54 protein-coding genes (1 of these 54 running past the window's edge) are annotated in these 57,671 nt (G+C 42.3%); 23 read left to right on the top strand and 31 right to left on the bottom strand.

Annotation, left to right across the window (positions count from 1 at the left end; genetic code table 11):
• The 4 genes in view from FTU01_RS08665 to FTU01_RS08650 are tightly spaced (at most 24 nt apart) and all read left to right on the top strand, a layout consistent with a single transcriptional unit that may run on beyond the window.
• A protein-coding gene (locus tag FTU01_RS08665) for a cytochrome ubiquinol oxidase subunit I (protein WP_125279135.1) crosses the window boundary here: on the top strand, window positions 1–312 show its 3' portion. It extends 1,275 nt beyond the left edge of the window; only the last 312 of its 1,587 coding nucleotides appear in the window; its start codon lies beyond the left edge, outside the window; it ends in the stop codon at window positions 310–312.
• Window positions 309–1,454 (top strand): cytochrome d ubiquinol oxidase subunit II, encoded by a 1,146-nt coding sequence (gene cydB / locus FTU01_RS08660; protein ID WP_159123152.1) that lies wholly within the window; start codon window positions 309–311, stop codon window positions 1,452–1,454. Before FTU01_RS08665 ends, cydB begins: the two co-directional genes overlap by 4 nt.
• Before the next feature lie 24 nt (window positions 1,455–1,478).
• Window positions 1,479–1,580 (top strand): cytochrome bd-I oxidase subunit CydX, encoded by a 102-nt coding sequence (cydX, locus tag FTU01_RS08655; RefSeq protein WP_004783742.1) that lies wholly within the window; start codon window positions 1,479–1,481, stop codon window positions 1,578–1,580.
• Window positions 1,581–1,583: 3 nt separating this feature from the next.
• Window positions 1,584–1,886 carry a cyd operon YbgE family protein gene (locus tag FTU01_RS08650; protein WP_159123153.1) on the top strand — a complete coding sequence of 101 codons (303 nt, stop codon included), beginning with the start codon at window positions 1,584–1,586 and terminating at the stop codon, window positions 1,884–1,886.
• A 48-nt stretch (window positions 1,887–1,934) separates the two neighbouring features.
• On the opposite strand, the gene FTU01_RS15550 is transcribed toward FTU01_RS08650, so the two are convergent.
• From FTU01_RS15550 to FTU01_RS08615, 7 genes are all read right to left on the bottom strand, one after another.
• Entirely contained in the window at window positions 1,935–2,294 is a 360-nt protein-coding gene (locus FTU01_RS15550; RefSeq protein ID WP_227607366.1) for a hypothetical protein, read from the bottom strand.
• A 137-nt stretch (window positions 2,295–2,431) separates the two neighbouring features.
• A complete protein-coding gene (gene rodA, locus FTU01_RS08640; protein WP_034171070.1) occupies window positions 2,432–3,571 on the bottom strand; it encodes a rod shape-determining protein RodA in 1,140 nt (379 codons plus the stop codon).
• Between the two features lie 100 nt (window positions 3,572–3,671).
• Complete coding sequence (gene ispD / locus FTU01_RS08635; RefSeq protein ID WP_180138781.1) at window positions 3,672–4,385, bottom strand: 2-C-methyl-D-erythritol 4-phosphate cytidylyltransferase; 714 nt, start codon at window positions 4,383–4,385, stop codon at window positions 3,672–3,674.
• On the bottom strand, window positions 4,354–4,743 hold the full coding sequence (locus tag FTU01_RS08630; protein WP_004783752.1) for a septum formation initiator family protein: 390 nt from the start codon (window positions 4,741–4,743) through the stop codon (window positions 4,354–4,356). Before FTU01_RS08630 ends, ispD begins: the two co-directional genes overlap by 32 nt.
• 7 nt (window positions 4,744–4,750) lie before the next feature.
• A complete protein-coding gene (gene eno, locus FTU01_RS08625; protein ID WP_034171067.1) occupies window positions 4,751–6,040 on the bottom strand; it encodes a phosphopyruvate hydratase in 1,290 nt (429 codons plus the stop codon).
• 44 nt (window positions 6,041–6,084) lie between these two features.
• Window positions 6,085–6,942: a 3-deoxy-8-phosphooctulonate synthase gene (gene kdsA, locus FTU01_RS08620; protein WP_004783756.1), complete on the bottom strand. Its 858-nt coding sequence runs from the start codon at window positions 6,940–6,942 to the stop codon at window positions 6,085–6,087.
• Window positions 6,943–6,973: 31 nt separating this feature from the next.
• Window positions 6,974–8,614 (bottom strand): CTP synthase, encoded by a 1,641-nt coding sequence (locus FTU01_RS08615; RefSeq protein ID WP_104426986.1) that lies wholly within the window; start codon window positions 8,612–8,614, stop codon window positions 6,974–6,976.
• A 228-nt stretch (window positions 8,615–8,842) separates the two neighbouring features.
• On the opposite strand from FTU01_RS08615, the gene FTU01_RS08610 reads away from it, so the two are divergent.
• The gene (locus FTU01_RS08610) at window positions 8,843–9,298 is read left to right on the top strand and encodes a hypothetical protein (RefSeq protein WP_373684945.1); all 456 of its coding nucleotides are present in this window, start codon (window positions 8,843–8,845) and stop codon (window positions 9,296–9,298) included.
• Between the two features lie 61 nt (window positions 9,299–9,359).
• Here the strand turns inward: FTU01_RS08610 and FTU01_RS08605 are convergent, their stop codons facing one another.
• The 3 genes from FTU01_RS08605 to FTU01_RS08595 all read right to left on the bottom strand — a co-directional run bounded on the left by FTU01_RS08605 (window position 9,360) and on the right by FTU01_RS08595 (window position 13,153).
• On the bottom strand, window positions 9,360–10,466 hold the full coding sequence (locus tag FTU01_RS08605) for a YheT family hydrolase (RefSeq protein WP_166134882.1): 1,107 nt from the start codon (window positions 10,464–10,466) through the stop codon (window positions 9,360–9,362).
• Window positions 10,467–10,535: 69 nt separating this feature from the next.
• On the bottom strand, window positions 10,536–10,946 hold the full coding sequence (locus FTU01_RS08600) for a nuclear transport factor 2 family protein (protein ID WP_180104209.1): 411 nt from the start codon (window positions 10,944–10,946) through the stop codon (window positions 10,536–10,538).
• A 182-nt stretch (window positions 10,947–11,128) separates the two neighbouring features.
• Window positions 11,129–13,153 carry an NADPH-dependent 2,4-dienoyl-CoA reductase gene (locus FTU01_RS08595; protein ID WP_179993003.1) on the bottom strand — a complete coding sequence of 675 codons (2,025 nt, stop codon included), beginning with the start codon at window positions 13,151–13,153 and terminating at the stop codon, window positions 11,129–11,131.
• A gap of 166 nt (window positions 13,154–13,319) precedes the next feature.
• On the opposite strand from FTU01_RS08595, the gene FTU01_RS08590 reads away from it, so the two are divergent.
• The 4 genes from FTU01_RS08590 to FTU01_RS08575 all read left to right on the top strand — a co-directional run bounded on the left by FTU01_RS08590 (window position 13,320) and on the right by FTU01_RS08575 (window position 16,526).
• The gene (locus FTU01_RS08590; RefSeq protein ID WP_166134890.1) at window positions 13,320–13,868 is read left to right on the top strand and encodes a PadR family transcriptional regulator; all 549 of its coding nucleotides are present in this window, start codon (window positions 13,320–13,322) and stop codon (window positions 13,866–13,868) included.
• 14 nt (window positions 13,869–13,882) lie between these two features.
• Window positions 13,883–14,815 carry an alpha/beta fold hydrolase gene (locus FTU01_RS08585; RefSeq protein ID WP_179993004.1) on the top strand — a complete coding sequence of 311 codons (933 nt, stop codon included), beginning with the start codon at window positions 13,883–13,885 and terminating at the stop codon, window positions 14,813–14,815.
• 19 nt (window positions 14,816–14,834) lie between these two features.
• The gene (locus FTU01_RS08580; RefSeq protein ID WP_179993005.1) at window positions 14,835–15,539 is read left to right on the top strand and encodes an NAD-dependent deacylase; all 705 of its coding nucleotides are present in this window, start codon (window positions 14,835–14,837) and stop codon (window positions 15,537–15,539) included.
• A gap of 87 nt (window positions 15,540–15,626) precedes the next feature.
• Entirely contained in the window at window positions 15,627–16,526 is a 900-nt protein-coding gene (locus FTU01_RS08575) for a LysR substrate-binding domain-containing protein (RefSeq protein ID WP_166134896.1), read from the top strand.
• Window positions 16,527–16,820: 294 nt separating this feature from the next.
• Here FTU01_RS08575 and map read toward each other — a convergent pair whose 3' ends face one another.
• The gene (gene map / locus FTU01_RS08570; protein WP_179993006.1) at window positions 16,821–17,615 is read right to left on the bottom strand and encodes a type I methionyl aminopeptidase; all 795 of its coding nucleotides are present in this window, start codon (window positions 17,613–17,615) and stop codon (window positions 16,821–16,823) included.
• 352 nt (window positions 17,616–17,967) lie between these two features.
• Between map and brnQ the strand changes: the two genes are divergently transcribed.
• Together brnQ and FTU01_RS08560 are read left to right on the top strand one after the other, a co-directional pair.
• Window positions 17,968–19,254, top strand: coding sequence for a branched-chain amino acid transport system II carrier protein (gene brnQ / locus FTU01_RS08565; RefSeq protein ID WP_159123164.1), 1,287 nt, complete (start codon window positions 17,968–17,970; stop codon window positions 19,252–19,254).
• A gap of 593 nt (window positions 19,255–19,847) precedes the next feature.
• Entirely contained in the window at window positions 19,848–20,063 is a 216-nt protein-coding gene (locus FTU01_RS08560; RefSeq protein ID WP_004783783.1) for a hypothetical protein, read from the top strand.
• Window positions 20,064–20,171: 108 nt separating this feature from the next.
• Here the strand turns inward: FTU01_RS08560 and FTU01_RS08555 are convergent, their stop codons facing one another.
• Window positions 20,172–20,630 carry a hypothetical protein gene (locus FTU01_RS08555; RefSeq protein ID WP_166134903.1) on the bottom strand — a complete coding sequence of 153 codons (459 nt, stop codon included), beginning with the start codon at window positions 20,628–20,630 and terminating at the stop codon, window positions 20,172–20,174.
• Between the two features lie 117 nt (window positions 20,631–20,747).
• Here FTU01_RS08555 and FTU01_RS08550 point away from each other — a divergent pair, with 117 nt between their 5' ends.
• Complete coding sequence (locus tag FTU01_RS08550) at window positions 20,748–21,614, top strand: alpha/beta fold hydrolase (protein WP_166134905.1); 867 nt, start codon at window positions 20,748–20,750, stop codon at window positions 21,612–21,614.
• 152 nt (window positions 21,615–21,766) lie between these two features.
• On the opposite strand, the gene gltS is transcribed toward FTU01_RS08550, so the two are convergent.
• A complete protein-coding gene (gene gltS / locus FTU01_RS08545; RefSeq protein ID WP_166134908.1) occupies window positions 21,767–22,990 on the bottom strand; it encodes a sodium/glutamate symporter in 1,224 nt (407 codons plus the stop codon).
• 307 nt (window positions 22,991–23,297) lie between these two features.
• Window positions 23,298–23,786 carry a hypothetical protein gene (locus tag FTU01_RS08540; protein ID WP_180138779.1) on the bottom strand — a complete coding sequence of 163 codons (489 nt, stop codon included), beginning with the start codon at window positions 23,784–23,786 and terminating at the stop codon, window positions 23,298–23,300.
• Window positions 23,787–24,057: 271 nt separating this feature from the next.
• Between FTU01_RS08540 and FTU01_RS08535 the strand changes: the two genes are divergently transcribed.
• A protein-coding gene (locus tag FTU01_RS08535; protein ID WP_180138777.1) for an IS3-like element ISAcsp5 family transposase occupies window positions 24,058–25,187 on the top strand; the annotation gives its coding sequence in 2 pieces (ribosomal slippage) (window positions 24,058–24,310 and window positions 24,310–25,187; 1,131 coding nt in all).
• Between the two features lie 53 nt (window positions 25,188–25,240).
• On the opposite strand, the gene FTU01_RS08530 is transcribed toward FTU01_RS08535, so the two are convergent.
• The 5 genes from FTU01_RS08530 to FTU01_RS08510 form a co-directional block, all read right to left on the bottom strand.
• Window positions 25,241–26,326 carry a hypothetical protein gene (locus FTU01_RS08530; protein ID WP_180138775.1) on the bottom strand — a complete coding sequence of 362 codons (1,086 nt, stop codon included), beginning with the start codon at window positions 26,324–26,326 and terminating at the stop codon, window positions 25,241–25,243.
• Window positions 26,327–26,494: 168 nt separating this feature from the next.
• Window positions 26,495–29,134 carry a bifunctional aconitate hydratase 2/2-methylisocitrate dehydratase gene (locus FTU01_RS08525; protein ID WP_004783803.1) on the bottom strand — a complete coding sequence of 880 codons (2,640 nt, stop codon included), beginning with the start codon at window positions 29,132–29,134 and terminating at the stop codon, window positions 26,495–26,497.
• A gap of 297 nt (window positions 29,135–29,431) precedes the next feature.
• The gene (locus FTU01_RS08520; protein WP_180104218.1) at window positions 29,432–29,701 is read right to left on the bottom strand and encodes a hypothetical protein; all 270 of its coding nucleotides are present in this window, start codon (window positions 29,699–29,701) and stop codon (window positions 29,432–29,434) included.
• A gap of 213 nt (window positions 29,702–29,914) precedes the next feature.
• The gene (locus FTU01_RS08515; RefSeq protein ID WP_180138773.1) at window positions 29,915–30,274 is read right to left on the bottom strand and encodes a hypothetical protein; all 360 of its coding nucleotides are present in this window, start codon (window positions 30,272–30,274) and stop codon (window positions 29,915–29,917) included.
• Window positions 30,275–30,386: 112 nt separating this feature from the next.
• A complete protein-coding gene (locus tag FTU01_RS08510) occupies window positions 30,387–30,833 on the bottom strand; it encodes an I78 family peptidase inhibitor (protein ID WP_180130915.1) in 447 nt (148 codons plus the stop codon).
• Between the two features lie 453 nt (window positions 30,834–31,286).
• Here FTU01_RS08510 and xseA point away from each other — a divergent pair, with 453 nt between their 5' ends.
• Both xseA and xseB read left to right on the top strand, forming a co-directional pair.
• Complete coding sequence (gene xseA / locus FTU01_RS08505) at window positions 31,287–32,558, top strand: exodeoxyribonuclease VII large subunit (protein ID WP_180138771.1); 1,272 nt, start codon at window positions 31,287–31,289, stop codon at window positions 32,556–32,558.
• Window positions 32,548–32,742 carry an exodeoxyribonuclease VII small subunit gene (gene xseB, locus FTU01_RS08500; RefSeq protein WP_005235956.1) on the top strand — a complete coding sequence of 65 codons (195 nt, stop codon included), beginning with the start codon at window positions 32,548–32,550 and terminating at the stop codon, window positions 32,740–32,742. The genes xseA and xseB overlap by 11 nt, the downstream gene beginning before the upstream one ends.
• A gap of 106 nt (window positions 32,743–32,848) precedes the next feature.
• Here the strand turns inward: xseB and FTU01_RS08495 are convergent, their stop codons facing one another.
• Window positions 32,849–37,372 carry a translocation/assembly module TamB domain-containing protein gene (locus FTU01_RS08495; protein ID WP_180138769.1) on the bottom strand — a complete coding sequence of 1,508 codons (4,524 nt, stop codon included), beginning with the start codon at window positions 37,370–37,372 and terminating at the stop codon, window positions 32,849–32,851.
• Between the two features lie 38 nt (window positions 37,373–37,410).
• Window positions 37,411–40,167, bottom strand: a complete 2,757-nt coding sequence (locus tag FTU01_RS08490) for an autotransporter assembly complex family protein (RefSeq protein ID WP_180138767.1) — start codon at window positions 40,165–40,167, stop codon at window positions 37,411–37,413.
• Between the two features lie 174 nt (window positions 40,168–40,341).
• Here FTU01_RS08490 and FTU01_RS08485 point away from each other — a divergent pair, with 174 nt between their 5' ends.
• Both FTU01_RS08485 and coq7 read left to right on the top strand, forming a co-directional pair.
• Entirely contained in the window at window positions 40,342–41,661 is a 1,320-nt protein-coding gene (locus FTU01_RS08485) for an MFS transporter (RefSeq protein WP_180138765.1), read from the top strand.
• A 3-nt stretch (window positions 41,662–41,664) separates the two neighbouring features.
• Window positions 41,665–42,300 carry a 2-polyprenyl-3-methyl-6-methoxy-1,4-benzoquinone monooxygenase gene (gene coq7, locus FTU01_RS08480; protein WP_004783823.1) on the top strand — a complete coding sequence of 212 codons (636 nt, stop codon included), beginning with the start codon at window positions 41,665–41,667 and terminating at the stop codon, window positions 42,298–42,300.
• A 436-nt stretch (window positions 42,301–42,736) separates the two neighbouring features.
• Here coq7 and FTU01_RS08475 read toward each other — a convergent pair whose 3' ends face one another.
• From FTU01_RS08475 to FTU01_RS08455, 5 genes are all read right to left on the bottom strand, one after another.
• Entirely contained in the window at window positions 42,737–43,171 is a 435-nt protein-coding gene (locus FTU01_RS08475) for a 2-amino-4-hydroxy-6-hydroxymethyldihydropteridine diphosphokinase (protein WP_180138763.1), read from the bottom strand.
• Window positions 43,128–43,508: a dihydroneopterin aldolase gene (gene folB, locus FTU01_RS08470; RefSeq protein WP_004783828.1), complete on the bottom strand. Its 381-nt coding sequence runs from the start codon at window positions 43,506–43,508 to the stop codon at window positions 43,128–43,130. Before folB ends, FTU01_RS08475 begins: the two co-directional genes overlap by 44 nt.
• 132 nt (window positions 43,509–43,640) lie before the next feature.
• On the bottom strand, window positions 43,641–44,939 hold the full coding sequence (locus FTU01_RS08465) for an AarF/ABC1/UbiB kinase family protein (RefSeq protein ID WP_159123174.1): 1,299 nt from the start codon (window positions 44,937–44,939) through the stop codon (window positions 43,641–43,643).
• Between the two features lie 58 nt (window positions 44,940–44,997).
• Window positions 44,998–45,768, bottom strand: a complete 771-nt coding sequence (locus tag FTU01_RS08460; protein WP_180138799.1) for a HesA/MoeB/ThiF family protein — start codon at window positions 45,766–45,768, stop codon at window positions 44,998–45,000.
• 39 nt (window positions 45,769–45,807) lie between these two features.
• On the bottom strand, window positions 45,808–45,996 hold the full coding sequence (locus FTU01_RS08455; protein WP_180070715.1) for a hypothetical protein: 189 nt from the start codon (window positions 45,994–45,996) through the stop codon (window positions 45,808–45,810).
• Between the two features lie 257 nt (window positions 45,997–46,253).
• On the opposite strand from FTU01_RS08455, the gene FTU01_RS08450 reads away from it, so the two are divergent.
• Window positions 46,254–46,763, top strand: coding sequence for a pyridoxamine 5'-phosphate oxidase family protein (locus tag FTU01_RS08450; RefSeq protein WP_004783835.1), 510 nt, complete (start codon window positions 46,254–46,256; stop codon window positions 46,761–46,763).
• A 189-nt stretch (window positions 46,764–46,952) separates the two neighbouring features.
• On the opposite strand, the gene FTU01_RS08445 is transcribed toward FTU01_RS08450, so the two are convergent.
• The 3 genes from FTU01_RS08445 to FTU01_RS08435 form a co-directional block, all read right to left on the bottom strand.
• Entirely contained in the window at window positions 46,953–48,599 is a 1,647-nt protein-coding gene (locus tag FTU01_RS08445) for an AMP-binding protein (RefSeq protein WP_180053422.1), read from the bottom strand.
• A 254-nt stretch (window positions 48,600–48,853) separates the two neighbouring features.
• Entirely contained in the window at window positions 48,854–49,990 is a 1,137-nt protein-coding gene (locus tag FTU01_RS08440; RefSeq protein ID WP_166134941.1) for an acyl-CoA dehydrogenase family protein, read from the bottom strand.
• 92 nt (window positions 49,991–50,082) lie between these two features.
• Window positions 50,083–50,853 carry a 3-hydroxyacyl-CoA dehydrogenase gene (locus FTU01_RS08435; RefSeq protein WP_166134944.1) on the bottom strand — a complete coding sequence of 257 codons (771 nt, stop codon included), beginning with the start codon at window positions 50,851–50,853 and terminating at the stop codon, window positions 50,083–50,085.
• Between the two features lie 138 nt (window positions 50,854–50,991).
• Here FTU01_RS08435 and FTU01_RS08430 point away from each other — a divergent pair, with 138 nt between their 5' ends.
• The 4 genes from FTU01_RS08430 (at window position 50,992) to FTU01_RS08415 (ending at window position 54,718) form a co-directional block, all read left to right on the top strand.
• On the top strand, window positions 50,992–52,014 hold the full coding sequence (locus tag FTU01_RS08430) for an AraC family transcriptional regulator (protein ID WP_166134947.1): 1,023 nt from the start codon (window positions 50,992–50,994) through the stop codon (window positions 52,012–52,014).
• Window positions 52,015–52,242: 228 nt separating this feature from the next.
• On the top strand, window positions 52,243–52,596 hold the full coding sequence (locus FTU01_RS08425) for a hypothetical protein (RefSeq protein ID WP_004783846.1): 354 nt from the start codon (window positions 52,243–52,245) through the stop codon (window positions 52,594–52,596).
• 323 nt (window positions 52,597–52,919) lie between these two features.
• Window positions 52,920–53,891: an aliphatic sulfonate ABC transporter substrate-binding protein gene (locus tag FTU01_RS08420; RefSeq protein WP_180018571.1), complete on the top strand. Its 972-nt coding sequence runs from the start codon at window positions 52,920–52,922 to the stop codon at window positions 53,889–53,891.
• Complete coding sequence (locus tag FTU01_RS08415; protein WP_159123179.1) at window positions 53,891–54,718, top strand: ABC transporter permease; 828 nt, start codon at window positions 53,891–53,893, stop codon at window positions 54,716–54,718. The genes FTU01_RS08420 and FTU01_RS08415 overlap by 1 nt, the downstream gene beginning before the upstream one ends.
• Window positions 54,719–54,788: 70 nt before the next feature.
• Here the strand turns inward: FTU01_RS08415 and prmC are convergent, their stop codons facing one another.
• The gene (gene prmC, locus FTU01_RS08410; protein WP_159123180.1) at window positions 54,789–55,607 is read right to left on the bottom strand and encodes a peptide chain release factor N(5)-glutamine methyltransferase; all 819 of its coding nucleotides are present in this window, start codon (window positions 55,605–55,607) and stop codon (window positions 54,789–54,791) included.
• The gene (gene prfA / locus FTU01_RS08405; protein WP_004783856.1) at window positions 55,607–56,695 is read right to left on the bottom strand and encodes a peptide chain release factor 1; all 1,089 of its coding nucleotides are present in this window, start codon (window positions 56,693–56,695) and stop codon (window positions 55,607–55,609) included. The genes prmC and prfA overlap by 1 nt, the downstream gene beginning before the upstream one ends.
• A gap of 359 nt (window positions 56,696–57,054) precedes the next feature.
• On the opposite strand from prfA, the gene FTU01_RS08400 reads away from it, so the two are divergent.
• Window positions 57,055–57,483 carry a glycine zipper domain-containing protein gene (locus FTU01_RS08400; protein WP_034171622.1) on the top strand — a complete coding sequence of 143 codons (429 nt, stop codon included), beginning with the start codon at window positions 57,055–57,057 and terminating at the stop codon, window positions 57,481–57,483.
• The last annotated feature ends 188 nt before the right edge of the window (window positions 57,484–57,671 follow it).

Here is a 57,671-nt window from a genome sequence, read left to right as displayed (position 1 = left end):
AAATTTGCATTATTTGCACTACCACTTCCATGGATTGCGGCACAAACTGGTTGGTTTGTTGCTGAAGTAGGTCGTCAACCTTGGACTATTGGTGAGGTTCTGCCTACACATTTATCGACTTCAAGCTTAAGCACAGGCGATGTATGGGGTTCAATCATTGCATTAGCAGCGTTCTACACTGTACTGCTGATCATTGAAATGTACTTAATGATTAAATTCTCACGCCTTGGCCCAAGTTCTCTACATACTGGTAAATACCACTTCGAGAAACTTGAAGCTGCAAAAAAGGCAAATGAGGAGGCTCAAGCATGATCGAATATGAATTACTCAAAATAATCTGGTGGGTACTGGTTGGCGTCTTGCTGATTGGTTTCGCCCTGACTGATGGCTTTGATATGGGCTCCATGGCGATCATGCCATTCGTGGGTCAGAATGATGAAGAACGTCGTGCGGCAATCAATACGATTGCCCCGCATTGGGATGGTAACCAGGTCTGGTTTATTACTGCGGGTGGTGCCCTGTTTGCTGCCTGGCCAATGGTTTATGCAACTGCCTTTTCTGGTATGTACTGGGCACTTCTGCTTGTTCTGTTTGCCTTATTCCTGCGTCCAGTAGGATTCGACTATCGCTCCAAACTGGAAAATACCAAATGGCGTAATGCTTGGGATTGGGGCCTAGCAGTTGGTGGTGCTGTGCCTGCACTGGTTTTCGGTGTCGCATTCGGCAATATGTTCCTGGGTGTTCCATTTACATTAGACGAAACAGTTCGTTCGACTTATTCTGGCAGCTTCTTTGCCCTGCTCAATCCATTTGCACTGGTATGTGGTGTTGTCAGCTTATCTATGCTGTGTGCACACGGTGGTGCATGGTTGATGCTACGTACAGATGGCGATTTACGTGAACGTTCTGCCAAAGCAACCAAAATCATGGGGATTGTTTATCTGGTAGCTTTCCTGGCTGCAGGCGCTTGGCTGTACTTTGGTGGTATTCAAGGCTACACCCTAGTTACACCTTTTGATACCAATGGTGTTGCCAACCCGCTTGCCAAAGAAGTGATGACCAATGCCAATCCAGGCTGGATGAACAACTATTCGACTTATCCAATCACAATGGCTGCTCCAATTGCCGGCATTTTGGGTGGCTTGATCATTGTACTGGCAGCAGGTAAAAATAAAGCAGGCCTGAGCTTCCTGGGTTCATCCCTGGCAGTGATCGGTGCAATTTTGACTGCCGGTTTTGCCCTGTTCCCATTCCTGATGCCTTCAAGCATTAATCCGGTTGCAAGCTTAACCATGTGGGATGCGGTCTCCAGCCAAAATACCTTAACTGTGATGACTGTGGCTGCATGCATCTTCGTTCCACTGATTCTGTGCTACACCACTTGGTGTTACTACAAGATGTGGGGCGTGATTACCAAAAAACATATTCAAGAGAATTCACACAGCCTGTACTAAGGCTGTGTCTTAGGAGATAAAATTATGTGGTATTTCGCATGGATTCTCGGCATTTTGATGGCCTGTTTCGCTGGTGTACTCAGTGCACTGTATATTGAAAATCATCAAGACCTGGATGAGAAATAAGAGATGACAGACGCTGCAGTTGAACAAGTAAAGATAGAAAAAAAATCTAACCCTTTTGCAATGGTGATTTCTTGCCTATTGGCTTTTCCACTCGCAGCGGTGTTGCTGGTTCATCCTGCTGCAATGCTGGATGCCAACGGGGAATATAGCCACCGCGCCATGATGTTTATCATGATCGGCATTTCAGGCGGTTTTATTCACGGGGTTGGCTTTATCCCTCAGCACTGGTTCTGGAAATGGCTATTTAGTCCGTTTCTGGCTTGGCCGTTAATGCTATGGGGTTATTACACCTGGTTTCTTAATTAGGTATTAAACAGCCAAAAACAAAGCCCTCATTTGAGGGCTTTTTGTTCTTTATTTCTTTTGTGAAACACAGCCTGTTTCATAGGTAGTTCCCAAATCCTGAAGGGATTGAGTAAACTGATTATCCAGTGTACTCACAAACCGGAATTCATCCTGCGCTGTCGCAAGATGCAGATTCTGTTCTGATAGATACTTTAACTGCTTTAAACCGGTTGCATATTCACAGGCTTTAGCAATCATAAGTGCAGGATGCTCACGTCGGTCTACCGATGAGTTCAACACGGCAAGTTTTAGCTCTAACTCATCATATTTTTGTTTGGTTTGCGCCTTAAATTCAGCCTGACTCAGTGGTTTGGCCCAAGCTGAAACAGATAAGCCCAAAATTCCAATGGCTATAATTAATTTATGCATTTTCCCCTCAACAATAAAAATTACATACGATTTATCTAAGTTATTGAATATTTATAGCATAAAGCTACTTTTAATAAATACGAGCAATAAAAAAGCCAGAACTGGTCCGGCTTTGAAAACTTACTTCATTGAATTTTCTACCGATGAGTATGAATTGACATCACAATACCCATCCCTGCCAACATGGAAATTACGGCTGTACCACCATAACTCATCAATGGCAAAGGGTCACCCGTTACAGGTAAAATCCCACTGACCATGCCTGAGTTTAAAAACACGAAGAAAAAGAAAGTCAGTCCGATCGCACCGGCATACAAACGGCCAAAGTTATGAAAGCTATTCATGCCAATAATCAGACAGCGAATAATAATGGCCGTAAACAGGCTGAATAGCAGAAACACCCCGATAAAGCCAAATTCTTCTGCATAAGTCGACATAATAAAGTCGGTATGATGTTCAGGCAGATAACCTAGATGAGACTGCGTACCTTGTGAGTAACCTTTTCCCATAATTCCGCCTGAACCGATGGCAATTTTGGACTGGATAATATTCCAGCCTGCACCCAAAGCATCTGATTCTGGATCGAATAAAGTCAAAATCCGTTTCTTTTGATATTCCTGCAACAAGAACATCCACAGCAGCGGTACTGCAATAGCTAAAGCAGCAAAGGCTCCAGCAATTAAACGCCATGACATGCCACTTAAGAACAGTACAAAGATTCCGGGAATCACCAGACCAATATTTAAATCAGGTTGTAATGCCACCAGTACGAAAGGCACGCCTAAAATCACCAAGGCACCGACAATATCCAGAAACTTTGGAGGGAAAGGTTTACGGGCAAAGTACCAGGCCATCATCAGTGGCATGGCAAACTTCATTACCTCACTCGGCTGCATGCTCCCCACACCCGGCAATGTAATCCAGCGTGTTGCCCCCAGACGCTTTTCACCAATCACAAAGACCAGCAGTAGCATAAAGATACCGAACATATAAAAATATGGACTAGCAGCCTGATAGACCTTGGGTGGTACTTGGGCACAGATAAACATTACCACAAAACCCACACCAAAACTGATCGCCTGGCGAATCACCATCCCCGAATCTTCAGAGGTGGCACTGTAAACCACCATCAGACCCAAGATCGCATTTAAAATCAGGAAACAAAGCAGCCATGGATCAAGGTGCAACTTGGTCCATCGGGAGGCATTCTGGGGATTAATACTACGTCCATCGCGTGCGGACTGCCGCAAAAAACGATACTGCTGTGAAGGGATCATTGGCCCACGGGTAGAAAATTCATGATGGCAAAATTATAAGTTAAAGTGCTCCGGAATAAATCGCCATTGACCGATTTATTCCATTTTTATTGCAATATATTTAGCGCTGGACAGCCAGAATCAACTTCGCCAGTTCCAGATCATCTGGATAGGTAATTTTAATATTATCGGAACGCCCCTGTACTACTTGGACGGGTTCATCTATATGTTCCAGTGCACTGGCTTCATCGGTAATGGTAGCACCATCTGCGAGTGCCTGCTGAATCGCACGCTTCAAAGTTCCAAGTTTCGCCATTTGTGGTGTTTGCGCCTGCCATAATGTCGAACGATCTACTGTCATTTCAATACCATAATCCTTTACGACACGTTTTAAGGTATCCCGTACCGGAATGGCCAGAATCGCAGCCTGATCAGTTTGAATTGCTGTATTGACCAGATCAATCAGGGAGCTTTGACTCACACAAGGACGGGCTGCATCATGCACCAAAACCCAATCCTCTTCTGAAGCAATCTCAGATAAATATTCCAAGGCATTTAGTACAGAGTTGACGCGCTCTGCACCGCCCAAGCAAAAATGTGCTTTATCCAGATGAGAAAGTGGCAGAGTCTTGGCAACATCATCCTGTGCACCAATCGCAAGGACATAACCTGCTAATGGCAATTGATTCAGACGGGAAACCGTGTGTTCAAGAACGGTCCGTTCCTGAATCATCTGGTATTGTTTAAGTTCGGTTTTGGAAAATCGGCTACCGGAACCTGCAGCTGGTAAAATGACCCACAATTTATGGTGTTGTTGGAACATCAGCTGATTCATTGGTTCTCAGGTCTACTTTATTCGGATTAAGATAAATCGGTTTATATTGAGTACTAATAGTGCTCATTTGCACAAAGGTTTCATGCGGCTTGATCAAACCTAGATCGAGACGGGCATGCTCTTCGATGGCTTCAATACCATTCTTCAAATCATAAACTTCTGCGGCCAGAACGCGATTACGTTCTTTCAGTTCTTCATTCAATTCTACTTGTTGCTGAATTTTCTGGGTCAATGCCTGATGGTCATTATAACCACCCTCACCGAACCAGTATAAATATTGAAACCCTGCGATCAAAACGATCGCAAGGCCCAACAGTACTTTACTCATCAAGGAGTCGAATACATTTAACATTGACATAAGTCGCTTAGTTCAAACCTTTGAACTCAGCTTTACCGCGATATGCAGCTTGAGTCAATTCTTCGATACGAAGTAATTGGTTATATTTCGCTACACGGTCAGAACGGCAAAGTGAACCAGTCTTGATTTGACCTGCTGCTGTACCTACTGCAAGATCTGCAATAGTAGAATCTTCAGTTTCGCCTGAACGGTGAGAGATTACAGTAGAGTAACCATTTGCTTTCGCAAGGTAGATTGCATCTAAAGTTTCAGTCAATGTACCGATCTGGTTGTACTTGATCAGGATTGAGTTACCTACTTTCTCGTTGATACCGCGTTGAAGAATCTTAGGATTCGTAACGAACAGGTCATCACCCACCAACTGGATTTTATCGCCAAGGATAGAAGTCAGGTAAGACCAGCCTTCCCAGTCAGATTCGTCCAGACCATCTTCAATCGAGATGATAGGGTATTGATTTACCAGACCTGCAAGGTAGTCAGCAAACTGGTTGCTTGTGAACGATTTGTTGCCTTCACCAGCCAGGATATATTGACCATCTTTGTAGAATTCTGAAGATGCACAGTCAAGCGCAAGCATAATATCAGAACCAGCCTTGTAACCAGTTTGCTCGATTGCAGACAGGATCACAGTAATAGCTTCTTCGTTAGAACGAAGGTTTGGCGCAAAACCACCTTCATCACCAACTGCAGTGTTCAAACCTTGTTTCTTCAAAACTGATTTTAAAGAATGGAAGATTTCAGCACCCGCACGTAACGCTTCAGAGAATGAAGTGAAACCTACAGGCTCAATCATGAATTCCTGAATATCAACAGTGTTGTCTGCGTGAGCACCACCGTTCAGGATGTTCATCATTGGAACAGGCATAGTCAAAATCTTTTGACCACGAAGATCTGCGATATATTGGTAAAGCGGAGTTTTCTTTTCTTCAGCAGCAGCACGCGCAGCAGCAAGAGATACCGCCAAAGTTGCGTTTGCACCTAATTTTTCTTTGTTTTCAGTACCGTCTAAAGCGATCATCGTATTGTCGATGTCTTTTTGTTCGAATACTGATTTACCCACTAACGCATCACGAATCAGAGTGTTTACGTTGTTAACCGCAGTTTTAACACCTTTACCTAGGTAACGTGCTTTATCGCCATCACGAAGTTCTAAAGCTTCACGAGAACCAGTTGAAGCACCAGATGGTGCACATGCACGGCCAACTACGCCAGATGCCAGGATAACGTCTGCTTCGATGGTTGGGTTACCACGAGAGTCCAAAATTTCACGTGCACGAATGTCAACGATTTGGCTCATGAACAATTCCTCAGTTGATTAATAACAGGATGCTTAAAACTGCATCAATGGGTATCTAATTTTTCAAATCCTTTCACTAGAGTATCCAGCTCTTTTAATTGAGCCAGGAATGGTTCTAGTTGAGATAAACGCAAGGCACAAGGACCATCACATTTTGCCACATCCGGATTTGGATGAGCTTCCAGGAACAAACCTGCAAGACCTGTTGCCATACCGGCACGCGCCAGTGTAGTAATCTGCGCACGACGACCACCGGCAGAGTCAGCACGACCGCCTGGAGTTTGTAATGCATGTGTTACATCAAAGAATACTGGCACGTTCATTTCTTTCATGATGTCGAAGCCCAGCATGTCTACAACCAGATTGTTGTAACCAAAAGCAGAACCACGCTCACAAAGAATCAGCTTGTCATTCCCTGCTTCCAGACACTTATGCAAAATGTGGCGCATTTCGTGCGGAGCAAGGAACTGGGCTTTCTTGATGTTGATAATGGCATCAGTTTTTGCCATCGCTTCAACCAGGTCAGTCTGACGACTTAAGAATGCAGGTAGCTGGATAATGTCAGCAACTTCTGCCACAGGAGCAGCCTGATACGGCTCATGTACATCAGTGATAATTGGCACATTAAAATGTTTTTTAATGTCGGCTAACCACTCGATTCCTTTTTCCAGGCCAGGCCCACGGAATGAGTTCAGGCTTGAACGGTTGGCTTTGTCAAAACTTGCTTTAAAGACATATGGAATATCTAAACGTTTGCAGATATCAACATAAGTCTCTGCAATTTCAAAAGCTAAGTCTTTCGACTCAAGTACGTTCATGCCGCCGAATAGTACAAATGGCAAGTGGTTTGCCATTTGTATATCGCCTAAACGTACAATTTCTTGTGGTTTTAATTGTGACATTTAAACTTCCTAGTTGTGTCTTAAACTCGCATTATTTAGTTTTTTGGTACTGTTTTTTCGCAGCATCAATGAAACCGGCAAATAATGGATGTCCATCACGTGGCGAGCTGGTAAATTCCGGGTGGAATTGTACTGCAATAAACCAAGGATGTGCAGGAATTTCAACAGTTTCTACCAGGTGTTGCACTGGAGAATAACCAGAAATCTTCATGCCTTTTTCTTCCAGCACTGGGATATAACGGTTGTTCATCTCGTAACGGTGACGGTGACGTTCGATAATTTCATCCGAACCATACACTTCAGCAGTCTTGGTACCCGGTACCAGTTCAGACTTCTGTGCACCTAGACGCATGGTACCGCCAAGATCAGAATCTACTGAACGCTGTTGAACTTCACCGCGCTCATCTAACCATTCAGTGATCAGACCAATCAATGGAGATTTGGTTGAACGGTTGAATTCTGTTGAAGTCGCATCAGTGATACCCGCCACATTACGTGCATATTCGATCACTGCAAGCTGCATACCTAAACAGATGCCTAAGAATGGCACACCGTTTTCACGTGCAAAACGAATCGCTTTCATTTTGCCTTCAGTACCACGTTCACCAAAACCGCCTGGTACCAGAATCGCATCCGCATCTTTCAATACTTCATTGACATCTTGGCTTTCAAGCTCTTCAGCATTGACATAGTCGATCTGAACTTTCACGCGGTTTTGAATACCGGCATGTAAAAGTGCTTCGTTCACAGACTTATAGGCATCTGGAAGTTCAACATATTTACCAACCATTGCCACACGAACGGTGTATTCAGGGTTCAGTAAAGCTTCTACCACATTATCCCAGTCAGACAGGTCTGCTTCTGGAAGATTGTCATAGCCGAAACGTTCACAGATGAGATCATCAACGTTCTGTTCATAGAAAGTACGTGGAATCTGGTAGATCGTACGTGCATCTTTACACACGACTACTGCACGCGCTTCTACGTTAGTGAACAAGGCAATTTTACGCGTCGTATCTGCATCAACATCATGTTCAGTACGGCAGATCAAAATGTCTGGTTGAATACCAATAGACAGAAGTTCTTTTACTGAGTGTTGAGTTGGTTTAGTTTTTAATTCTGCTGCAGACTTAATGTATGGGAGTAACGTTAAGTGCATCAGCATCGTACGTTTATGACCAAGTTCAACCATTAACTGACGTACAGATTCCATGAATGGGAGAGATTCAATGTCACCTACAGTACCGCCGATCTCAACGATCGCAACGTCATAACCTTCGCCAGCGCGAAGTACACGTTCTTTGATGTTGTCAGTAATGTGTGGAATAACTTGTACAGTACCACCCAGGTAGTCACCACGGCGTTCTTTATTCAGAACATCCTGGTAAACACGGCCTGATGTAAAGTTATTCAGTTTGGTCATTTTCGCACGACGCAAGAAACGTTCGTAGTAACCCAAGTCTAAGTCTGTTTCAGCACCGTCTTCTGTAACAAAAACTTCACCGTGCTGGAATGGGCTCATAGTCCCTGGATCGACATTAATGTATGGATCCATTTTTACCATGGTCACTTTTAAACCACGGGCTTCTAAAAGTGCAGCAACAGAAGCAGCTGAAATACCTTTACCTAGTGATGAAACAACACCACCAGTCACGAAAATAAAATGGGTCATTGGGTTTCTCGTACAATCGAGCCTAAATCGGCCTGCAATGTTGCGCAATTTTACTTTACCTTGTACCAATAAAGCAAAGTCAATCCGCATCAAATCAAAGAACAATAAACAATTGACTATTCTAACAGCAATTCCTGAAAAAAATTACAGTAAGTTCATATGATTTATATATTGCATTTTGCTGCTATAATAGGAACATTCACACCCTACACTATTCTGTTTGATGCAATGATGATGAAGAAACTTTTAATCTGTACCCTGATCCTGACTGGCCTTACACTGACTGGTTGTGTAAAAAAAGAAGCTCCAAAAGAAGAAGAACAAACCGAAGTTACTCCAGCATCTGAAGTGGTTGCTCCGGAACCTGTACAACTTGAGCCTGTTGAACCATTAGAATCAACACCAGTTGAACCGGTTGAAGAAGCACCAGCAGCACCGACTGTTGAAATCCAGCGCGAACAAACTGCGAATACTACGACTGAAATTCGCCGTGAAGTTAAAAAACCGGAACCTGCTCAATCAGAGCCTGCGCCTGCAGCTGAAACAAATTCAAGCACTGAGCAGCCTGCAAAACCTGCAGCAACACCAGCCGCTCCTAAAAACAACTCATCTTCTGCAAATAAGTCTGAAGATGATGCAGTTGCAGATGCAATTGCTGCTGCTATGCCAGCACTTGAAAACTAATATAATCCTTCATCAAAAAAACCCAGCTTATGCTGGGTTTTTTATGGTTTAAAAATCTCTTTCAAGCTGCCGTTGGAGTATCGGAAAGTTGCAGTAAATAATCTGCCATCAGACGAGTGGCCCATGATTCTGTCTGCATTAAGCCCTGATAAAAGCCACAATGGCTACCTTTTTTAGTGGTGACGACCACAATATTTGGCATGGCTCGAATGACATCCTTATACGGTTCCAGATTCTGGATATGACAGACCGGGTCATCTTCCGAATTCAAAATCATCAATGGAATTTTGACATTTTCAAAGACATAAATTGGATTGGTGGCCTTGGTATAACTTTCATAATCTGAAAAGCCTGCCAGCTCATAGTAGCGCTGTTCAAATTCAGACAAGTCTTTCACCTCAAGCAATTGCTTCCATGAAGGATAAATCTGCCAGGTTTCCTGATAAGGATGGATAAAACGTTTGATCAGTTTTTTAGCCATGACTTTGCTATAAAACGGATGTACATAGGCAAAACCGGTTTCAGTGTTATAGCCTGGGCATAAAGCAAAGGCTGCTTTGAGTGGGGTTTGCTCGCCCTCTTCACCCAAGTAGCGAACCAGCAATCCTGTCCCCGCAGAGGAACCCACACCATAGAGATCGGATTGAGGAAACTTGTCCTGAATATAGAGCAACTGTTCACGCAGATCTTGGGTTGAACCAAACAAGTTCATTTTTGGCACAGGCATTGGCAGGTCAGCATGACCACGGCGCAAACACAGAGCAACACGCCAGCCTGTATATTTATGTAGGTCACGCACCAGCTCCCGCATGGATTCCGGAGAGCCGGTAATGGTATGCAATAGCACAATGGTAGGTGTACTTGGCGGTAAATCTAAACCATACCAGGCAATGCCAGTAATGCCGCCATCGGACATATTCAGCTGCTCAAGCACATCATATTGCAGCTTAATCGTGCGTTTTTTTATCAAGTCCAGATATAGAATGTGCGCATGCGCATTCGATAACCACGGTGTTGGACGATATTTCTGTTTTAAAAGTGGTAAACGTTCAATCACACCAGAAAATAAACCATTCGGATTATAATAAAGTGTTGGAAGATCTGCTCCGCTAAAGCGGTCCAGATATTCACTTGAAAGTTGACTCATTTTTTTAAGCCACATTTTCATCTGTATTCCCCTCTAGTTTTCTATCAGTGATGTACAAACTTCATGCCGACTTGAATCAATTTTAGGAAATTAAGTATTAGCCTGATAAGCCTGAATCCGCTGGCCCATTTCTATAGCTAAGGCTTCAAGTCCAGATTTTGGTCGTATCATTACTTCAAAATCAATGATCTGACCTTCATCATTGAACTGAATCATGTCGATTCCCTTAAGTTTCTTATCGCCGACATTGGCGGAGAACTCAAGTACAACATTGTTACCATCTTCACTAAGAAATTCGCGGTGATAACTGAAGTTTTCAAAGACCTGAATCACATTACTCAAGATAAAAAATACAACCTGTTTCCCGGGATAAGGATGAAAAGCCACGGGTGAGCGGAATACGACATCGTCCGCGAGGAGTTCATTCAATATGGACATGTCACGTGTTTCCAACATTTCATGCCAACGCATAATTGCAGTTTGGGTTGTTTGTAGTGTCATTATTATTTCCTTTTTGTTGTAAAGTCCCTCTTTGCAAATAGGGGGATTTAGGGGGATTCTGGTGTTTCAGAATAGAATCCTCTCCCTAACCCTCTCCTTTAACAAAGGAGAGGGAACAATCAACTTTCTTTCATGACAATTTCGCATGAAAGCAAAAACTGTCATCTTTTAAGTTTTATCAATCAAATCACCGCAGCCAATTCAGCACCCTGACGGATTGCACGTTTAGCATCCAGCTCACCTGCTTCTTTCGCACCACCAATGAGATGCACGTTTTTACCGGCAGCTTTCAGTTCATCAAACATGGCAGTATAAGATTCCTGACCAGCACAGATAATGACATTATCTACGTCTAACACTGCAGGTTGATCATTTACCATCACATGCAGACCTTGATCATCAATTTTTTCATAGCTTGCACCAGCAATCATTTTGACATTACGATGCTTTAAGCCAGCACGGTGAATCCAGCCTGTGGTTTTACCCAGACTTGAACCGACAGAAGCTGCTTTACGCTGCAATAAATAAATTTCACGTTCAGGCTGTTCTACATTGGCGGTCTTGAGTCCACCGACATTTTCATAGTTAGTATCGATTCCCCATTCATCATAGAATTTTTCCGGATTGACGCTACCACTTTCGGTCCCATGACTGAGCATCTCAGCCGTATCAAAGCCAATACCCCCTGCACCAATAATCGCTACACGCTGGCCGACTGGTTTACGCTCTCTTAGTACCTCCAGATAAGACAACACTTTAGGATGATCAATTCCAGGAATATCGAGCTGACGCGGTGTCACCCCAGTGGCAACCACAATGTCATCAAATTCGGCTGAAATCAGCTGATCAAAGGTCGCGGTGCAATTTAATTTCAATTGAATACGTGGTTGCAACTCAATCTGACGTTTGAAATAACGTAAGGTTTCATAAAACTCTTCCTTACCTGGAATGGTCTTCGCAATATTAAATTGCCCACCAATCTGCGCTGAAGCTTCGAATACAGTGACATGATGACCACGACCTGCTGCATAGATGGCAAAGCTTAAACCCGCTGGTCCTGCACCAATCACTGCAATATTTTTCGCTACATTGGTTTCTTTAAAGATCAGTTCAGTTTCATAACACGCGCGTGGATTCACCAGACAGGTAGCAATTTTCATCGAGAAAATATGATCCAGACAGGCCTGATTACAACCGATACAGGTATTAATTTCATCACTACGGCCCTGTTCTGCTTTTAAGACAAACTCAGAGTCTGCCAGCATTGGACGTGCCATTGACACCATATCGGCATCGCCTGTAGCCAGGACATATTCTGCCATTTCCGGCGTATTAATACGGTTAGAGGTAATAAGAGGAATACTCACCTGACCTTTTAGCTTGCGCGTAACCCAAGTAAAGGCCGCACGTGGCACTTTGGTAGCAATGGTCGGAATACGCGCTTCATGCCAGCCAATACCGGTATTAATAATCGTCGCGCCCGCTTTCTCAATGGCTTTGGCCAGTTGGATTACTTCTTCTAGAGTTGAACCGCCTTCAACCAGATCCAGCATGGAAAGACGATAGATAATAATAAAATTCTCACCGACCATTTCACGGGTACGGCGTACAATTTCAATCGGGAAACGGATACGGTTTTCATAACTACCACCCCATTCATCATCACGATGATTGGTACGCGCTGCGATGAACTCATTGATCAGGTAACCTTCTGAACCCATGATTTCGACACCGTCATAACCGGCGTATTGAGCCAGTCTGGCACAGTTGGCAAAGTCATCAATGGTTTGCTGCACTTCAGCAGAGCTTAAAGCATGCGGTTTGACTGGATTAATCGGTGCCTGAATTGGAGACGGCGCGACATTTTCCGCCTGATAAGAGTAACGGCCGGTATGCAGGATCTGCATGGCAATTTTCCCGCCAGCCTCATGCACGGCTTGAGTAATGATTTTATGCTTTTCAGCTTCTTCAATCGTGTCGAGCTTGGAACCGCCCTGAAAAGTGACGCCATGATCATTCGGTGAGATACCACCTGTCACAATTAATGCTACGCCACCCTTGGCGCGTTCTGCATAAAAGGCAGCCATCCGATTATAACCACCTGGTGCTTCTTCTAAGCCCACATGCATAGAGCCCATCAAGACACGGTTTTTAAGCGTGGTAAAACCTAGGTCCAGTGGGGCAAGTAAATTCGGATATTTAGACATTTCAACTCCCTAGCGTGCAGATGTGCTGGCTATTTTTATTCAGGCTGACTGATTTATTTCCATCAAGCATCAGCCTTATGCAACTTGTTGCACTAATTTATAGTGCAGAATTGATTTTTATGCAACATGTTGCATAATAATCCCGAGTCACTTTTTTGAGACGTTTATGTCTTTATCACATGTTTTACTCACCAGCCTGATTGAGAAACCGAGCACCGGCATTGAACTGGCACGCCGTTTTGACCGCTCCATGGGCTTCTTCTGGAATGCCACCCATCAGCAGATCTATCGTGAACTAAATGCCATGCTGCAAAAAGGCTGGATTTCGACCATAGAAGAGGAAGATTCTCATAGCCGTAAAAAAACCTATCAGGTAGAACGACTCGGCCGGGAAGAACTGGCTAACTGGATGCTGGAGCATAGCTCTCCTGCACAGCTTCGTGAAGAATTGATGGTTCGTCTGCGTGCAGAAGCCCAACTTGGCGGCAACAGCACCTTACCTGAACTGGAACGACATCTAGAAATACATAAAGAAAAGCTTAAAACCTATCAGCATATTTTCGCCAAAGACTTTGCTCAAGCTGACGAAAATGACCGAACCCTGTATATTCATAAAATGATTCTGCAACTGGGTATTGATCAGGAACTGGGCTGGATTGCCTGGCTGGAACAGGTCATTCCCAGACTTAAACAATTCGATGTAGAAAAATTATAAATACGGAGATATGCATGCCCTTCTATACCATGCCAGATGGCGAACAGTTATTTGTACGTGAATACGGTCAGGGTCAACCGGTACTGGTCCTATCCGGTCTGGGCATGTTGAGCTGGCAATGGGCAGCTTTTCTCTATCCACATCAGAAAAACTTCCGCTTTATTATTCCTGAATGGCGCGGTTTTGGGGCGTCTAGTCACTGCAAAATCCCGCAAGACCTGGATGCGATTTCCAGTCACTGGCTTGATGTTCAGTCGGTGATCCAGCAGCTCAATTTAGATCAATTCATTGTAATTGCTTACTCTATGGGCGCGACAACCACCATGCATGGCCTGTGCTATGGGAACTTTGCCAAACACATAGCAGCTTATTTGCATATTGACCAAACACCGAAGATTCCGGTCGATAATGCCTGGGCATTTGGACTTTTTGGTCCACGCCATCAGGAATTTATTGAAATTTTGCAGCAGCTTTCAACATTACTTGCAGAACATCAGCATATTGAACTCATTCGGGATCTGGATAATTCAGTACGACAGCAAATTGCAGCATTATGGCTGCGCTTTATCCAGCTACAAAATGATCGTCCAGCCAGTTTGAAAGTATTTAAGTTCATCCTGAACCAACCTCGTCTGCAAAGCCTGCTCCTTCCTTCTAGCCGGGTGGATTATATGGCGTGGTACATCAATAATTATTTATATCATCAGGAAGATTATCGTGAAGCTCTGACGAAGCTTACTTGTCCAGTAACTTTCTTTAGCGGTGTGCAGTCAAAACTTTATCCTGTGGAAGGTCAGCGCCTAATTGCCCAAAGCCTGCCTCAGGCTAAACAGGTACTTTTTACAAAATCTGGCCATACCCCCTTACTGACCGAACCACTCAAATTTGCCAAGGAGCTCGGTATCTTTCTGAAAGACAATTTACAGTCGAGTTCATCAGCGGCCTAAAGATTCAGGAGAAGAAATCATGAAAAAACTGGTGGTGTTTTCAGGTGCTGGCATGAGTGCGGAAAGTGGGATTAACACCTTTCGTGACAGTGATGGGCTTTGGGAACAGTATCGTATAGAAGAAGTGGCCACACCGGAAGCTTGGGCTAAAAATCCGGAACTGGTGCAACGCTTTTATAATGCCCGACGTAAAAATATTCTGGAAGCACAGCCAAATGCAGCTCATCAACTCATTGCCGAACTTGAAGATGATTTTGATGTACATGTGATTACCCAGAATATTGATGATCTGCATGAACGTGCGGGAAGCTCCAAGGTCATTCACCTGCATGGTAATATCCGCCTAGCCAAAACCTCAGGCCCGAATTGTCAGTACACCACCGAGTTTTATCCGATTGAAGGGACTGAATTAGATTTAACTAAACACTTCTGTAAGGATGGCTATCCACTACGTCCACATGTAGTCTGGTTTGGCGAAGCAGTTCCTGCTTATGAAGAAGCACAAGATTGTGTACAGAATGCTGATATTTTTGTGGTCATTGGAACCAGTTTGCAAGTATATCCTGTTGCTGGTTTAATCCATGAGATTCCAGCTCACTCCACAGCTTACTATATTGATCCCAAAGCAGATCAACAGCATTTACCAGTTCAGTTTCACAAGATTTCCCAAACGGCCACAGAAGGCATGAAGACCTTACTTAAATTACTTGAGTCCGAGATCTAGTCATCATTCAAAATTCGTATTCTATAGTTGACAGTATGCAACAATCATTTTTTAATCAGCCTATTGTTGCAGGAATGGAATTAAACGATGCTGACTGATCTGGATGATTTTTACTGTTTTGCGCAGGTCGTTGAACATGGCGGCTTTAGTGCAGCCGAACGTGCCACCGATATTCCCAAATCCAAGCTCAGCCGCCGTGTTTATAATCTGGAAGAACGCCTTGGTGTCCGCCTGATTCAGCGTAGTTCTCGCCATTTTGCAGTCACTGATATTGGCATGAATATCTATCGACATGCACAAGTGATGCTCAGTGCAGCACAGGCCGCCCATGATCTGGTGGATCATCTCAGTACTGAACCGCGTGGTACCATTAAAATCAGCCTGCCCGTCTCCATTGCCCAGAATGAAATGGCAAAAATCCTGCCGGATTTCCTGAAAAAATATCCTGAAATTAAAGTCCAGATGATGATCACCAATCGACGTGTGGACATTATTAATGAAGGTTTTGATCTGGCCTTACGGGTACGGACCAGCCTGGATGATGATCCGAATCTGGTAATTCGTCAGTTTGAAAAAATTGAACAGCATCTGTTTGCCAGTCAGGGCTATTTAAATGAATTTGGCGATCTTAAAACACCTGAACAGCTCTCTGAACATAAAATTTTAAGCATGGCTGAGGAACATACTGAACAGTTCCTGATATTGCAGAATGAGCAGCAGCAACAGAAGAAAATCCGGATCAACCCGACCGTAATGGGATCAGACCTGAATATGCTGGCACAACTGGCAGCTTCAGGCTGTGGTATTACCTTATTGCCCGATAATGTCGTGCAGCAATATATAGAACGGGGCGAACTGGTTCGGGTACTTTCAGACTGGAAAACGGCACATGGAATTTTCCATCTGGTTTATCCTTCCCGTCGTGGTCTGTTACCAGCTGTAAGAGTATTTATTGATTATCTGGTTGAGCATCTGCATCTTGTATAAATAGACATATTTCCGGCAAAAAAAATAGCTCATTCTTGGGGAAAAATGAGCTAATAAAAACGATTCACTACAGCATGAAGTGAACGAAAGGAAACTACTACCGCCAAGCCAAATCTAATACACAGCAATCAGACATCTAACAAAGCAAATATCAACTAACTATAAATAGATTAAGAGAATTTGGCTGGTTAAACCACTTCTTCATGTAGTATTTTGTAGGCTTTTGTCATTAATAACACGTATGCTGTAATTTATGTAAGCTACTGTATTTCAATGCATAACATGAAAAATAATTTAAATTTCCGGATACTCGCCAGTGCCTTCTGGCCATGGTGATAACAGCTCAAAACCTGTGTCGGTTACAACTACCATGTGTTCCCATTGAGCTGACCAGGATTTATCTGCAGTCACGACTGTCCAGCCGTCCTTCAGCTCTTTAACACGTGCTTTACCCATGTTGACCATAGGTTCAATGGTAAAGACCATACCGGGTACCAGTTTGATGCCCTGACCTGGTTGTCCGTAATGCAGAATGTTTGGCTGTTCGTGATAAATTTTACCAATCCCATGACCACAATATTCACGCACAATGGTGTAGCCTTCACGCTGTGCAACAGACTGGATTGCATAACCAATATCGCCTAGGGTTGCGCCCGGTTTAACGGCATGAATCCCGGCAACCATAGCTTCATAAGTGGTTTCGACCAGACGTTTGGCTTCAGGAGTTGGTGTACCGACATAATACATTCGACTGGTATCGCCAAAATAACCGTCTTTAATGATCGCAACGTCAATATTAATAATATCGCCATCTTGCAAGACCGTATTCGGAGATGGAATACCATGACAAACCACTTCATTCGGTGAAATACAGGTGGTTTTGGTATAACCATAATAGCCAATATTAGCTGGCGTCACTTTTAGTGTATTGACGATAAAATCATGACAGATGTCATCCAGATATTCAGTTGTGACACCCGGCTTGACATGCTCCCCGATCATTTCCAAAACCTGTGCAGCCAAACGCCCAGATATACGTAATTTTTCGATATCTTGTTCGGTTTTCAGAGTAATCGCTGGAGCTCGCATGGATCTATCCTCAAGGTGAATCGGGAAATTATAGTCCTTTTTCAGCCAAGATGCGCATTTGTTCGCTCTGCATGACAATTCTTAAAACTTGCTCTAGAGAATCTCAATGCTGCTTATTTATACAAACAATAAGCTTAAAATGATGAAATGGAGCCTAAATGATTTATTTATTTAAAAATAAATTATAATTTTTTTAACTGAATATCAAAGATATATTTCTACCAAGCTTTTAAAGTTCATATTATCCGATCATCAAGATCAGTAAAATCAAGGCTTTCGGCATTAAATTAAACTCCAAAAATCATCATATATACACTAAAATCGCTTTCTTTTATTTATTTGTTCTCCCTCTATGACAAGTCTCCGTACAAGAGATATTGTGGCCTTAGGTTTTATGACCTTTGCACTGTTTATTGGTGCAGGCAACATTATCTTTCCACCGATTGTGGCTCAACAAGCCGGTGAGCATGTATGGTTAGCTGCCCTAGGTTTCTTGATTACGGCAGTTGGCCTACCTGTCATCACCATCGTGGCATTGTCACGTGTTGAAGGTTCAATTCAGATCTTAAGTTCTCCTTTAGGTAAAGCTGCCAGTCTTTTACTGACTGTCGTGTGTTATCTGACGGTTGGGCCTTTATTCGCGACACCACGTACCGCAACCGTTTCTTATGAAATCGGCTTCTCTTCATACTTTGGCAATGCACCTAGCAACCTGCTGATCTATAGTGTGATCTATTTTGCTGTAGTGACTCTGGTCTCACTCTATCCAAATAAGATTCTGGATACCGTTGGATACTTCCTGTCCCCAGTAAAAATTATCGCGTTGATCATTTTAGGCGGTGCTGCAGTATTGATTCCTGCCGGCAAACCACCTGCTGCAGTGGGTAACTATGTTACAAGTCCGGTCACTGAAGGCATCGTTAATGGTTATCTGACCATGGATACCTTAGGCGCATTGGTCTTTGGTATTGTGATCGTGCGTGCGATTACTTCTCGTGGCGTAACGGATCGCAAGCTGATTACCAAATATGCAGTCAATGCAGCGATTATTTCAGGTATCGGTCTGACACTGGTTTATCTCAGCCTGTTTAAACTAGGCTTAGGTAGTCACGATGTTGCCCCTAATGCTGCCAATGGTGCGATTATTCTGCATGCCTATGTACAACATGCTTTTGGTGATATGGGGGCTTATTTCCTTGCTACCATGATCTTTGTTGCCTGCATGGTGACTGCGATTGGCTTAACCTGTGCATGTGCTGAATATTTCTCGTCTATTACCAAACTGCCCTATAAAGCCTTTGTCTTTGTACTGGTCGGCTTCTCGCTGGTGATTTCAAATCTTGGTTTAACCAAACTGATTGCCGTGTCTGTGCCTGTATTGAGCGCGATTTATCCGCCTGCGATTGCAGTGATCCTGCTAAGCTTCTGCGGTCATTTCTTTAAGAAGCCTGCTCAAGTTGTTGCACCGACCACACTGGTTGCATTTATTTTCGGTGTTTTTGATGGCCTGAAAGTTGCTGGCCTTGAATTACCTGAATTGCTACAGAACTTACCGCTTTCTGAACAAAATATGGCATGGCTGATTCCATCTCTTATTGTTCTTGTCATTGCCGCTGTGATTGACCGCATCAGAAATTAATCTTTCTAAGAGGTCATAAAAATCGTATTTTTACCCAAAATCCGGTTTTAGCGTGATCAATAACTGTCAGGTTTTACCCAAACCGGCATTTATTGTTTACATCCTCTAATCATGATCACAGCTAAATTGTATTTTAGAAAGCTTTATAGACTTTTAATCAATTATTTTAATTATCTTCTTTCTTACTTTCATTTTCATTCTTTAGCAGAAGATCAACACAACTCTGTATTTTACTGTTTTTAAAACATATTGTTTCCTGATTAAACCAACTCACCCTCATCATTCTACATAGACTTACATTCTCTGGATTATCTCTACAAATCTTTGGCGTAGAATTTGCTTTTCCCTATGGTAGCAATGAATGGTCACTTATACACTTCAGTCGGACTGCCCTCGCTGAAATGTTAACGGTGATGATTCAGATGCAATCATTGATTAGTGCAGTAATACGACTAAAGGAGGCCTTTTTTAACTGTTAAAATTCACTTAAATAGTTGCAAAGGTTGAAATTAAGAAGTACAACTGTATATTCAATTCAGACTAAATCAATAAGATTTACTCTTCAATAATACAAATAAACGGGAGGGATGGAGATGTTATCAGTACATTTCAAAAAGCAAGTCTTCATTGACGCTCTTAAGGCAAATACCAATCTGGTGACTTTCTTGAGCACCACGGTTGCGCTTATGCTGACCTTGATTGTGCATTGTTTAATTCAAGGCAATTTAAAATTTGAGTACGTCGGTTATGCCTTGATTGTCTCGGCAGCCTTTTTCTTATGGGCTGTGATCGACCAGAAATACCGATAATTTATTAATAAATTTATACCCCAGTGGATGATCTGGCCAGTCATCCATCTGGCAGAAAAGAAATAAATTGAGCTTAAAGCTCAAAAAATAAAATCAACTATTAAAAAATTAGAATAATCCGACCGCCGCCCCATAAAGAAGCACACTTGTTCCTCCTAATTCTGCAATAATTAAACCTAACATTGCCAAAGTCATAAGCACGCCCGGCAACTGAAATTTACCTAGTTGATGCGGTCGCTTAAACTGATTAGTGGTGTCTTTCAAAAACCCATGCAAGATATAAGCGCCAATCGAGAAACTGAAAAAGAGAACATTGATCAATACACAGATCAAATTAATCTGCGAAGATAGTGCTGAATAGTAAGCCAATACTGCCAGAATCAATGTCGCAGGGGCATAAAGCAGACTGCTGCGATGCGCAATATCCACATAATAATGCGCCCGTGAATTGACAGACTGGCGGATTTGCCAATACTTCCATACTCCGGTTAACATCCCCACCCATAAGAATATTCCACTAAAAATAATCGCGATCTTTACTGCCAGATCAAGTTCTATTCCCTGCATATTTTCTTTCCGTTTTTTATCATCGTACTGACTTTTTAGTCATTGTTTTAACAAGTTTCTTTGAAGAAGTCAGGTAAATTTAAGCATTCATTCTGATTCAAAAATATAGTGTAGCCCATGTCTGAATTCGAAACATTGACTCTAAAGTGCCAGGATGGCTATCAATTAAGTGCACGTTTTTATCCAGTCACTGAGACTGAAAGTAAGAAATCTCCCATATTAATCTGTCCTGCGACTGGCATTACCAAACAGTTTTATCATATTTTTAGCTGCTGGTTGCAAACTCAGGGTTATGCCGTAATGGTATTTGATTTTCGAGGTATTGGGGAATCTTTAAAAGGTTCGGTTAAACAGTCTAAAGCCAGTATTGTGCAATGGGGACAACTGGACATTCCGGCTGCGATAGATGCGCTATTAGCTAAAACTCAGGCAGCAAAGGTCATCTTACTTGGTCATAGTGCTGGTGGACAGCTGCTGGGTATTGTCCCAAACTATGTCAAAGTGGAAAAAGTCGTGGCAATTGCCGGATCGACGGGTCATATTAAAGGTTTAAGGGGCCGCACCAAATTACTAGCGCCAGTGATGTTCAATATCATTTTCCCATTGGCACGTATCACCAAAGGCTATGGCCCAACCCAAGCGATTGGTATGGGTGAAAACCTGCCAAAAGATGTGGCACGTGAATGGGCAGAATTTTGTAGTAAACCGGGTTATGTCATCAATGCGATTGGTAAAAAGATCTCACCGGCACATGACTATCATGCCCAGATCACCTGCTCGATCACATCAATCTGGGCTTCGGATGATGAAATCGCCACTCAAGCGAATGTCAAAGACTTGCTGCGCTTATATCCAAAAGCAGCAACAGAAATGATTGAACTAAAACCCCAAGAATATGGTCATAAAGGGATTGGCCATATGCTGATGTTCAAGAAGTCACATCAAAACTTATGGCCAGTCATTGAGCAACAGTTATCTGCCTAAAGATGATTTAAATGGCTATTAATAGGTTAATGTGCTTTAATACGCTCAGTATGAGATGAGCCTCTTACAGTATGTGCCTCAGATGTGCATACGACTAGCCCCTAACCATGGGGCTTTTTTATGTCTGTATGATTTTGAAGTCGTATTAAAATTTAACCGAAAAATGCAATGATGCTCTGAATCACCACAGCATTCACAATATCAATAAAAAATGCACCACACAGCGGTACGATCAAAAATGCTTTATGTGATGGACCATAACTATTGGTGACCGCCTGAATATTGGCAATCGCAGTTGGAGTTGCTCCCATACCAAAACCACAATGCCCCGCCACCAATACAGCTGCATCGTAATTTTTTCCCATGATTCTAAAGGTCACAATTGCGGTAAATAAAATTAGTACCGCTGTCTGCGCAAACAAAATGGTAATGAGCGGGCCTGCCAAATCGGCCAGCAGCCAGAGTTGCAGTGAAAGTAAGGCCATAGATAAATACAGGGATAATGACGCATTACCAAATACATCAATGGCACGGTCGAAAATATCGACTTTCAGTACATGCTCCAGAAAGTTACGTACAATCACCCCTGTCCCTAAGGCCCAGACAAAGGTTGGCAGTTCAAACCATCTTCCCTGACTGATTTCTGTCATCTGATTGGCGACAAAAATACATAAGGCAAACATCCCCAAAGTTGATACCGCATTACTGGCTGTGATCAGTCGGGTTTTCTTTGGATATTCGAAGGGTGCGGTGTTGATGCTAGTATCGAGTTGTTGCTCATTGGTCTCTTGCGCTACTGTCTCTGCCAATTGATTGCGTTTAATCAAGAATTTGGCAACCGGACCGCCCACAAGTCCACCAATAATCAAACCAAAAGTAGCGCTTGCCATTCCGAGGACAATTGCCCCCTGTATTCCATATTGAGTTTCAAGCACTTCACCCCAAGCACCGGCAGTACCATGTCCACCCGTTAAGGTAACAGAACCGACAATCAGACCAATCAATGGATCAAGCCCAAGTGCTGTGGCTAAACTCATGCCAACCGCATTTTGTACAACTACAAATAGAATGACACAGACCAGAAAGATCAGCAGTGATTTCCCACCTTCTTTGAGCTTGGTAAAGTCTGCACTTAAACCCACAGAGGTAAAGAACATCAGCATCAGAATGGTTTGGATTTCTGAGTCAAATGTGGCACTGATATTAAAAAATTTATAGAGAATAAAAGCTGTAATCGCTGCGATTAGACCGCCGATTACAGGCTCAGGTAAGTTATAGTTTCTAAAGAAGCCAATTTTACTAACAAGATACCGCCCAATAAAAAGAAAAAATACTGCAATCACCAAGGTGCCAAAGGCATCGATCTCATAATTCATAACATTCCCTATTGGCTTTATTTTCATACAGTTTTAGGAAAACAGTATGAAAAATCAATTTTAGAAATGTTATGCAAGTTATTGTTTCTAGTAATTGTTTAATTTGTAGCCTGAACAGAGGAAATTAATGTAGTGAAATATCATAAACCCAATTTTTGGCTTGTTGGTCTGTGGTGGTTTCGCAGACATAGTAGTCATGATCCCAAGTGTCTTGGTCAAAAATAATATTTGAGCCAAAAATATTTAGTCCAAAACAATCACCTCAGGTTTAAGCTAGTACAATTCATCTCTTTTTATAAGTTTTGAATTACCTTTTTCCTAAAAAATCGTACCAATCAATAAATTCGGAGTACCCACCAGATGTTCTATTCCCAGGATTACGCCGTATATATTTCATTTCTGTGTCTGTTTCGGTAGTGACAGCTTGAGTAAACTCCGCTTTACTTTTAAAACCTCTACTTCGAACATATTCTCTAGCCTTTTCCCAAGGCCATAAATCAAACCGAAATCTTCTACCAAAAAATTCTGCCCATGAAGTACCATAGGATTGTCTAATATCTGCAGGTGCCCCCATTGGTAGATCAGATTCTTTGTACGCCTTCTCATACTCTTTTTTCATAGTAATATTATTATTTAGACAATAATCCTTTAAGATCTCAAGTGGGATTAGATTTGCACCTATTGCGCGTTTTTTTCGACCATATTTATCATTTAATAAATTCTCTACATCCAAGCGCATTTTTCTTAATATCAGAACGTTATAGAGAGAAATTTCGTTTTTTTGAAAATCTGACAACTTATCCCATCCCATTTCATCAGCATAATTAACAAAATCGTCAAGAGTCCAATCTAGACCTTTTCTACCTGTACCAAATAACAGTCTTTCATTTGAAATTAAGGGTAATTTAATTCCATAATTATTAAATACATTGAAAATATGTTCCTTATATTTTTCTATACCATCTAACCGATATATTTCTGATGTGGTTCTAGGATTTTAGACCACGCCTATAAGTGATAATCTACTCCCCAATAAGCATGGGAAATGCTTGTTTTTGGAGTCAACCATGACACGAAGAAAACGTCGTAATCATTCAGCAGAGTTTAAAGTTAAAGTTGCTCTCGCAGCAATTAAAGGCGACCACACACTCGCTGAACTTTCTACTCAATTCGATTTACATCAAAACCAAATCATCGATTGGAAAAATCAACTGCTTGAGCAATCAGTCAATATTTTTTCACGACCAACAGCACAACAAGAACCAGAGATTGACCTCAAAGCTCTACATGCCAAGATAGGACATCAGGCATTGCAAATTGATTTTTTAGAAGGTGCGCTCAGAAAAATAGGGCAGCTGAGCGGCAAAAAATGATCGATAAGACCCATCAACTTTCGGTACGACAACAATCGCAATTGATTCAAATCAATCGCAGTACGTTGTATTACAAGGCCAAAGAGATTTCATCAACTGATTTGAGTTTGATGCGCCTGATCGATGAAATTCATCTCGACTACCCCTTTATGGGCAGTCGAATGATACGAGATATGCTACAGCGTCAAGGGCATCAAATAGGTCGGCGTAAAGTCCGACGTTTAATGCGCTTGATGGGAATACATGCCTTGTATCCAAAACCCAATACCAGTAAGCCTAATCTTGCACACCGTATTTTCCCATATCTGTTGAAAAACATGGTCATCGATCACTCTAATCAAGTCTGGTGTACAGATATAACGTACATTCCTATGGCTAAAGGCTTTGTCTATCTGTGTGCAATTATAGATTGGCATAGTCGTAAAGTACTGGCTCATCGTGTATCGATCAGTATGGAAACAGGCTTTTGCATAGATGCGTTGCAAGAAGCAATTGTGAAATATGGTTGTCCTGAGGTGTTTAATACAGACCAAGGCAGTCAATTCACAAGCGAGGCATTTTTGAATGAGTTAAAATTGCGAAATATCCGTATCAGTATGGATGGGAAAGGACGATGGATGGATAATGTAATGATTGAGCGTTTATGGCGCAGCGTGAAGCATGAGGAAGTCTATTTGAAGGCTTACGATACGGTTAAACAAGCGAAACAATCAATTGCTGAATATTTGGATTTTTATAACATGATACGTCCTCATTCAAGTTTGAATAAGGCAACACCGGATGAATTTTATGATCAACATTTACTAAAAGTAATGGCAGCATAATTTAAATATTTAGAGCGGATTTATCACTTATAAAACTGAATTGAGTGGTCTAATTAACGGAACCACATTATTTCAGCCTCTATAACTATTAAATTTAAGATATTTTCTCTATACTTTTTTTCTTTATATAATCTTTTCGCATAGTATCCATCTGCCCAATTTGGTAAATCTGCTCTTTTTTGAAAACTTCTTTCTGAAAACATAAAAACTTCTATATAAGTATTTATATCACTTAAATAAAAATCAGAATAATATTTTTTAGAATCAAAGATAAGTTTAGGATGACTTTTTTTGTTTATTTTAATTTCATACAACCAATTTGCCACTATTAATTCTGCTTTACTTTGATAATTTTTACCATCTAATCCATAAAGTGAAGACCAATAGCCAAGATTATACATTATATTACAAACTTTATTCCAATATTCTGTTTTGATAACTTTTGCATAAGCAGCAGAATAATCTGTATGAAATTTTTGTTTTGATTCAAACTGCTTACAAATTTCAACCCACCCTTTTATATCTAATTTTCTGTAATCACAATATATTCTTCTCCAACCTAGAGTTTTATGAACCTTTATTTTTACTTGAATTCTATCTATTCTATTTAATTCACTATATAAAACACTATCAAATTTATTTAATTTTGTTGGACTTTCATGTTTTAATTGAATAATTTCATCATATAATTCAATATCACTCATTTGACCATACTGGAATCTTTTGGGAACTTCTTTACTTTTTTTTAATATTTTTTTCTTCGTCTCTCTTCCTTTATTAATAAAATTAGCTTTTTTAGCTATATCTTTAGTTAATTGACGTGCTGTCAATATTTTATATAAAACTCCATCATATTTTCTAAGTGCATTTAATCCTTGGATTCCAATTATATTAATTAAATTTAATGCATAATTAAGTAACTCGTCATTATCTAATACACTATATTTCTCAATTTTAGTTTCTGATTTAAAAAATACATTATTCGTCAAACCTCGATGATATAGTTCTTTGGCTAAATTATTATTGCAAGATATCAGCTCTCGTATATTTTTAACCATTATAATTTTGGTTTCTTCAATTAACTGAGAGTCAGTCATTAATTGATAGTCTTTAAAACTTTTGCTGTTAACTAGTTTCATGTACTTCACCAGTACTATCTTTTAATTTATATTTTTAAAGACTATAAAATAGGTAAATACTAGGCAACCCCAATACGACACAAATTGACGTACTCTTTATTATAAAATAAAAAAGGGCTGATAAATCAGCCCTTTTTTTTAACTCAATTTAATTTATTTTTCAACAAATTAAGCTAATTGAGCAGCAGCAATTTTCTTAGTATCGATGTCTTTAGCAGCATCTGTATACTCGCTCATCTTGTCGAAGTTCAAGTATTGGTAGATGTCAGCAGACATACTGTCAATTTGAGCAGCGTACTGTTGGTATTCTTCTGGAGAAGGTAATTTACCCAATACAGCAGCAACAGAAGCAAGCTCAGCAGATGCTAGGTAAACGTTAGCACCTTGACCTAGACGGTTCGGGAAGTTACGAGTAGAAGTCGATACACAAGTAGTGTTCGGAGCTACACGTGCTTGGTTACCCATACATAATGAACAGCCTGGCATTTCAGTACGAGCGCCAGCTTTACCATAAGTATTGTAGAAACCTTCTTCCATCAATTGGTGTTCGTCCATACGAGTTGGAGGAGCCAACCATAGACGAGTAGATAAAGAACCACCAGGTACTTTGTCTAGAAGTTTACCAGCTGCACGGAAGTGACCGATGTTAGTCATACAAGAACCGATGAATACTTCATCAATTTTAACGCCTTGAACGTCAGAAAGAAGTTTTGCATCATCTGGGTCGTTCGGGCAGCAAAGAACTGGTTCTGTGATTGTAGAAAGGTCGATTTCATACACTTTAGTGTATTCAGCATCAGCATCAGCTTTAAGAAGTGATGGGTTAGCCAACCATTTTTCCATGTTCTCTACACGGCGCGCCATAGTACGAGCATCGCCATAGCCTTGTGAAATCATCCACTTCAGCATAGTGATGTTAGAACGTAGGTATTCAGCAACTTTCTCTTCAGAAAGAGTGATCGCACAACCAGCAGCAGAACGTTCAGCAGAAGCATCAGAAAGTTCGAATGCTTGCTCAACAGTCAGGTCAGTTTCCATTTCTGTCAGGTCGATCTCAAGGATACGGCCAGAGAAGATGTTTTTCTTACCTTTCTTCTCTACAGTCAGATCACCTTCTTGGATCGCTACATAAGGAATCGCATGAACTAGGTCACGTAGAGTGATACCAGGCTGCATTTTACCTTTGAACTTCACAAGAACAGACTCTGGCATATCAAGTGGCATAACACCAGTTGCTGCAGCGAATGCTACAAGACCAGAACCTGCTGGGAATGAAATACCGATTGGGAAACGAGTATGTGAGTCACCACCAGTACCAACAGTATCTGGAAGAAGCATACGGTTTAACCAAGAGTGGATAATACCGTCACCTGGACGTAGAGAAACACCACCACGGTTCATGATGAAATCAGGAAGCGTGTGTTGCATTTGAACGTCAACTGGTTTTGGATACGCAGCTGTGTGACAGAAAGATTGCATTACCAAGTCAGCAGAGAAGCCTAGGCAAGCCAAGTCTTTCAGTTCGTCACGAGTCATAGGACCAGTTGTATCTTGAGAACCAACAGTGGTCATACGTGGTTCACAGTAAGTACCTGGACGGATACCTTGACCTTCAGGAAGACCACAAGCGCGACCAACCATCTTCTGAGCAAGGGTGAAGCCTTTGCCAGTGTCAGCAGGTTGTACTGGAGTACGGAACAGAGTTGAAGGCTCAAGACCAAGCTCTTCACGTGCTTTAGTTGTCAAACCACGACCAATGATCAGGTTAATACGACCACCCGCACGAACTTCGTCTAGAAGTACTGGAGTTTTAAGGTCAGCTTCAGCGATTTGAGCACCGTCTTTGAACGCAGTTACTTTAGCAGCAGCCTTGTCGATTTTAAGAGTGATTTCATCACCCATGTTCATGTTTGCTACGTCGATTTCAACTGGTAACGCACCAGCGTCTTCCATAGTGTTGAAGAAAATCGGAGCAATTTTAGAACCTAAGCAATAACCGCCTTCTTTCTTGTTAGGAATGTGAGCGATTTCGTCACCGAAGAACCAAAGTACAGAGTTAGTTGCAGATTTACGAGAAGAACCTGTACCAACAACGTCACCTACGTAAGCAACTTTGTTGCCTTTCGCGATGAGATCTTTAATTTGGTTTAATGGACCAACTTCACCAGGAACTTCTGGGTTGATGCCATCACGTTCGTTTTTCAGCATTGCATTTGCGTGCAATGGAATGTCTGGACGGCTCCAAGCGTCTTGTGCTGGAGACAAGTCATCAGTGTTAGTTTCGCCAGTTACTTTGAAAACTGTCAGTTTGATTTCTTCTGGAACGTCTGCACGGTTTGTGAACCATTCAGCGTCAGCCCATGATTGAAGAACAGCTTTTGCATTTGCATTACCTGCACGTGCTTTATCAGCTACGTCATGGAACGCATCAAATACAAGAAGCGTTTTTTTCAAAGCTTCAGCAGCAAGACCACCAAGCTCTGCGTCTTCTAGAAGTTCAACTAAAGGAGCAACGTTATAACCACCAAGCATAGTGCCCAGTAAGTAAACCGCACGTTCTTTAGAAACTAGTGGAGAAGTCGCTTCGCCTTTTGCCAATGCAGCTAAGAACGCAGCTTTTACGTATGCAGCTTGGTCAACACCCGCTGGAACACGGTTTTCAAGCAAGTCAACTAAGTATGCTTCTTCACCAGCTGGGGGATTTTTTAATAATTCAACTAATGCAGCAGTTTGAGCATCATCAAGTGGCTTCGGTGGGACTCCGAGTGCGGCACGTTCTTCAACGTGTTGGCGGTAAGCTTCTAGCACGGTGTTATTCCTCTTTTTTAAAAAATTACCTGTGAATTCCTGCTTTATAAAAGCTTCACAAATAATATGGACTCTAAAATTTTACTAAAATTCCAGTTAAAAGTTAATGCAAGTACAGTGTTTCTTTGTGATGCTCATTATTTTATAACTAAATGATGCTTATAAAGATCATTCAATAATCAAATCATCATCGCATTGCATAATTTAAGTACAGATATGGCAACTTTTAACCAAATTCGACGCATAAAAAAGGCAACATCGATGTTGCCTGATTTACTTAGAAAAAGATACTCCACCTTAGTGGACTGTCGTCGAGTTCAAGTATTGCTGAAAAGCGTCCCGACAACCCTCAAATTTTAATTCGCATTGATCTTCATAAGTCTGACTATGGTTGTTGCTGGCAAAGGAAATCTCGACCAGACAGCGTTTTTTGTCCTGCTCCAAGATCTGCTTAATCACGACCTTGTCTCCTACACTCAGGACATAGCGTCCGCTACCGATAATAGCCAATCCTTTTTCATCTTCTAACAGCAGATCTGAGTGATATAAATACTTCACGACGTCCATATTATTGTTCTCCTCAAGGCTTTGGAGTTAAATTCATTATTCAATATAAAGATAAGCATTTCTATATTTTAGATTTAGCAATTGTCACAAATTATATTTAATATTGCTTAGGCTATTTTTATTATTAGAAGAATTTTCTTATATCTATAAACCACTATTTATTTTGAATGATGATTTCTTAGTTTGTTTATTTAAATATAAAAAAACCGTTCCTTAGAACGGTTTGTAATCTGGAATTTTATCATGCGGTGTGGCGATACATTTTTCGGTAAATTCAGCGCGGACTTTCTCACGGGCTGCATCTACATCGGTCTTAATTTCCTGTTCCGGAAGTGCATAGACTTCATCGATAATATTTAGGATAAAACCGCGAGTGATGTCATCATCGATCTTGTTGGCATGCTCAACAGCCTTTTCTTTCTCGATCGCATTCTGACGATCCAGCATAATGGTCCGTGCAGCATTCCCCACACTACGACAATAGCCATGCCACTGCTCTTCAGGGGTTAAAGGTTTTTTCTCTGCACAGCCGACCAGAGCAACCATCAGCGATAAAGCAAATAACTTTTTCATGAATTTCTCCTTCCGAGAGGCACTATAAGAGATCAGCACAGATTTGTCATTTAAAATGAAATTTCTCTCTATTCTTATTGATACTGCCTGCTCGAAAGTAGCATTTCATATCCTAACCACAACTGGCCTGAACTACTTTCTTAGTGGCTGGATCTACAGTGACCGTCACGCGCTCTTCACGATAATCCATAGTGACAGGCTGGCCAGGTGCAACCATGCGTACCATTTGAGCTTTGGTTTTCTCTTTGATTTTTGCTTCAGTTAAATTGGATTGACCCACCAGTGCAGCTGCCTGATCTGCGATACATTTAGGCTGGTTTGCTCGGAAATATTTCCATTCTTCGACCACTTGCCCATTTTTTAAATGACAATAGCCCACTTGCCCATTAGTTTCATTACGGATTTCCAGCTTTCCACCCTGATTAATACAATAGGCACTCGCTGGATTCGCTGTTCCTAATGACGCTGAGTTTGAGTCAGTCGACTGGGTCGTACTACAGCCAGCAAGGAGGATGGATACAAATAATCCAGACAAGCCAGATAAAATTATTTTTTTCATGAGCGGTATTCTTCTAAAGGAATTCGCCTTTAATGTAGCATATTCCACTTATAGCGTCAGATCTGAAAAGGCTTGAGTGTTTGTAATTCTGTAAAAAGCGGCAGGATCATTTTTTAATATCATTAGCTTTAATCCCATTTAACTTCTCACTATTTCCTATGATTTATATCAATCAATAATTAGCTTTTAAAAGTAATCTCTTTCTTAAACTAACTAAAATTTAGATCCAGTTAAATATTGGAATGGCTTCAAGATGACAATGTCATTACATTATTATACAAAGTGTTTATTACCCTTCATCAACCAAGCATTACTCTAATATTTTGTTTTTAGAGTATTAAGTTAATTCTCGCCCAGTTTTTTATCCTAACCTTCTTTATGCACGGAGCTTGGTGTTTGTACTAGCGGCCATATTGATTTAATATTTGATTGAATTTTAAACTTTATCTCAGCATGCAAGACGATCTCCAGCTTTCCTTAAAAGAATACCTTTCTACGGTTCAGGAAGTAGTTAAAATCACTTTCGATACACCGGTGTGGGTCAAAGCCGAGATTCGTAATTTAAATATTAAAGCTGGCCATTATTATCTAGAACTGGCAGAAAAAGATCCTGACAATGATCAGGTCATTGCCAGTTGCCGGGCCACAATCTGGAAGTTTGCTGCGCAGACAATTGTGACGCAATTTGAACGTGAAAGTGGTATTGAGCTAAGCCGGGACCTTAAGGTTTTAATCAAAGTCAAAGCCAGCTTTGATCCGCAATATGGGTTTTCCCTAAATATTACAGAGATTGATTCTGGATATACCTTGGGTGATATAGCCCGACGTTATCAGCAGATTGTAGAGAGACTGACAACCGGAGGTCTGATTGATCGCAATAAAAATCTGCCTACACCTTTTGACCTCAACCGGATTCTGGTGATTGCTCCGGAAAAGGCTGCAGGTCTGGGCGATTTCAAGAAAGATGCTGATGCTTTACAAAAAGCTCAGGTATGCGAATTTATCTATCACAGTGCGACCTTTCAGGGAAATACGGCAGCGCAAAGCATCATGCAAAGCTTGGCACAAGCTTTAAAGCAGTGGGCACAAACGTATCATCACGCGCCTGACCTGATCGTGATCATCCGTGGCGGTGGCGCAGTCAATGATCTGGCTTATTTGAATGACTATGCGCTGGCTGCCCTGCTCTGCAAACGTTCAGTTCCCGTCTGGGTTGGTATTGGTCATGAAAAAGACAGGACGATTCTGGATGAAATTGCTCATCGTTCTTTCGACACACCAAGTAAAGTGATTGCTGGAATTCGCAATCATGTCGTCGAGCTGACGCAAGAAGTTATAAATAACCTGCAAAGTATCCAGAGACTTTCTCAACAGCAAATTCAAGCTTATCAAAGCCAGAATGAGCAATATCTAAAGCTAATCCAAAATTTGGCCAATCACCAGATTATGAATGCCTTGCAACGTTTAGAGCAGCTCAAGTCCAACACCTCTAACCTTGCCCAGCAACAGACCCAACTGATTAACCAGCAGCTAGATGCCCTGATGCGGGAAACACTGCTGCAAAATCCCAAACATGTTTTGTCCAAAGGCTATGCCATTGTGCGCCAGCAAGATCACGTGGTTCGTTCAATTCATCAAATTGATGACCAACAACCCGTTCAGATTGAATTACACGATGGCCTATTTTCAGCACAACTTACGCAGGTAACTCCACATGAGTCATGATACTTTGAGCTTTCAGGAAGGCTATGACATCTTGAAAAAGAATGCTGAATTACTTGAATCTCAGCAAGAACCAGATATTGATAATCTGATGAAAATCGTTGAAGAGTCTATGCAGGCGTATAAAGCCTGTAAATCCCGAGTGGAAGCTGTTCAGAATGCACTGAATGAGACCTTTAAGGATTAATTTTATTAAATACCTTAAATCAGTATAGGCTGATGATTTAAATGCTTAGGCTATTTTAAAATCTCTTGCCTATAAAAAGCCCTCATTTAGAGGGCTTTTTATTAGATTAGAACCGCCAATTATAGAACAAGTCAATTGCACGCTCTAAAGACTGACTGGCTTCCAGATATAAACGCTGGTTCATTTGATAACGCAAGGTTAGCTTGTTCACTGGAGTAAATACGCCCACCCCATAACGGATATACAAGTCTGGCGTAATATAACCGGTTACAGACACCTGAGTATCATCCCCTGTTCCCTGTGCATCCAGTGCCAGACCACTCAAGCCAAAGCTACGGCCAATCTGGTTGGTCAAAGCACGCGTACCGCCCAAGCCCAGACTGATCCCGGCGGCTGCAATGGTGTTGTTTACATCAGATCTGAAACCTTCCGCCTGACTTAAACCTGAAGCTCCTTCATTGATACGACCAGTAATCAGGGCATTCAACGCTTCCTGTTCAGACAGACCAGCATCGTTATACACCTGAATAGCAGGACTTGAGGCTGTACCTGTAACACGCACACCGACTGTGCTGCCCTGTATCGATTTATTGGCATCAATATCCAGGGTTGGATTCGATAATGGGCCATTGAAACGCGCAATCGCACGGTTCAGATCCAGACTTTGTCCATAGGCTTCAATTTTCACCCGTTGTGATACCCCGATCGCCCCATTGGCACGCATCGCAGATTCCATACCACGTTGCGTCAGATTGACACGACCTAAGAGTGGTATACGGCTGTCAAAGCCCTGGAAGATCACCTGATTTCCTAACGACACTGCAACATCTGCGCGAATATCCCATGGACGTGCCGCTTTCAGAATGGCGAGCTGGTCATCTCCTTCACGTACAACACGAACATCAGAAGACAAGCCCACGACAGGTTCAGAGGCTTCAGGCATGGAAATCAGTGCACGAGGAACATCGACCTTGCCACTCAAGCTTAATTTTTTATTGAACGGATACATATCCAAGGTCAGGTCAGGCGTAACCACTGCAGTAATCAGCGGTGCCTGACGAATCAACAGATTTTCGCCCTGAAGTTTGAGCTGTACGCGTGGATCACCTTTCCAGTCTACAGAGCCGGTTAATTTACCAGCGCCACGGCCACTGTTAAATGCACCATTAATCGTCGCGGTATTTTGGCGGACTGATGAATAGAGCTGCACATTGGTCAGATTGACTGGCAATGAAATCATGCTGATCGCCCCGTCCTTAACCCGAATTTCACCTTCAAGTAATGGATCGGTTAACGTTCCGCTAATTTTACCTGCATAAGACAAGGTACCATCCAGATTACGCACATCCTGAATGAATGGCTTAAAGACCTTCAGCTGAACCTGGTTAAAGGCAATCTCGCCACGCATTGGTTTATTGTCACGATATGGATCAATAATCACATTGGCATAGCCAGTACCAATATCTGGTGTTTTCACATCCAGACGAATCTGTAATCCAGCGGCCACGCTTTTTGCGACCAGCCCCACTTCATCATATTTTAAAGTCGAGCCTAAATATTCCGGATCATCAGAAGATAAGCCGATCACCCCATTGCGGGTTACCAGCCGTGCATCAATTTTCGGTTTGGCACCTTGTGCCCAAGCTGCCTTGGCATAACCATTCACTTTACCGGTTAATGCTATGCCTTCTGGCAGGAAGGCACTAAAGTCAGCCAGATCCAGATTACGGGTAATAAAAGAAGCACTGCCTCGAGTTTTATTCACTCGAATTGGCTGATCAAAGCAAAGTTGACTTTGCTGACTCATCCAGCAATGAGCACCAACAAACAGATCCGACTGTGCAGTGTTATAAATCACAGCTGCATTTTGACGCTGCACCAGATGAGTACGCAGTGAATCGAAATCACCGCGCTGGATCTGGCCTAACCAGTTATTTTGTGCATTAAAACCACCTGCCAGCTGAACAAAGAATTTAGACAGCTTGTTTTCAGCCTGAACTTGCAGTACATGTGTAGCGCGGGTTCCAGCTAGTGAAACTTCACCACGTACAATCTGTCTATTGCCACTACGCAACTGATCCATGGTCGCAGTCAATAAGGTCGGTGTGGTTTGTGAAGTCGGCAACTGACCGCGTACCCGAATCTTGTCTACGCTAAATAGGTTCTTGAAGGCAAAATTATCCACTGCCAGATTCGCAGTTGCTTGCAAACGCGGTTGTGCCTGCATATTGATGTAGCCTTGTACCCGGCCTCTTAATCCCGGATAAAGTTCATATAATGCCGGCGCATTCACTTTAAGTTGCAGATTCTGCGCATTACCGGTGGCCTGTAACTGGTTGCTGGCATAAGACAGGAACAGGTTATTGGCTTCAAACTGCTGCGGTACAAAACCACGCTGCTTGGAGTCAATCAATACAGCCAGATTCCCCTTACCGCGTACCGGTTTATTATTCAACATACCGGCCAGATTTAAGCGTTGAATCTGGACACGCTTCACTGCATCTGACCAGACACCTTGGGTTTGCAGATTACCAGACAATTCACCTTTAAGCTTGGCATTGAAATACTGAGGTTTAAAACGCACCAGAGAGGCATTTACATTCCAGCCAATACCATTTGCCAGATTCACCTGACCATTGGCATTAATTTTTCCAGCGACCCCATCATGACGCAGTTCCTTGATATTTAGCATATCAGGCGTACCCGACAAGCGCAGTTTTAACAATCCTTGACTGGCCTTGATCTGGCTGGCACTTAATGCACCATCATAATTGACCGCATAACTTTTGAATCCGCCGCCTGCTTTTTCATCATGGAACAACAAGGCAATATTACTATTACCTGTCAGGTGAACGGTTTCATTTTGCGCAGCCAGTCGTCCGGTCAGATCTACACCGCTGAGATTAATAATCTGCTGATTCGGGCGTGCATAACCACTGGCTTTTACCCGACCATTCAAGCGGTCAATTGGTGAAGCTGCAGCCAGAGTCTGAGTATTCAGGTTCTGGGCATTTAATACTGCGGACCATCTGAGCTGACGTTTTTCTTCTGGCAGTTCAATTCGTGCATTACCTGTTAGACTGCCGGCCTGTCCATTTCCACTATATTTAAAACTTGGAACATTCAGGATGTTATTTTTCAGGTTCAATTGTGCCTGATACATTCCTGTCGGCAACAGCCCTTCTTCATGCTGAGCAACCTGGGTAGCGACATGAATATTTTGCTGGCCTTCGACCAGTACCAGATCAACATCGCCTGATTCACTTTTTAACCAGCCGATATAAGGCACAGCACGGTCAATATTTTTCCAGGCTACATCCAGTAACATCGGTTGAGCTTTATTGTCATTAACCGGCTTCTGATCCAGCTTGATATTCCAGGTTTCATAGCGGTCAAAATCCACCAGTCCTGTCAAATGCAGGCCATTTTCCAAATTACCGGTAGAAGCAATATTACCGTCCAGACTTGGTGGCAGAAAGTCCTGCACTACTTGAGGAATTCGCCGATGTTTCGGATCTATCCCATTCATGCGACCTGTCAGATCCCAATCCACCCGATCAGCCCAGCCTACAGTACCTGCCAGACTTACCGAACCTTTCATCAGCTGACCATTTAGATCAGTAATATTGAGCTGATTGACCAGATCGGTATACATTACTGCGGTATATTGCCCATTCGGGATATTTTCACCTTCAATATCGGTGCGGACATTCAAATCCAGGCGCTTGGTATTCCCATTAAACTCAGCCACACCATCTTTCGTAAACAGTTTTTGCTCTGTCAGGATTGGCCAGTGATATTGTTTAAACTGGAGTTCACCACGCATAGGTACATTAGGACGCATCGGGTGCAGAACCGCCCAGCCTGTCAGCAAATCTGGAGTGTTGGTCGCGACCCCGGCCTGAATGGTATCCAGTGTACCTCTAGCACGTACTTGAATATCATGAATATTCAGGCTTTCTCTGAGTGAAGGCAGATTTAAAATACCACGTGCATCTAGTGGATACTTGCCTTCAAACTGCATTTTCCCGGTAGCTTCGCGTACTGACAGATAGCCCATATCCATGCGGGAATCTTCGAAATTCAGCTCGGTACCTGACCATAATGCTTCATTCAGTTCGATATTATAAAAATCAACTACATTGGTCTGGGTTTTAATCACCAAGTGATCGAGAAGTAAATGATCAACCCGCAATACAAACGGTAAACGAATAGCATTGAACTTGAATGGCTCATCACTTGGCGGATTTTTATTAATAATCTGTAAATTCAGTACATCTGCTTCAGTCAGATGAATTTCTTTTTTGATAATTGCTCGCCAACCCAGCTTGACATCAGCACGATCAATTTTGACATCGACCGGTTTCAGGGTAACCAGAACATTTTTCAGGATAATCCCGCGCCACAGATTTCCGCCTTCATATTCGTAATGGATGATTTCCTGGCGCTGCATCACCTGATCAAGCAGGAATTTACTGCCTTTATCGGTAGAAAACAGGATCGCCAGTACAGACAGCAGAAAAATAAGAGAAAAAAGGACCGACAATAGAATACTTCTAAAGATACGGCGCTTTTTCGGCACAACTTCAGGTTGTTGCTCTTGTTCTGGCTGTGGTTGGTTCTCGACCATGATCTACCCAAATAACTATTTTTTAATTAATAAATGTTTTATAACTGCGAGCCAATAAAGAAGTGCAGACGAATCGGATAATTGTCATCTGACAGTCCGGTCGCCACATCTAAACGAATTGGGCCAATCGGTGAAGCCCAACGAATCCCCAGCCCCGCACCATATTCTGTTGGATTACTAAAATCCTCATTATAGGCATTTCCGGCATCCGCAAATACCGCAGCGCGCCAGCCTTCCCTGAACTGATAATTATACTCCAGTGAAGCCACACCCAAAGCCTGTCCGCCCACTTTAAAGCCTTCAATTTCTGGAGAAAGACTCTTATAGTCGAAACCACGGATACTCTGGTCACCGCCACTAAAATAACGCAGGTTATAGGGTACTTTGGCAAAATCTTCAGTAAAGATATACCCCAGATCCGCACGACCGACAAACTGGTGATCGGCATTTTCACCCAGTGAATAGATAAAACGCCAGCCTGCGTTCACAATCGCCATATCGGCATCAGACAATAGAGCTTCACTGCCCAATTCGACTTTATAGGTCTGCTTAAAACCCTTGGTCGGGTTCACCCGGCGATCACTATCGGTACGGGAAACTTCATAACCCACCAGTAGAGACTGCTGTTCATCTTCAGTATTGAATCTGAACGCTTCCGGAATCTGGCTAAAATCAACCGAACCATCCTGAGTCAGACGATCGAGGCGGTAACGTAGACCGTAAGTTTGTTGCCAGCTGCCACGCGGATTTTTAATAATCCGGTCAGCACCGAGTACCGCGGATTCAATTAGCAGGCCATCACCTTGAGCCACACTATCACGTTCTTCACGCTCATAACCACCTACGATACTGATATAGTCATTAAGTGGATGGTTGTATGGAATATTATAACGGCCATCAATTGACTGACGGATTTGTGACAATTCAAGGTTGGCATCAAATGAGTGACCACGCTTGTTTACGATCGCGCGGCGATATTGTCCACGTAAGCGTGTTCCGGTATCCGTACCATAACCCAGACCAACTTCGGCACTGTTAAGACGGTCTGCATTCAGTGTCACGATCACCGGAATTTTTTTCTCTTCACGAGCCTGAGCCTTTAAACGTTCTTCTTCGTCTTCTTTAGTCTGTTGCTGAACCCGCAAAGTTCTTAAATTTGGATTCTCTGCATCACGACTACCAGCAAACTGATCTTCATCCACCACATCCTGCGTAACTTCCTGATCGGATGCCGGTGCAGCTTTCTTGGCTACACCTATTTCATCTTCTGAAAACTTCTGTTCTTCTATCAGACTCTGAATATCCGGTGCCAGTTCCAGCTCTCGATCAATAGGATCAGGACGAATCGCATCCACCAGCGTATAGTTAAAATAACGTGAGTTCGTCAGGTTGTTGGCCAGACTATTCACACGCCAGAAGGTGTAATCAGCACCATCTTCCCAAGTAACCAGACTTTCCAGTACATCACGATTTAGCGGAAATTCTTTTTCAGGATCACTCATCCTGAACTCTACATTACCCAGTTTATAACGCTCACCTGTTTCAAAGCGCAGGTTCACATCGGCTGTATTTTCGGGTTGGGCAATGCGCACATCATGCAAGCGCCAGTACGCATCAAAATAACCATTATTGCTGGCTGCGGTATTAATCCGGTCTTTGGTTTTTTCATAATCCCCATGGTTAAAGATATCACCTTCTTCCTGTTCCGGTAGAAGACTAATAACCTGGAACTGCGGCTGTTCACCACCTGGGCCACTAAACTCAATATTATGGGTATTGATAATGACCGGCTCATTCGGAGTCACATAGACTCTAACCCGACTGTCAGATAATTTTTCAAATCTGAACTGGGCATTGTAATAACCTACAGCTTGGGCAGCCTGATTGGACAGATTACGGAGTTGCGGTAATGCAGATGAAAAATCTTCAAAGGATTCCTGGGTAAAGCTGGAAAGTTTAGCTTTTACATTATTTCTGAGATTCGTATAACCTTCTGACTGGGCTTTACGATTCAATCCGCCATTGCTTTGCGCAGTGCCATTTCCATTCACAATGACCACATCTGCACTGATCCGAGGCAAACTGGCGGTCATAATCTGGCGAGGTGGACGGATTTTATAAAACAGTCGTTTGAAAATATTCGGACGTTTGTCATTTTCAGGCGTTGTTGGTGCAGGCAATTCGGATAAGGTCGCACCCGACTCATTTCTTTGCACGATGATCTGACTATCGGCCTGAATGGACTGCATAAGCTGATCAACATTCACAGGTGCCTGATTGATTTCAACCAGTTCCTGCTGACTCATATCATTGACTACTGTTTCAGTTTGCGCGGTCTGGCGATAGGCTTGCGCCTCGCGTTTCGCTTCTTCCGCAACCTGATAAATCTCATTGGCCATGCTCTGGTCAATCGTTTGCACCGGCAGGCTTTCTAAATCATCAAATTCAATTGGCTGAAATTCACCCAGAGACGTTCCCATAATCTGCTGTTCTTGCAGCATTTGCATACTATCTACAGCCGAAGTTTCAGGCTCTAAAGCTTCTTCAACTTTTTCTGTTGCTTCAGTTTCGGTCGTAGCTACCCCTTGTCGTACAGCTTCCTGGGATAACTCTTCGATCATTTCTGCCTGAGACAGTGCTACCGGAGTTTCGGTCTGCTCGGTTTGTGCCATGCCCTGATGTGATAACATCATGAAAAATATACTCATACATAGCCTGGCTCGGCCATGATATGGTACGAGAGACCCCATACTACGATTCAGCATCGTTTGTTTAAATTTTCTCTTTGCGGGCATAGCAAACTCTAAACGAATACATTCTTTAATTGATTATTTGACCGAAAAAGATAAGCTAAAGAACTTAAATTATTGGGTTTTGCCTTTACATGGACGAAAGTATCTTACATGATTTTTCTCAATGTTTACGTATATCTCACATTTCTTAATAAATCTTAATGTAGCACGTCTTATATGAACAACAATGAACATTTGTTAGCGAGCCGCCGCTTTTTACCCATGTTCCTGACCCAGTTTTTTGGTGCACTGAATGATAATGTTTTTAAACAGGCATTATTACTGGTGATTACCTATGGTTGGATTCAGCAACAATCAGCCAGTATTAGCACACTAAATAACCTTGCCGCACTATTGTTCATTTTGCCTTATTTTATTTTCTCTGCGACGGCAGGCCAGATTGCAGACAAATATGAACGTTCCCAGCTGATTCGCTATTTAAAGATTTTTGAAATTGTGATCATGATTCTGGGGACTGTTGGTTTCCTACTCGGTCATTTATGGATTCTATTGTTCGCCCTGTTTTTAATGGGCACTCAATCCACTTTTTTCGGCCCGATTAAATATGCCATTTTGCCTGAAGTATTAAAACCGGATGAATTGATGTCAGGTAACGCACTATTTCAGTCAGGCACTTCATTAGCGATTTTATTCGGTATGATTCTGGGTGGTGCAGTCATTGCTGCTTCTACAGGCAATCTGATCTGGATCAGCCTGACGGTGTTAAGTATTGCCGTGGTTGGCTATCTCTCCAGTCGTTATATTCTGAAGCAGAGTATTCCAGCACCCGAAATCAATATTGACTGGAACTTTTTCCGGACCAGCTTTCAGACCATTAAATATGCCAAAAGCTTACCGCTGGTTTTTTTAATTCTGCTGGGTAACTCCTGGTACTGGTTTTATGGTGCGACTTATTTGACCCAGATTCCACAGCTTACCTTACAAAACCTGCATGCTTCTGAAAATGTTGCCAGTCTGCTTTTAACCTTTTTCTCTGTCGGGATCGGTTTAGGTTCTTATTTATGCCGTAGATTAGGTGGTACTGAGGTCAATATTAAAATGGTTCCTATTGGCGCTATTGGTCTTGTAGTTTTTGCATTGTATCTGGCAGCAAGTCTTGCCTTTGTCCCGGAACGTACTGGTGCTCTACTTGGCTTGGCAGATGTATTCCAGCAAGGCTGGAGCTATTATCATGTGATGCTGGCGGTAACTTTACTGGGCATTAGTGGCGGTTTTTATATCGTGCCGCTGTATGTCATGATGCAAGCGCATTCTCCCCGCTCACATCGTGCACGTGTGGTTGCAGCAAATAACATCCTGAATGCCGTTTTCATGGTATCTTCTGCTATATTCTCAATTATTATTTTAAGCATTTTAGAGTTTGATCTTAAAATACTTTTCTGTATTACTGCTGTGTTGAGTGGCCTGTTTACTTTATGGCTGCTCTATAGATTGAAACCGATGATCAAAACCGCAAAAGCCCCTTTGGAGGATTAATTCATGCGTCAATATACAGGTGTCGATAAGCTTATTCATTCTTTTGACCAGGCATTACGCAGTCTTGTTCCAGGAACAACTTCCTCACAACGGGAAAATCCAGCCAAACCGGTCGAAACCCAGCTTACCGTGAGTGATGCCCGTCATGTGGCTGGTTTAATGCGTGTGAATCATAGTGGTGAGGTTTGTGCCCAAGCGCTTTATCATGGACAGGCATTAACAGCGAAATTACCAAATGTACGTCGGGAAATGGAACAGGCGGCAATTGAAGAGCAGGATCATCTGGCCTGGTGTGAAGACCGCTTACAAGAACTGGATAGCCATACCAGTTTACTCAATCCGGTCTGGTACGGCCTTTCCTTTGGAATGGGTGCAATTGCCGGCATTGCGGGGGACAAATACAGTCTGGGTTTTGTTGCAGAAACCGAACGCCAAGTGAGTATGCATTTACAGCATCATATTAATCAGCTGCCCGCACAGGATGAACGCTCACGTCGCATTCTGGAACAGATGAATGAAGATGAATTGCATCACCGTGATACAGCTTTGGCTGCAGGCGGCGTAGATTTACCCCTTCCAGTCAAGATTGCCATGACCGGTATTTCCAAGTTAATGACTAAAACCAGTTATTATATTTAAGTATCAAATGAAGCCCTCTTTTTTTGAGGGCTTTTTTTTATTCTCATGAATTCTTAAACAAGATGACTCATTGATTTTTTTGAGTGCAGATCAATCAATTTAACCATCTATCCAATAGAATATCGGTTCACATTTTAATCAAACTCTATTCTTTTATTCAGCTGTTATAATCGAACCGGTTTCATCTCGTATTTATTAAAATTCTAGAACGATTGAGACAGGTATAACTATTAAATAGCTATGACCTATTTATCAAAAAAATAATGCTTTAAAGGTGACGTATGGAAATAGGTATTATTCTTGGTATTCTATTCGCAATTATTGTGTTGTTAGTTATTTTTTATAAAAAGAAAAAGTAAATAACAGTTTTTTGGCAAATACAGATCCCCTACTTAGATAAAACTGAAAAATTCATTAGATTAATTTCAGATACAGATTAAATTTTGACTTGTGGATATTGAAGACCGCGATCATATTCAAATGCAGGATGAGACCAGATGTCATGCATCGGGATTTTTACGTCTAGTGCAAGCGGTAATTTTTTGGGATTAAATTCCATCTGGCTTAAATCATTTCCCCATGCAATCAGGTCGACATCCAGGCTGATCTGATGCGATGGTCGAACCCGCCCTGAATCCGTTTCCATTTGCTTTAATAAATCTGTCATATCTTGAACAGAAACTTCACTGTATAGGAGGCAGGCCGCATTCCAGTAATCTGCTCCGATACTATCCCGACATGGAATGAGGTAAATTGGAGAAAACCGGACTTCCCCCAACTCACTGATCCGTTGCTGGGCAGCCTGAAAATGTTGCTGTGGATGACAATTACTCGCCAGTGCTAGGGCGAATATCGTTGCGGTGGCGTTCAAGACGTATCCCTACAGAATTGGCTTGCGCGATAATGGCAGGCTTACGGATCGTAATCATAATCGATTCTACACTTTCAAAGGTAGCAAAAAGCGCGTCTAGCACCAGTTTTGCTGCATGTTCGATCAATTTTGGCTGAGCTTCCTGAATCACCCGCGCTGAAATCTCGCAGATTTCGGCATAATTCAAAGTATCTTCCAGTTCATCTGACTGTGCCGCTTGTTCTAAGTTGGTACGAATGTTTAGATCCAGCATTAAAGGCTGAATGATTTGACGCTCCCAATTAAAGCAGCCGACTACTGTATCGACCTTTAAGCCTTCAATAATAATTGCGTCCATTTTAAAACTCGGAATTTAATATTTACCAATAATCTCCCTAAATCCCTCTTTAATACAGAGGGACTTTCATCACTTCTATTTATTTTGTAATGAAAGCCTCCCTTTCTTAAAGGGAGGACGGGAGGGATTAAATTAGTGCTTTAACAGCAAATTTGGGTCCATAGTCTGAACCATCTGCAAACGCTGATCTGCATAGATATCTGTATACGGCGCCAGAATTCTCATGAAACGGTCGAAATACAGCATTTGCTTGAACAATAAAGCAAAGTCACGTGGGAAACGAATGCCATGACGTTCACCGACTGCTACCATATCCATCATGATATCGTTGAGATCTGCAGGGCTTGAAGTTAATAGATCCTGAGGATCAGCTAACATCACACCACTAAATAAACGTTCAAGATCAGCCGCAAGCACTTTGGTATCAATCTCAACTGCAGTCATACCCATTTTCAGCATATTCTCTGCCATCAGGGTATAATTGGTATGCTGCAAGGCATCCATAAAGGCCATACACGCTGTCCAGACTTCTGGTTTAAGCTGGCCGACAATACCAAAATCAATAAAGCCCACACGACCATCTTCAAGCAGCATCAGATTACCCGCGTGTAAATCAGCATGGAAACTGTTACACATCATCAGGCTGCCAAACCAGGTGTTCATTGCAGTGATGAGAACCTGTGACGGGTCTTTAGCGACCTTTTTCACCACTTCAAAATCAGTCAGTGGCACGCCATATAAACGTTGCATGGTCAGCACACGACGTGTTGAATATTGATGATAAACCTTAGGAGCAGTTGCTGCTTTATTATTGGTGATATTCAGATAATTGACGAAATCATCCAGATTTTGTGCTTCTTCAATAAAATCAACTTCACGCACCATCCGGGTTTTGATTTCTTCGACAATATCTGCCAATGACGCAAATTTTACTTTCGGCACTGCTTTTTCCAGCAGTTTGGTCGCCCAATGCAATACATTTAAATCGGTATATAGAATTGTTTCCACACCCGGTTTTTGTACTTTAATGACCACATCTTCACCAGAAACCAGCTTGGCCGCATGTACCTGTGCAATGGAAGCAGAAGCCAGTGGTGTTTCCTCAATTGAGGCAAAGATTTCATCCAAGTTTCGGCCAGAAAACTCTGATGCTAGCACTTCCTGGATATAGCTGAATGGCAAGGTCGGTGTTTGATCCAGACAGCCCTGAAACTCTTCCACATATTCACGCGGAAACAGCGACGGCGTACTGGCAATAAACTGACCGAGCTTGATATAGGTTGAGCCTAAAGACTCAAATGTTTCACGCATGAGTTTGGCATTACTTGGCTTTTCAGTGGCATATTTAATGCCGGCCTTCGCCGCAACTACCGCGGTTTCACCCATACGGGCAACCGAACGTATTCCATCTAACCAGATATTTTTTTTCATAATGTCTTAGGAAAAATTAATTACATGCAGTGTAGCAAAAAAATTAAATTTTGCAGGCCTATCTTGCCTGACAGACCGGGCAATCTGTATCTTTTTCGAAACTTAAAATGCGCTGTTTAAAACTCAGACCATCCCAAAGTAAAAGTTTCTGCCTAAGTGGCATTTTACCCAGGCCTAAATAAAGCAAAGCATGATGAGCTTGCAAACTCGCCATCACATTCGGCGTAGTCGCCAATACGCCTGAATCTGCACAGCGCAAACTGGTATCAGCCTGATGTTCAGATGGGAACAGGCAAGCATAACAGGCTGAATCCCCTTCCATCATGAACAGTTGCCCTTGCAAACCAATCGCAGAAGCACTGATTAAAGGCACATTCAGTTTTACACAGCTCTGATTGACCAGATAACGTGTCTCGAACTGGTCACATCCATCCAGCACCAGATCTTGATGTTCAATGATACTCTCTGCATTTTCAGCCGTTAAAGCTTGATTGATAGATACAACCTGAACATTCGGATTAATCTGAGCCAGTCTTTTCGCGAGTGTTTCTGCCTTATAAAAGCCTAGATCATTTGGCGTAAATGCCAGTTGTCGTTGTAAATTACTCATCTCGATGGTATCAGGATCAATCAGAGTAATTTTGCCTACACCCGCTCGTGCCAGAAGTTCTGCCAAGGCACAACCAATCCCGCCACACCCCACGATACAGATATTAGAAAATTTCAGCTTTTCCTGTGCTTCAATATCCCAACCATCCAGAAGAATCTGGCGACTATATAAGTGCAATTCAGCATCGGTGAGTTCAAACTCTGGGGATATGGCATCCATAGTCGATATAGACAACGTCGTTCCTTGTTTCGAAGATTTTTAAGAAGCATGTGCCACAAAAAGTGCATTTACCGAAATTTCAATATGCGGATAAATCTCGAGCAAATTAACTTCTCTGCGCATAAACAGCAAATCAATAAATGGCTTGGCAATACTAGCGCTAAATAGCATATCAGTTAAATGCTCCGTATCAAGCTGATAGTGTCCTGATAAATACGTAATAGTCATATTATGAATGCACTTAACTTGATCTATATGCCACTTAATTTATTCACGTATTACATCTTCCTGGAACCTCGTTCTTCTATTCTTTTATCACCCTGTAACTATCTTTCGCTTGTTTAGCACTTCTGTAGCTGCTGCCTGCAATTCGGTAGGAAAATGTATCAGTTCAGTGAGACCCTCTGTATCCATTCCTAAATATGATTAAGCTGCTTAAGGAATAGTAATTATCCTCGCTTTCAAAAATAGTATGGAGCATATAGATGAACGAACAAAATCAGCATAATAATCGTGAAAAATTATGGGAACTAATCAAAGATGTACGTTACACCATGATCAGCCATGTGACCGAAAGTCAGGAAATTCATTCTCAGCCGATGACCATGCTCAATTCTGAGCAAATGAATGAGGATCAGAATTTGTATTTCATCATGCGTGATACTAATGATCTGGTGAAAGCTGCCAATACTGGTCGTACTCAGATCGGCCTGTCTTTCGCTAAACCTTCTGATGGTATTTATGTGTCAATTAGTGCAAATGCACAGATCAGTACTGACCGTATTCTGATTGAAAAATTATGGAATCCATGGGCAGAAAACTGGTTTGAAGGTAAAGATGATCCTAGCGTGCGTGTACTGATTGCTGAAGCTGAAAGTGCAGAATACTGGAATGTCACCGATAACAAAGTAACGCAGCTATTTAAGGCATTAAAAGGTGGTGTGACTGGCGAAGCTGGCGAACCAGATGCTGAGCACAAAAAAGTTGATCTATAAGTAAATAAGAATTCCACCTTCAATTTAGCCTCTTAATAAGAGGCTAAATTTTTGATTTATTTTATTTAAAAGATGAATAGTATTACATTGTAATGACAATTATTTTCTCTGATAAATTCGAACATAAACAAATTAATCGTATAAAAAAGGCCGCAATTGCGACCTTTTCAATATATTTAAATGAATATATTAACTGACCTGTTTAATGCCTTGAATCTTAGCAATTTCCTGTTGTTTAAGCAGATTACGCTGAATTTTTCCACTAGAGGTTTTAGGTAAATCACTTACAAACTCAATCTCTTTCGGATAGGCATGTTTAGATAAACGGGAACGCACATAGTTTTGCAATTTCAGCATCAGTTCTTCACTAGCGGCATATTGTGATTTAAGCACTACAAAGGCTTTCACAATTTCGGTACGTTCCGGATCTGGTTTTCCAACCACAGCGGACTCGAGCACCTCTTCACACTCCAGCAAGGTACTCTCTACATCAAAAGGTCCAACTCGATAACCCGAAGTCGTAATGACATCATCCGCACGACCAATGAAATCTATTCCACCATGTTCATTCAGTTTTACGGTATCTCCTGTTAAATAGTACTGTCCCACAAAGGCTTTCCGATTATTACCGCCATAGCCTTCAAACCACATCAAAGGTGAGGCTGAGCAGTCCATGGCCAAAGTACCAATACCACCTTTTTCGACTTCCTGATGCTCTTTATTTAAAACTGCAAAACGATGTCCTGGAATGGCAAAGCCAGCAGAACCGATTTTCTTGTGATGCTCCAGCGCATGATGATTGGCAATCACCATTCCCAGTTCCGTCTGTCCATACTGGTCATAGATATTGACGTCCATTTCATGATTAAACCATTGAATGACTTCAGGTGTTAATGGCTCACCTGCACTACTGACCACACGTAAACATGAGCTAATCTCAGCATCAAATTTTTCCTTAAAGCCATAGAACATCCGGAACGCGGTTGGAGAACCGGTCAGGTTATTTACCCGATATTTTTTAATGACTTCAACAGCATTGTCTACGCTAAAGGCACGTTCATCCAGAATGATGCTATGCCCCAAACTTAATGGACCTGCAATTCCATAATACAGACCATAAGCCCAACCCGGATCTGCCAGATTCCAGAAAGTATCTTCGTCACGTAAATCTACGGCGTGCAGCATATAGCCTTTAAATGCCAGTAAAGCTTTAAGGGGAACAGGCACTGATTTTGCCAGCCCCGTTGTACCCGAAGTAAACATCATCAGGAAAATGTCACTAAAATGACCTTGAACCGGCTCAAACTCAGTTGGATATTGCTTCAGTTCAGTCCAGAAATCTGCATCCTGATTGATACTTTCAGGCGTTTGATGGACGGTTAAAATATGTGGAATATCCAGATCATTCAGTTTCGCACGCTGTTCCTGATTGGTAATAATGAGTCGGGTATGTGCGGTATTAATACGATGCTCGATTGCCTTGCTTTCAAAAGCGGTAAATAAAGGCTGATAAATCGCACCAATACGCCAGGTGGCTAGAATGGTAATTAATAATTCTGGGGTTCGTGGGAGCAGTCCGGCAATACAGTCTCCTGCTTGTAAACCCAGTGAGGTCATATAATGAGCCAATTGTCCTGAAGCCTCAGCCAATTGTTCAAAAGTCCAATATTGGGTCTTGCCATTTTTACCTTCCCAGATTAACGCGATCCGGTTTTGTCCCAGAAAACGTCCACAGCATTCTGTATAGGCATTGAGTGAATCTGGCGTTCCTGCCAGATGTTGTTGAACCATAGTGTCAAAATCAAATTCACGATACGCTTGTTCTAGTGTCTTCATCACGACAACCTCTATTCCGTTTATAAACAGACTTTATGTCTGTGTCCGTTGTATTTGTTGTTCTGTCTACCGTCTGCGAATTCCATTGCAATGCCGGTTTTATATAACATGCCCTATTGCTAGGACATGTTAGGTGTCACTCTACTGAGTCACTTTTCGCTTTATCAATAATTGACCATGTTTTATAGACCATCACAATTTCCATCTCCCTCAAATGAGCTGCAGGATTTGAACAGTCGGCTATTTCATGACTTTTAAACTTTGCTCACTTCCCGAGCAATGACCAGACGCTGAATATCTGATGCACCTTCATAAATCTGGCTCACTCTGACATCACGGTAAATACGTTCAACCGGGAAATCTGAGACATAGCCATAACCGCCATGAATCTGAATCGCATCCGAGCAGACTCGCTCTGCTATAGTCGAAGCAAACAGTTTAGCCATGGACGCTTCTTTTAAGCATGGTAATCCTGCATCTTTAAGCGTTGCTGCATGTAAGACGAGTTGTCTTGCTGCCTCAATCTGGGTGGCCATATCTGCGAGACGGAATGCTACTGCCTGATGCTGCACCAGCTCTACACCAAAAGATTTACGTTCATTGGCATATTCAACAGCAGCATCCAGTGCAGCTCGTGCCATACCTACAGATTGTGCTGCGATCCCGATCCGGCCAGATTCCAGATTAGACAAGGCAATCTTGTAGCCGTCACCTTCTTGACCTAACAGGTTCTCAGCCGGAATCCGGCATTGATCAAAAATAATGGTCGCGGTATCGGAACAATGCTGCCCCATTTTTTCTTCCAGATTCGAGACGATATATCCTGGACTATCGGTAGGTACCAAGAAACATGAGATTCCTTTCTTGCCCGCAGATTTATCTGTCACTGCAAATACCAGTGCAATCTGGGCATGCTTACCGGTAGTAATAAACTGCTTGGTGCCATTTAATACCCATTCATCGCCATCACGTTCTGCCTTACATTCTAGTGCGCTGGCATCGGAACCGGCTTGAGGTTCCGTCAGGCAGAAACACCCCAACCATTCACCGGTCGCCAGTTTGGTCAGGTATTTCTGCTTTTGTTCCTCGGTACCATAACGCTGGGTAATCCCGCAAGGCAGTGAATTCTGCACACTGACAATGGTCGAGATGGCTCCATCTCCAGCAGCGATTTCCTCAAGAGCCAGTACCAGCGACACATAGTCCAGGCCTGCTCCACCCCATTGTTCAGACACGGTCATACCGAGTGCACCGAGTTCACCGAGTTCTTTCAATTCTTGTGCTGGAAATTGAGCCGTTTTATCCCTTAGACCAGCGGTAGGTTTCAGTTTTTGCTGCGAATAGTTTCGCATCATCTCCTGAATCATTTTCTGTTCGTCATTTAAAAGCACTGCGTATATCCCTTACTTATCTTTTAATTTTCCATATAGAGTGAATAAACCTATCTACTCTGACTTTTGTATTTTGCTTCGTTAGCTCGAACTTATTTTGGAGCCATACGGATGGCGCCATCCAGACGAATCACTTCACCGTTCAGATAGCTATTTTCGAAGATATGACCTACTAACTGGGCAAACTCCTGAGGTTTAGCCAGACGCGGCGGAAATGGAACCATCTGCCCCAGAGCATCCTGTACATTTTGCGGCATGCCTTTCAGCATTGGGGTTTCCATAATGCCGGGTGCAATGGTCATGACACGAATCGCTTCACGTGCCAGCTCACGCGCGAGTGGCAGCGTCATCGCAACGACTGCACCTTTAGACGCAGAATAAGCTGTCTGACCAATCTGACCATCAAAGGCTGCAACTGAAGCCGTATTCACGATTACACCGCGCTCCTCTTCATCGGTTTGCAGCTCATACTTCGCGATTAAAGCCGCTGCAAAACGAAGCATATTGAATGTGCCACTTACATTGATATTCAACACTTTCTGGAACATCGCCAGTTCATGGATTCCATTGCGGCCCAGTACCTTGGCAGAAGGTGCAATACCAGCACAGTTCACCAAGCCATTGAGTTGGCCATACTGATTTTCAACATGATTAAAGAAAGCTTCAACCGCCTGCTCATCCGTTACATCCAGTTGTACAAATTCAGCCTGCTCACCCAGTTGCTGTTGTAAGGCATTGCCCTGCTCCTGGTTCATATCCACCAGAATCACTTTTGCATCCTGTTCCACCAGATGAGTCGCTGTGGCTGCACCCAGACCTGATGCACCACCAGTTACCACAATCACTTTTCCCTGAATTTTCATGTTAATGTCCTGTTCCTATTTTTATGACAAGCTACGACTTAATAGGCAGAGTAAACAGAGATTTTATTCTGTACAATTTCCAAATGTTGCATCTTCACTGATGGATTTGGACAATAAAGAAGGGATATCTGACTGGCTATGCATTTACCAGCCTTGGAATATAGTAAGGGAACCATTTCGATTGATCTGGTTCATGAAGCACTGCTGAATGCCAAAGCACAGCATTATGATATTGCTGCGATTTTAACTAAGGCTGCCATTCCATTAGAGATTCTTCATTCCGCTAAAGCACGGGTGTCAGTGGCGCAGTATGCCGCGCTATGGACTGCACTTGCCGATAGCATGAATGACGAATTTTTTGGCATGGACAGCCATCCAATGCGCCGTGGCAGTTTCAAACTCTTGTCAAAAATGCTGTTACAGACCGATACGCTGGAAAAAGCTCTGCAGCAAATCCTGCAATTTTTTAATCTGATTCTGGATGATCTGCACAGCACACTGATGGTCGAAGAAAACTTTGCCTATATCGTGATCTATGACCAGAACCAGACCAAGCGCATGTTTAGTTATGCAACCTATCTAATGCTGATTCATACCCTGCTATGCTGGTTAAGCGGACAGCGGGTTTTACTTAATCAGATTCAACTGAAATGTGCCGCACCACTCGATGATTTTGATTATAAAGTCCGTTTTTGTGAGCAGATTGAATATCAGGCCAGTGAAAACTATATCCAGTTTGATGCAGCCTATTTGCAGCTCCCAGTAAAACAGGATCAAACCTCCTGGTATCAGTTTATTCAACAGACTCCGCATAACCTACTAGTTCGCTTTAAAAATCCTTATGCGCTAAGTGCACAGATCCGCAAACAGCTTTTAAAAGTACCTCCGGCTGAATGGCTTGAACTGAATGAGCTTGCTTTGAAAATGAATATGTCTGAAGCCACCATGCAACGGCGTCTTAAAAATGAAGGTGTGACTTATCAACAGCTCAAAAATGAAATTCGTCGTGATACAGCCATTGAACTATTAACCCGTACGGATCAAAGTTTGCAGGACATCAGTGATCAGCTTAACTTCCAGGAAGTCAGTGCTTTTCATCGTGCCTTTAAAAAATGGACAGGGGTTAGTCCAGGTGCCTATAGACAAAATATTACTAGATAATTTATATTTAATAAGACTTAAAAATGATTAAAATTTAGCATATAAATTTAAATTTATATTTTCTCAACAGTTATATTTTTCAAGACTTACAGCCCAAAAATAGAGGACTGAACGGTCATCCATAATGCTTTGCATTCCCTATTAATATAGTTTATTTTTCAATCAATTTTTAGTGCTTCACTTTTGGCTGTACTCCCTTTCCCTCTTTCCTTGTTGAAGGTATTTTCCATGTTAAAGATGACTGATGTTCTTGGACAAAATCTTGTTCAAAACTTCGCCCAGGCTTTAGTTTCTTCGACCGATCTTAATGCAGAGCAATTGAATCAAGGCATCTTGAATGCGTCTGATTCTGCCCTCAAAGATGCTATTGTGCACTTCTTTAACCAGATTGATGCCACTGAAGCTGCGAAATCGCTTGAAATTCCGGCTGAGCGCATCGTTGCATTACAACAAGGTATTGCACTGAAAGATGAACAATATCTTGCTGATACTGCCAAAGTCGTGGCTCTTTGCCTGGCAATGGAAACTGGTAGCCTAGATCAAGTCGAGGTTTATGACTGTCTGCAAGACTACCCAATGTAAGCTATCCAGATTGATAAAATAGTGACTCAAAAAGCGATGCTAATGCATCGCTTTTTTTATGGCACTCGTTATTTATAAAACTTCCTACTGCAAAGACGAATGATTAAAAAAACAGCTTATCAATTTACGCCATACCATTTTTAAAATTTTATCTAAGCAAAACCTTTCTATTCTTTATTTAATAAATTCAAATAAAAACAAATACCTATATTTAAAGCTGTTAATTATTTCATTTTTTGATTTGATTATCTTTTTTTCTTTTTTGTGTGCTTATCGATTTATCGATATGAATGTAAAAAATTTAATTCAAGATTGAGATATTCATGAAAAAAACATTAAGAACTTCGGGTCTGACTTTACTCGGTCTTTCTATTTCTTTCTTTACCGGCTTGGCTAACGCAGCGATTCCATCTGAATTAAAATTGGATTATGCCTATTACGCACCGACCAGTCTGGTGGTTAAAGAACAGAAACTGCTAGAAAAAGCTTTGCCAAAAACCAAGATTAAATGGGTATTTAGCCAAGGCAGTAACCGCTCACTCGAATATCTAAATAGCGGTAGCACAGATTTTGCTTCTACTGCAGGTTTAGCGGCAGTGCTTAGCCGCGCCAATGGTAGCCCGATTAAAACAGTTTATATCCAGAGCCAGCCTGAATGGACAGCACTGGTCGTTAATAAAGATTCAAATATCAAATCTCTGAAAGATTTGAAAGGTAAAAAGATTGCTGCCACTAAAGGTACAGATCCTTTCTTATTTACTTTACAAGCCTTAGATACGATTGGTTTGGGCAAACGCGATGTAGAGCTCGTTCATTTACAGCATCCGGATGGTAAGACTGCGTTAGAGCGCAAACAGGTCGATGCCTGGGCAGGCCTTGATCCTTTAATGGCATCTGCGCAGGCACAGTCAGGTGCCAAATTACTGTATCGCAATGTCAGTTTTAATTCTTATAGCGTACTGAGCGTAAAAGACCAGTTTGCCAAATCCAGTCCGGAAGCGATTGAAGCGGTGATTAAAGCTTATGAACAGGCACGTCAATGGGCGAAAGCCAATCCCGACAAACTGGCTGAACTTCTGGCACGTGAAGCCAAGCTTCCGATTGAAGTCGCTAAACTTCAACTCAGCCGCACCAATCTGGATCAAAATATTCCAACCACCAAACATACCGGAGCATTACAAAAAGCCGGTCGTATCCTGACGGAAGAAGAACTGGTTCGTAAAGGAACCAATGTCAATCAGGTCGTGACTCAATTATTTGATGCCCGCTATGCTAAAAAGGTTGCAACTAAGTAATGGCTATACCGAAAAGCATCTCGGAACAGTTGAGCGTGGAAGAACAGTCAAAATCCGCTGTGTTACCACGCAGCATTTCGCTGATCAAAGCCCTCACCCTGCCTGTTATTTTTATCGTATTGGTAGAAATACTGGTCCGTAATGGCGTAATCGAACCTTATCTGTTGCCTGCACCGAGTAGCCTGTTTCAGTCCTTTACTGAACTGGCTGAGGGCGATTTATGGCAACACATCTGGACCAGTAGCTGGCGGGTTTTTCTTGGCTTTGGGATTGGTAGTGGATTGGGACTGATCTTTGCGATCCTGGTTGGGCTAAACAGACATGCAGAAGATTTTCTGGAACCAACGTTTTCTGCAATTAAATCCATTCCGAGTCTAGCCTGGATTCCTCTACTCCTACTTTGGCTGGGAATTGATGAATCTTCTAAAATCACCTTGATTGCGATTGGTGCCTTCTTCCCGACATATACCAATACTGTGGCTGCGATTCAGGGTGTAGATCGTAAACTGCTTGAAGTCGCGAAAGTCTATCGCCTGAAATACTGGCAACAGGTTCAGCAGATTGTATTGCCTGCTGCCTCACCGGGAATATTGACTGGCTTAAGGAATAGCCTGAGTTTATCCTGGATGTTTATGATTGCAGCTGAATTGATTGCTGCCACTCAAGGGATTGGTTATCTGCTCAGTGATGGTCGTGAAACTTCACGTCCGGATATTGTGATTATTGCGATTATCCTGTTAGCAGTCCTAGGCAAAATCACCGACAGTATTATGAAATTGTTTGAAACCCGCTTACTGCGCTGGCGAGATGTGATTAAAAAGTCATAATTTATTGAATAAAAGAATTAAAAAAAGCGACCTATCCAGGTCGCTTTTTTATTAAATCAAGCTTTAAAAATTAATGTGGCCACTGACCTAAAGTTACCCGGTCATTTCCGCCATAATCTTTCACTGTACGGACCTGTTTATAGCCAGCTTGAGTAAACAGATGGCGGACCGCATCGCCCTGATCATAGCCGTGCTCAAGCACAACCCAGCCATTTACGGTCAGATGTTTTTTGGCTTGCTGAATAATCATCTCAATATCAGCCAGACCATTTTTGTCTGAAACCAGCGCACGTTCCGGCTCAGTCGCCAGATCTGGCATATGCTCATCGTCTGCATCAATATACGGTGGATTAGATACAATCGCATCAAAGAACTGCCGACCAAATGGTTTTAGCCAGGAACCAAGCACAAACTGCACCTGATCTAAATCATGCTGTTCCGCATTATATTTCGCAACTTCCAGTGTGGGTTCATAAATATCCGAAGCGGTAACAGACCAGTTAGGGCGCTCAGACGCCAGTGACAAGGCAATGGCACCGGTACCAGTTCCCAAGTCAACAATTCGTGCATCTTCCGGCAGGTCTAATTTCAGGACTGTTTCGACCAGCACTTCGGTATCCGGGCGTGGTACTAGCGTATCTTTAGTGACTTTTAGATCCAAAGTCCAGAACGGTTGTGAACCTGTGACATAAGCCAATGGCTCACCTGCAGCAATCCTCGCCAGGCTTTCGACATAGGCCTGTTCCTGTTCAGGCGTTAACTGCTGGTCTTTTTTCATTACCAGATCAAAAGCATCAATCTTGGTAATGTGTTCCAACAGCCAGGCATTTTCCTGACGTTCATAACTTTCAGGTTCACCACGTAAAGCCAGTGCTTCTTGAATGTTCATTAGCCACCATTCTGCTGTGCAAGCATGGCCAACTGATCGGCCTGATATTCACGATGCAGACTGTCTAATAGCTCAGTCAGATCACCTTCCATCACGGCATCCAGCTTATATAAAGTCAGGTTAATACGGTGATCGGTCATACGACCTTGTGGATAGTTATAGGTGCGAATACGTTCTGAACGGTCACCCGAACCGACCAGGTCACGGCGCATTTCAGAAGTCGCTGCATCTGCTGCGGCACGTTTGGCATTTTCCAGACGTGAAACCAATAAAGCCATCGCTTTGGCTTTGTTTTTATGCTGTGAACGTTCATCCTGACATTCCACCACAGTACCGGTTGGAATGTGCGTAATACGCACCGCAGAGTCAGTTTTGTTAATGTGCTGACCACCGGCACCTGATGCACGGTAAGTATCGATACGCAAGTCAGCCGGGTTAATGTCGACTGAAGTATCTACATCCACTTCTGGAAGAATTGCTACAGTACATGCTGAGGTATGTACACGACCTTGCGATTCTGTTGCAGGCACACGTTGTACACGATGCGCACCACTTTCAAATTTCAGGCGACCATAAACGCCTTCACCATTCACCAGGCAGATGACTTCTTTATAGCCACCGTGCTCACCTTCATTTTCAGACAGGATTTCAATACGCCAGCCTTGAGATTCCGCATATTTGCTATACATACGGAACAAATCACCCGAGAAGATTGCCGCTTCATCACCACCGGTTCCGGCACGAATTTCCAAATAAGCAGAGTTGGCATCATTCGGATCTTTTGGAATCATCAGGATATTCAAATCAGCCTCAAGCTGTTCGATCAGGGCTTTATTTTCCTTAATCTCTTCCTGCGCCATTTCCTTAAAGTCAGGATCAGACAGCATGGCTTGCGCAGTTTCAATATCTTCTTCAGCCTGTTTGTACTTGGTCCAAACGCTGGTAATCTCGGTTAAATCATTATGCTCACGTGATAACTGGCGAAAACGCTTGTTGTCCGAAATCACTTCAACATCTGCCAATAACGCAGTCAGTTCTTCATGACGGTCAGAGAGTTGGTCTAATCGTAAACGTAACGATTCTTTCATTTTCTAAAAAATCTCAAACATAAGGCTGTGACTAAACTAAACAGTGATTTAGCACAGCGAAATCAAAAAATTGCGCCTAGTTTAACGATTCTCTGGGTCAATGAACATCATTATTCAGTAAGTCAGTGTTTAGATGCAGCGATGTCACCGCCATTTATTAACAAATATAAATAAAATCTTCAGTTTTGGATTTTTTCTGCTCAATTCGATCCTTATTTATTTCTCATTTTACAAATTGGCAAATAAACACATTAAATATGGAGGTAGATCTTCACATTCTTTTGGGCATGATTTGTTACATTTTCTGCGTCGAAACACACTAACATATGAAAGTCCTATCAGGGACACGGAGTTACAACATGAAACTCAATGCAATTTTACTGAGTGCTGCAATGGCTGCTGGCTCAATGATGACAGTGAGTGCGCATGCAGACAGTACTGCACGTGTGGCAGCAGCAAGTGCTTTAGGTAGCGTTGCTGGTACTGCACTGGGCAAAAACATGGGGGGCAACACTGGCGCAACAATTGGTGCTGCATTAGGTGGTGCAGGTGGTGCTGCTGTTGCAAGTAACAAGAAAAACCGTACCTCATCTGCAATTGGTGGTGCTTTAGGTGGTGGTGCTGGTTATACCGTAGGTAAAAACATGGGCGGTTCTAATGGCGGCTATATCGGTTCAGCACTCGGTGCTGCGGGTGGTGCAGCATTAGGTAATAAAATTTCTAAAGATAAGGCAGCCGATCGTGCCAAAGCGAATCGTGCTAAACACTGGAAAAAACGTCACCGTTAATTTCTTGCCCTTAGGCTCTTTAAATTCGACGCTACATTTAACATTAAAAGCACCTGTTTGGGTAATGCCAGTCAGTTAAGCAAATATTAGTAAAATGTAGTAAAAATGAGTGTATGTAAATACGCTCATTTTTTTATGACTTTATCTGAAAATTTAGATTGCACCCTTCAACATTCTTTACCTTCACT

It is taken from the genome of Acinetobacter sp. YH12043, from assembly GCF_013419915.1.
Lineage (GTDB): Bacteria > Pseudomonadota > Gammaproteobacteria > Pseudomonadales > Moraxellaceae > Acinetobacter.
The sequence above is the reverse complement of the archived record's forward strand: the minus strand, read 5'-3'. Positions and strand labels throughout refer to the sequence as shown.

Bases quoted from the DNA above. Each gene is read 5' to 3' on its own strand.
- cydB (WP_159123152.1), top strand. From the start codon at position 309: ATGATCGAATATGAATTACTCAAAATAATCTGGTGGGTACTGGTTGGC.
- cydX (WP_004783742.1), top strand. From the start codon at position 1,479: ATGTGGTATTTCGCATGGATTCTCGGCATTTTGATGGCCTGTTTCGCT.
- FTU01_RS08650 (WP_159123153.1), top strand. From the start codon at position 1,584: ATGACAGACGCTGCAGTTGAACAAGTAAAGATAGAAAAAAAATCTAAC.
- FTU01_RS15550 (WP_227607366.1), bottom strand. From the start codon at position 2,294: ATGCATAAATTAATTATAGCCATTGGAATTTTGGGCTTATCTGTTTCA.
- rodA (WP_034171070.1), bottom strand. From the start codon at position 3,571: ATGATCCCTTCACAGCAGTATCGTTTTTTGCGGCAGTCCGCACGCGAT.
- ispD (WP_180138781.1), bottom strand. From the start codon at position 4,385: ATGAATCAGCTGATGTTCCAACAACACCATAAATTGTGGGTCATTTTA.
- FTU01_RS08630 (WP_004783752.1), bottom strand. From the start codon at position 4,743: ATGTCAATGTTAAATGTATTCGACTCCTTGATGAGTAAAGTACTGTTG.
- eno (WP_034171067.1), bottom strand. From the start codon at position 6,040: ATGAGCCAAATCGTTGACATTCGTGCACGTGAAATTTTGGACTCTCGT.
- kdsA (WP_004783756.1), bottom strand. From the start codon at position 6,942: ATGTCACAATTAAAACCACAAGAAATTGTACGTTTAGGCGATATACAA.
- FTU01_RS08615 (WP_104426986.1), bottom strand. From the start codon at position 8,614: ATGACCCATTTTATTTTCGTGACTGGTGGTGTTGTTTCATCACTAGGT.
- FTU01_RS08610 (WP_373684945.1), top strand. From the start codon at position 8,843: ATGATGATGAAGAAACTTTTAATCTGTACCCTGATCCTGACTGGCCTT.
- FTU01_RS08605 (WP_166134882.1), bottom strand. From the start codon at position 10,466: ATGAAAATGTGGCTTAAAAAAATGAGTCAACTTTCAAGTGAATATCTG.
- FTU01_RS08600 (WP_180104209.1), bottom strand. From the start codon at position 10,946: ATGACACTACAAACAACCCAAACTGCAATTATGCGTTGGCATGAAATG.
- FTU01_RS08595 (WP_179993003.1), bottom strand. From the start codon at position 13,153: ATGTCTAAATATCCGAATTTACTTGCCCCACTGGACCTAGGTTTTACC.
- FTU01_RS08590 (WP_166134890.1), top strand. From the start codon at position 13,320: ATGTCTTTATCACATGTTTTACTCACCAGCCTGATTGAGAAACCGAGC.
- FTU01_RS08585 (WP_179993004.1), top strand. From the start codon at position 13,883: ATGCCCTTCTATACCATGCCAGATGGCGAACAGTTATTTGTACGTGAA.
- FTU01_RS08580 (WP_179993005.1), top strand. From the start codon at position 14,835: ATGAAAAAACTGGTGGTGTTTTCAGGTGCTGGCATGAGTGCGGAAAGT.
- FTU01_RS08575 (WP_166134896.1), top strand. From the start codon at position 15,627: ATGCTGACTGATCTGGATGATTTTTACTGTTTTGCGCAGGTCGTTGAA.
- map (WP_179993006.1), bottom strand. From the start codon at position 17,615: ATGCGAGCTCCAGCGATTACTCTGAAAACCGAACAAGATATCGAAAAA.
- brnQ (WP_159123164.1), top strand. From the start codon at position 17,968: ATGACAAGTCTCCGTACAAGAGATATTGTGGCCTTAGGTTTTATGACC.
- FTU01_RS08560 (WP_004783783.1), top strand. From the start codon at position 19,848: ATGTTATCAGTACATTTCAAAAAGCAAGTCTTCATTGACGCTCTTAAG.
- FTU01_RS08555 (WP_166134903.1), bottom strand. From the start codon at position 20,630: ATGCAGGGAATAGAACTTGATCTGGCAGTAAAGATCGCGATTATTTTT.
- FTU01_RS08550 (WP_166134905.1), top strand. From the start codon at position 20,748: ATGTCTGAATTCGAAACATTGACTCTAAAGTGCCAGGATGGCTATCAA.
- gltS (WP_166134908.1), bottom strand. From the start codon at position 22,990: ATGAATTATGAGATCGATGCCTTTGGCACCTTGGTGATTGCAGTATTT.
- FTU01_RS08530 (WP_180138775.1), bottom strand. From the start codon at position 26,326: ATGAAACTAGTTAACAGCAAAAGTTTTAAAGACTATCAATTAATGACT.
- FTU01_RS08520 (WP_180104218.1), bottom strand. From the start codon at position 29,701: ATGGACGTCGTGAAGTATTTATATCACTCAGATCTGCTGTTAGAAGAT.
- FTU01_RS08515 (WP_180138773.1), bottom strand. From the start codon at position 30,274: ATGAAAAAGTTATTTGCTTTATCGCTGATGGTTGCTCTGGTCGGCTGT.
- FTU01_RS08510 (WP_180130915.1), bottom strand. From the start codon at position 30,833: ATGAAAAAAATAATTTTATCTGGCTTGTCTGGATTATTTGTATCCATC.
- xseA (WP_180138771.1), top strand. From the start codon at position 31,287: ATGCAAGACGATCTCCAGCTTTCCTTAAAAGAATACCTTTCTACGGTT.
- xseB (WP_005235956.1), top strand. From the start codon at position 32,548: ATGAGTCATGATACTTTGAGCTTTCAGGAAGGCTATGACATCTTGAAA.
- FTU01_RS08495 (WP_180138769.1), bottom strand. From the start codon at position 37,372: ATGGTCGAGAACCAACCACAGCCAGAACAAGAGCAACAACCTGAAGTT.
- FTU01_RS08490 (WP_180138767.1), bottom strand. From the start codon at position 40,167: ATGCCCGCAAAGAGAAAATTTAAACAAACGATGCTGAATCGTAGTATG.
- FTU01_RS08485 (WP_180138765.1), top strand. From the start codon at position 40,342: ATGAACAACAATGAACATTTGTTAGCGAGCCGCCGCTTTTTACCCATG.
- coq7 (WP_004783823.1), top strand. From the start codon at position 41,665: ATGCGTCAATATACAGGTGTCGATAAGCTTATTCATTCTTTTGACCAG.
- folB (WP_004783828.1), bottom strand. From the start codon at position 43,508: ATGGACGCAATTATTATTGAAGGCTTAAAGGTCGATACAGTAGTCGGC.
- FTU01_RS08465 (WP_159123174.1), bottom strand. From the start codon at position 44,939: ATGAAAAAAAATATCTGGTTAGATGGAATACGTTCGGTTGCCCGTATG.
- FTU01_RS08460 (WP_180138799.1), bottom strand. From the start codon at position 45,768: ATGGATGCCATATCCCCAGAGTTTGAACTCACCGATGCTGAATTGCAC.
- FTU01_RS08455 (WP_180070715.1), bottom strand. From the start codon at position 45,996: ATGACTATTACGTATTTATCAGGACACTATCAGCTTGATACGGAGCAT.
- FTU01_RS08450 (WP_004783835.1), top strand. From the start codon at position 46,254: ATGAACGAACAAAATCAGCATAATAATCGTGAAAAATTATGGGAACTA.
- FTU01_RS08445 (WP_180053422.1), bottom strand. From the start codon at position 48,599: ATGAAGACACTAGAACAAGCGTATCGTGAATTTGATTTTGACACTATG.
- FTU01_RS08435 (WP_166134944.1), bottom strand. From the start codon at position 50,853: ATGAAAATTCAGGGAAAAGTGATTGTGGTAACTGGTGGTGCATCAGGT.
- FTU01_RS08430 (WP_166134947.1), top strand. From the start codon at position 50,992: ATGCATTTACCAGCCTTGGAATATAGTAAGGGAACCATTTCGATTGAT.
- FTU01_RS08425 (WP_004783846.1), top strand. From the start codon at position 52,243: ATGTTAAAGATGACTGATGTTCTTGGACAAAATCTTGTTCAAAACTTC.
- FTU01_RS08420 (WP_180018571.1), top strand. From the start codon at position 52,920: ATGAAAAAAACATTAAGAACTTCGGGTCTGACTTTACTCGGTCTTTCT.
- FTU01_RS08415 (WP_159123179.1), top strand. From the start codon at position 53,891: ATGGCTATACCGAAAAGCATCTCGGAACAGTTGAGCGTGGAAGAACAG.
- prmC (WP_159123180.1), bottom strand. From the start codon at position 55,607: ATGAACATTCAAGAAGCACTGGCTTTACGTGGTGAACCTGAAAGTTAT.
- prfA (WP_004783856.1), bottom strand. From the start codon at position 56,695: ATGAAAGAATCGTTACGTTTACGATTAGACCAACTCTCTGACCGTCAT.
- FTU01_RS08400 (WP_034171622.1), top strand. From the start codon at position 57,055: ATGAAACTCAATGCAATTTTACTGAGTGCTGCAATGGCTGCTGGCTCA.